Source organism: Rhodococcus yananensis, assembly GCF_020515525.1.
GTDB classification, from domain to species: Bacteria; Actinomycetota; Actinomycetes; order Mycobacteriales; family Mycobacteriaceae; genus Rhodococcus; species Rhodococcus yananensis.
On sequence record NZ_JAIYEP010000036.1, the window covers coordinates 1 to 41,292 of the forward strand.

Below are 41,292 nucleotides of genomic sequence, written 5' to 3' on the forward strand. Positions count from 1 at the left end.
TGGTAGCCGGTGCTACCAGAAGTGCGCACGGGGAGGAGAGACATGAGCGAGCGCACCACGATCGGCAGCGCCGAATCGCTACACGAATCCGCGACCCGCCTGACCGGGCTGAGCGACTTCGGAACCGACGACTACCGGGAGGCCCTCGACGTCCTGCTCGAGTCGTATGCGCGCGACGAACGGCTCACCCCGCTCGGCAGCAAGATGTCGCGGGTGTTCCTGCGCGGCGCGCTCGTCGCACGCCTGTTGTCGGAGGCCGCGTGGAAGCAACACCCCGAGCACGCGGACGTCGCGATCACCCGGCCCGTCTTCGTCACCGGGCTGCCCCGCACCGGCACCACCGCACTGCACCGCCTCCTCACCGCCGACCCTGCCCACCAGGGACTCGAGATGTGGCTGACGGAGATGCCGCAGCCCCGGCCACCCCGCGACACCTGGGCCGGCAACCCGGTGTTCGCGGGCATCGAGGCCGGATTCGCACAGCACCACGTGGAACACCCCGAGTTCATGGGGGTGCACTACATGTCGGCCGGCGAGGTCGAGGAGTGCTGGCAGTTGCTCCGCCAATCGTTCCTGTCGGTGTCCTACGAGTGCCTCGCGCACCTGCCCACGTACTCCGGCTGGCTCGACACCCGCGACTGGACCGGCGCGTACACCCGGCACAAACGCAACCTCCAGCTCATCGGGCTGCCCGATGCCGACAAACGCTGGGTGCTCAAGAACCCCAGCCACCTGTTCGCGCTCGACGAACTGCTGACCGTCTACCCCGACGCGCTGGTCGTCGTCACCCACCGCGATCCCCGCACCGTCGTGCCGTCGGTGTGCAGCCTGGCGGCGCAGGCCACCGACGGCTGGTCGCGGACCTTCGTCGGCGACACCATCGGCCGGAGTCAACTGGACCTGTGGGCCCGCGGTTTCGACCGTTTCACACAGGCACGCGCGAAGCACGACCCGGCACAGTTCGTCGATGTCGACTACCGCGATTTCGTCGCCGACCCGATCGGCACGGTCGGGTCCCTGTACGACCGGCTGGGCGCACCGTTGACCGCGGAGGCCGAGTCGGCGATGGCCGCATTGCAGGAGGACAGCCGCAGCGGACGGCGCCGACCCGAGCACCGCTACAGCCTCGAGGAGTTCGGGTTGCGGGCCGAGGAGGTCGACGAACGGTTCGCCGGTTACGCCTATCGGTGAACGACCTCCGGCACCGGAGCACACCGGTCCCGGCCGACCCCGGTGAGGACGTCGAGCAGCGGGAGCAGCGCAGCCGCGATCCGGTCGCCGGTCTCGACGAACGCCCGCTCCGACAGGCCCACCGGATCCGGGATCGGCGGTGTGCCGGCGCCCCCCGACGGCGCACGGTAGGCGTCGAGCCGCGCGATCGTGTCGGCGCCGGTGACCGTCACGATGCGGTGGGCCTCGGTCAGGGTGAACGCCTTGACCGCGGTACCCGCCGCGAGTGCGGCGGCACGGTCGCGTTGTTCCTCCGTCATCGTGAGCACCAGGTCGGCGCGACCGACGATGTCGGCGGTCAACCGCCGCGCCCGGAATCCGTCGCTGCACGCGCCGAGCCCGTCGATGACGGCGGCCGCGCGGGGTTCGACCGGGTACCCGACGAGCGCACGGGTGCCGGCGCTCTCGGCAGTGAGTTCTCCGAGTCCGTGTTCCGTCGCGTACGCGACGGTGAGCCGTTCGGCGACCACCGATCGGCACACGTTGCCGGTGCAGACGAAAAGAATGTGCACGCGTGCACTGTAATCGGTGACGAATCGCGTCTTCCGGCGCCGAAAACCCGTCACCCCACGTGAACTCGCAGTTCACCGGGTCGTTGTTCCGGGTTCACCCCGACCGCGGTCAGCGGGTTAGCATCACCTTCCACATGGAGGCGGCGACAACGCCCACGAACCGGAGGTCTGCACCGAATGTCACGTCGAAGACGAATCGGCGCGTTGTGCGCCGCCGTGGTCGCCGCGTGCGCTCTCGCATCGTGCAGCAGCGGCTCGGAACCGGACCCTTCCGGTCGGGATTCCGCGGCGGCCACGACACGCACGGTGGCGACACCCATGGGTGAGGTGACGATCCCCGAAGATCCGGAACGCGTCGTCGTGCTCAACTACGCCCTCGCCGGCTACCTCTACCATCTCGACGTGCCCGTCGTCGGTGTCACCCCCGAGGACGCCGACGGAACGGGCACGTTCTCCGAGTTCTGGGTGGACGACGCGGAGGCGGCCGGCACCGAGTTCCTGCCGTGGTCCGTCGACGGCTTCGACGTCGAGGCCATCGCCGCGACGGACCCGGATCTGATCGTCGCCGGCGGCGTCGGCTTCCCGTACCTGCAGGCGGCCGAGGCATACGATGCGCTGTCGACGATCGCTCCGACGGTACTGGTCGACAAGCAGTTCCAGACGTGGCAGGAGCAGTTCGGGTTCCTCGCGAACGACGTGTTCGACGAGCCCGACGTCCTCGCGCAGCTGACGAAGGAGTACGAGGAGCGTCGAGCAGAGGTGATCGCGGCGATCACCCCGCCGCCCAGCCCGGTCTCGTACGTCACCATCACCACGGATGGCACCCCCTACGTGCTGATCGAGGACATGGGTCTGCCCGCCGACCTCGCCGAGTTCGGTTTCGAGCCGGCACCGGTGTTCGCCGGGAGCGGTGCCGAACCGTACACGACCGGCGGCGACATGTTCGAGGTGTCGCTCGAGACCATCGGCCGGGTCGTCACGACTCCGACGGTGTTCGTCACCGGCTTCAACGGCCCCGGCCCCACCGTCGCGGAACTGCGGGAGATCCCGGTGTACGCGAATCTTCCGGCGTTCGCGGGCGGACACGCCTACGACATGCCGTACTGGGCGATCCGCGCCGACTACGACGAAGCCCTCGCGTTCCTCGACCACCTCGAGGAGCAGTTCGCCTGATGCGTGTGCGGGCATGGGATGATCGACCCATGCCCGCACCACTTCCGCTCGACCCCATCGCAGAAGCCCACCGCCAGTGGACCGCCCACGGATGGGGCGACGTCGCCGACGGTATGGCGGCGGTGACCTCGGTGATGCGGGCCCAGCAGATCATGATCGCGCGGGTCGAGGAGGTCCTCAAACCGTTCGGTCTGACGTTCGCCCGATACGAACTGCTCACCCTGCTGCATTTCACCCGGTCCGGTGCTCTGCCCATGGCGAAGGCCAGTGCGCGGCTGCAGGTGCATCCGACGAGCGTCACCAACGCCGTCGACCGGCTCGAGGCAGCCGGGTTGGTGCGTCGGATGCCGCATCCCAGCGACCGGCGCGCCACACTGATCGAGTTGACCGACGACGGCCGCACCCTGGCCGTCGAGGCCACCGAGAAGCTCAACGCGGAGGTGTTCGCCCGACCCGGCATCCGCGACGAGGACCTCGACGCACTGCTGCGCATCCTGTCCGGGATGCGTCACGATGCAGGAGATTTCGACACCGGTGGCGAGCCCACCCGGTGGCCGGGCTCCTGACCTTCCCTCGACGGTCCGGGTTCGCCGGACGCGCGCACGCACCGGGAGACACGAACTGTGCCCGCCCCCCGGGATCACCGGGGGCGGGCACAGTTGCAGACACGCACTCAGGCGTGCTCGAACCCGGGCGCGCGCTTCTCGACGAACGCGGCCATTCCTTCCTTCTGGTCGGCCGTCGCGAACGTCGAATGGAACACTCGCCGCTCGAACTTCACGCCCTCGGCGAGGGTGGTCTCGAACGCGCGGTTCACCGATTCCTTCGCCATCATCGCGACGGGCAACGACATCGACGCGATGGTCGTGGCAGCGTCGAGCGCGACGTCGAACAGGTCGGCGGCAGGCACGATCCGCGACACCAGGCCCGCCCGCTCGGCTTCCTCGGCGTCCATGTTGCGTCCGGTGAGGATCATGTCCATCGCCTTGGCCTTGCCCACGGCACGCGTGAGTCGCTGCGAGCCGCCGATTCCGGGGATCACCCCCAGTTTGATCTCGGGTTGCCCGAATCTGGCGGTGTCGGACGCGATGATGAAATCGCACAGCATCGCGAGTTCGCATCCGCCACCGAGTGCGTAACCGGACACCGCCGCGACGATCGGGGTGCGTACCGACGACAGCCGATCCCATTGGGAGAACAGGTCTTCCGCGTAGACCTCGGCGAACGTCTTCGGAGCCATCTCCTTGATGTCCGCGCCGGCCGCGAACGCCTTCTCCGATCCGGTGAGCAGGATCGCTCCGATCGCGGTGTCGGCGTCGAATTCCTCGACCGCCGCGACGACTTCCTGCATCAACCGACTGTTGAGGGCGTTGAGCGCCTTCGGCCGGTTCAGGGTGATGATGCCCACCCGATCCTTGCGGTCGACCAGGATCGTCTCGAATTCACTCACTTGCTGTCCTTCTCGGTGGATCGGGTACGGATGTCGTTGATGATCGCGGAGAAGTCGAGTCCTCCGCCCCCGGCCTCGTTGAACCGGTGGTACAGCTCCGCGGCACGCAGCCCGAGTTCGGCGTCGACACCGTTCCCGCGTACCGCGTTCGAGGCGAGCCCGAGGTCCTTGTCCATGAGCGCGACCGCGAATCCCGGCTGGTAGTCGTTGTTCGCCGGTGTCGTGGGCACCGGGCCGGGCACCGGGCAGTTGCTGGTCAGCGCCCAGCACTGCCCCGATGCGTTGGAGGCGACATCGAACAGCGCCTGATTGGTCAGCCCGAGCTTCTCGCCGAGCACGAACGCCTCACTGATCGCGATCATCGAGACACCGAGGATCATGTTGTTGCAGATCTTCGCCGCCTGACCGTTGCCGGAACCGCCGCAGTGCACGACCTTGCGTCCCATGACCTCGAGCAGCGGCGTCGCCGACGCGAAATCGTCGTCGGATCCGCCGACCATGAACGCGAGGGTTCCGGCGGTCGCCCCAGCCACCCCACCGGACACGGGTGCGTCGATCGCCCGGTGCCCGGCGGCGTGTGCCCGGTCGGCGGCCTCGCGCGCGTCGGCGACGTCGATGGTGGAACTGTCGACGAAGAGCGTGTTCTGCTTCGCGACGGGCAGGATCTCGTCGTAGAGGTCGAGGACGAGCCTGCCGTTGGGCAGCATCGTGACGACGACGTCGGCATCGCCCACGGCGTCGACGGCGGACGCGACGACGGTCACGCCGTCCCGGCGTCCCTGTTCCTGGGCGGCGGGCACGGGATCGTAACCGGTCACCGAGTAGCCGGCCTTCACCAGGTTCGCGGCCATGGGGCCGCCCATGTGGCCGAGACCGAGGAACGCAACGCCGGGCAGAGTACTCATCACACGTCTCCTTCGGGTGCGGCGAGCCCCAACTCGAGGTCGCCGAGTGGCTGGAAGTAGGCGTCGACATCGGCGGGGGTGACGTCGACGAGCGTGGGCGGGTTCCACGCCGGGGTGCGATCCTTGTCGATCACCTGCGCGCGGATGCCCTCGACGAGATCATGGGAGGCGAGGGACGCCACGGACACACGGAACTCCTCGTTCAACACCTCCTCGAGGGTGTCGAGTTGCCGGGCGTGGCGCAGCGAACGCAGCGTGACCTTCACCGCGACCGGCGATTTGGCGGCGATCGTGTCGGCGGCCACGTGGGCCTCGTCGATGTCCGTCCCTCGCAGCGCCGCCACGATCTCCTCGACGGTGTCGGCGGCGTATGCGACGTCGATCCAGTGCTGCTGCGCGAGCAGCGGCGATTCGGGTGCGGGCCGCGAGTACTCGGCGATCGCGTCGTCCACCGTGCCCGCGCCGAGCGCGGCGACGAACTTGTCGAGCAGTTCGGACGGCACGAAGTGGTCGGCGAAGCCCAGTGCGATCGCGTCGCCGCCGGTCATCCGGCCCGCGGTGAGGGCGACGTGCGTGCCGAGTTCGCCGGGGGCCCGCGACAGCAGGTGGGTGCCTCCGACGTCGGGCACGAATCCGATCCCGACCTCCGGCATCGCGAGCGACGAGCGTTCGGTGACGACGCGGACGCTGCCGTGCGCCGAGATCCCGATGCCGCCGCCCATGACGATGCCGTCCATGATCGCGACGTACGGCTTCGGGTAGCGGCCGATCGCAGCGTTGAGGACGTACTCGTCGCGCCAGAAGTCCCGCGATCCGGTGCCGCCGGTCTTCGCGTCGTGGTGGATGGAGACGATGTCGCCGCCCGCGCACAATCCGCGTTCGCCCGCCCCGGTGACCAGGACGGCTCGGATCGCGTCGTCGGTGGACCATTCGAGCAGCGCTTCGGCCATGGCCTGCACCATGGTGTGGTTGAGGGCGTTGATCGCCCTGGGCCGGTTCAGGGTGATCCGGCCCAGGCCGTCGTTCGCCTCGATGAGGATCTCGGGTTCGGCCCCGGTCATGCTGCTCCTGTCTGCGCGTCGGCCACCACGCTGCGCGCGACGACCACCCGCATGATCTCGTTGGTTCCCTCGAGGATCTGGTGCACACGAAGGTCGCGCACGATCTTCTCGATCCCGTACTCCGCAAGGTAGCCGTAACCACCGTGCAACTGCAGCGCTTCGTTGGCGGCAGAGAACCCGGCGTCGGTGGCGAACCGCTTGGCCATCGCGCAGAGTTCGACGACGTCGTCGGCGTGACGGTCGAGGGCGTCGGCGGCCCGCCACAGCAGGGTGCGGGCCGCTTCGAGTTCGGTGCGCATGTCCGCGAGCCGGAACTGCAGCGCCGGGGAGTCGAGGAGGCGCTCGCCGAACGCCTTGCGTTCGGCGAGATAGGTGACGGTGCGGTCGAGTGCGGTCTGACCGCCGCCGACCGAGCACGCCGCGATGTTCAAGCGCCCGCCGTTGAGTCCGTGCATCGCGATCCTGAACCCGCCGCCCTCCCCGCCGAGCATGTTCTCGGCGGGAACGCGGGCGTCCTCGAAGATCACCTGGCGGGTGGGTTGCGCGTTCCACCCCATCTTCGTCTCGTTGGCGCCGAAGGACAGTCCGGGGGTGTCCTTCGGGACGATGAACGCGGAGATGCCGCGCGCGCCGGCATCACCGGTGCGGGCCATCACGACGTACACGTCGGATGTGCCGGCCCCCGAGATGAACTGTTTGACGCCGTTGAGCACGAACGTGTCGCCGTCGCGGACCGCCCGGGTGCCGAGCGCCGCCGCGTCGGAGCCGGCACCGGGCTCGGTGAGGCAGTAGCTGCCGAGGTGCTCCATCGAGCACAGTCGCGGCAACCACCGTCGTCGCTGTTCGTCGTCGCCGTACTCGTCGATCATCCACGCGACCATGTTGTGGATGGAGATGTAGGCGGCGATCGACGGGCAGCCCTTGGCGAGTTCCTCGAAGATCCGGACGGAATCGAGCCGGCGCAGGCCCGATCCGCCGACGTCCTCGCGGACGTAGATGCCGCCCATGCCGAGTGCTGCGGCCTTGCGCAGCACGTCGACCGGGAAGTGCTTCTCCCGGTCCCAGTCGACCGCGTTCGGGGCCAGGTACTCGGTGGCGAAGTCGCGGGCGGTCTCGCGGATCGCCCGATCGTCGTCGGTGAGAGTGAACATGGTGGTCCTGTCTCGGTGTGCCGTGTCCAGGCCGCTCAGTCCATGGTCGGGATGACGAAATGGTCGGTGTCGCCGACGTGGGCGCCCTCGAGATCGCCTTCCTTGACGCCGGACGGCCACCGCTGGGTGATGGTCTTGGTCTTGGTGTAGAAGCGGAAGGCGTCGGGGCCGTGCTGGTTGAGGTCGCCGAAGCCGGACGCCTTCCAGCCGCCGAAGGTGTAGTAGGCGATCGGCACCGGGATCGGGACGTTCACGCCGACCATGCCGACCTCGACGCGGCGGACGAAGTCGCGGGCGGTGTCGCCGTCGCGGGTGAAGATCGCGACACCGTTGCCGTACTCGTGGTCGGTGGGCAGGCGCAGGGCGTGCTCGTAGTCGTCGGCGCGCACCACGGTGAGGACGGGCCCGAAGATCTCCTCGCGGTAGATCGACATGTCGGTGGTGACCTTGTCGAAGAGGGTGGGGCCGGTGAAGAAGCCGTTCTCGTGGCCGTCGAGGACGAATCCTCGGCCGTCGACGACCAGGTCGGCGCCTTCCTCGACACCGGCGGCGATGTAGCCGTGGACGCGGTCGCGGGCGGCGGCCGTCACGAGCGGACCGAAGTCGGCCTTCTCGTCGGTGCCCGGTCCGACGCGCAGGTCGGCGATGCGTTCGGTGAGTTTGGCGACGAGCCGGTCGGCGGTGTCCCGGCCGACGGGCACGGCGACGGACAGCGCCATGCAGCGTTCACCGGCGGCACCGAAGGCGGCACCGACGAGGGCGTCGACGGCCTGGTCGAGGTCGGCGTCGGGCATGATGATCGCGTGGTTCTTGGCGCCGCCGAAGCACTGGGCGCGCTTGCCGTTCTTCGCGGCGGTCTCGTAGATGTACTGGGCGATCGGGGTGGAGCCGACGAACCCGACGGCCTTGACGCGCGGGTCCTCGAGCAGCACGTCGACCGATTCCTTGTCGCCGTTGACGACGTTGAACACGCCTGCGGGGAGACCGGCCTCGAGGAACAGCTCGGCCAGGCGCAGCGGCACCGACGGGTCGCGTTCGGAGGGTTTGAGGACGAAGGCGTTGCCGCTGGCCAGGGCCGGTCCGGCCTTCCACAGCGGGATCATCGCGGGGAAGTTGAAAGGGGTGATCCCGGCGACGACACCGAGCGGCTGCCGCATCGAGTAGACGTCGATGCCGGTGCCGGCGGAGTCGGTGAACTCGCCCTTGAGCAGGTGCGGGGCACCGAGGCAGACCTCGATGACCTCGAGTCCGCGCTGGACGTCGCCACGTGCGTCGGGGATGGTCTTGCCGTGTTCGCTCGACAGCAGCGCGGCGAGTTCGTCGATGTTGTCCTGCGCGAGCTGGACGAACCGCATGAGCACCCGGACGCGTTTCTGCGGGTTCCACGAGGCCCACACCTTCTGCGCTTCCTCGGCGTTCGCGATGGCCGCTTCGACCTCGGCCCGGGTGGCGAGCGGGACGCGCGCCTGGACTTCGCCGGTGCTGGGTTCGAAGACGTCGGCGAATCGTCCGGACGTCCCGGCGACGTGTGTGCCTCCGATGAAGTGGGTCAGTTCACGAATGCTCATGTTCGCGAGTTCCTTCGTTGATCGACGGTGGTCGGATTCGGGACGGTCGTGGACGCCCCGAATCTGTGCCCATCCTATAGTTGGAAGTCCATGTATGTCTACCGTCACATGCCCGGCGGGCGGAGCACGTGGTCTCAGCGCATGCGCCGGTACAGGTCCTCGAGATCGGCGATACCCCGGATGACCACGGCCTCGTCGGTACCTCCGGCCCGCAACGCGCGGCGCAGCAACGACGGGTCCAGGTCTTCGAGGGCCGGACGGAACCGCTCGACGGGCAACTCCGGAAGCTCGGCGTCGTCGCCGTAGAAGTCCGAGTCGTCGCCCGACGGCTCGTCCATACCCCCGACGAGTGTGCCGAGGTCCACGCCGCGCAGGGTCAGCACCGTCAACGGCTTCTCGTCGACGTACTCGGCGAGCAGATACGCGACGGCCGCGGCGTGCTTGCACGGCCACCCCGAATCCGGGCAGGTGCAGTCGAAATCGAGTTCACCCGCGCCGCGCGGCAGCAACAGCGGCCCGAGTTCCTCCGGCAGCACCCCGCCCGCGAGCCGCGCGAGCATCCCCGGCGACCCGCGCACCGCGTCGATCAACTCGGCGACCGCGACGTCCGTCAGCACCCGCACCCGCACCGTCGCGGTGAACGGACGCAACTGGCTGCCCTGCACGTCACCGACCGCGGCACCGGGCTCGACGCGCATCGACACGACCTGCCCCGATCGCGCGTACGTGCGCCCCCGGGAGAGCCGAGCCTTGTCGGCGACCTCCTCCATGGCGGAGATCAGTTCCTTCGACCACCAGCTGCGGCCGATCGCGCCCCGCTTCGTCCGCACCTCGATGCCGCCGGCCACCGGGCGCGGGTCGCTGGTGTACCGCCGGAACTCGCTGCGACGTGCCATCGCTAGTCACCCACCGCGTCGTCGCCGAGCAGCAGCAACGAATGCAACTGTTCGGTGGACAGTTCCGTGATCCAGTTCTCCCCCACCCCGACCGCGAGATCGGCGAGTTCCTGCTTGCCGGTGAGCATCTCGTCGATCCGCTCCTCCACCGTCCCGACACACACCAACTTGCGGACCTGCACGTCGCGACGCTGCCCGATGCGGAAGGCACGGTCCGTGGCCTGGTTCTCCACCGCCGGATTCCACCAGCGGTCCAGGTGGACGACATGGTTGGCGGCAGTCAGATTCAACCCCGTTCCACCGGCCTTGAGGGACAACAGCATGATCGGCGGGCCCGCACCGTCCTGCTGGAACTGTTCGACCATCCCGTCGCGGCGCCCCTTCGGGACGCCGCCGTGCAGGAACGGCACCGCGGTGGCGAAACGCTCCTCGAAGTACGGCGCGATCAGGTCGCCGAACTCACGGAACTGCGTGAACAGCAACACCTTCTCTCCGTCACCGAGAACGGACTCGACGATGTCCTCGACCAGTCCGAGTTTGCCGGAGCGGTGCCGTCCGCGCCGCAGCACCGGCGACCCGTCCCGCAGATAGTGGGCGGGATGATTGCACACCTGCTTGAGATGCGTCAGCGCCGCGAGCACCGCCCCCTTGCGCGCCATGCCCTCCTTGTCGCGGATCGTGCGCATCATCTCGTCGACCACAGCCCGGTACAGCGCCGCCTGCTCGGCCGTGAGGTTGGCGCGCACGGTCTGTTCGAACTTGTCCGGAAGATCCGAGATGACGTCCGGGTCGGTCTTGACGCGCCGCAACACGAACGGTGCGGTCAACGCCCGCAGTCGTGCCGCCGCGACCGCGTCGTGGTCGCGTTCGATGGGCACCGCGAATCTGGCCCGGAACGACGGCGCCCCACCCAGGAGCCGGGGGTTCGCGAAGTCCAGAATCGAACGCAACTCCTCGAGCCGGTTCTCGACCGGCGTGCCCGTCAGCGCGATGCGGTGCGGTGCCGGAACGGCGCGCGTCGCCCGGGACTGCGCGGTGTTCGCGTTCTTGACGTGCTGCGCCTCGTCGAGGACCACACGATGCCACCGCAGCGCCGCCAGTTCGGCGACGTCCCGCGCGACGATCGTGTAGGTGGTGATCACGAGGTCGCCGGCGGCGACCGCGGCGGCCAGGGCCTCGCCGCGCAACCGCTGCGTCCCGTGGTGCACGTACACGCGCAGATCCGGGGTGAACCGAGCCGATTCGCGCTGCCAGTTGCCGACCACCGACATCGGGCACACCAGGAGCGTCGGCGCCGAACCGTCCCGCGGTCCCGTCTCGCGTTCGTGCGCGAGCAACGCCAGGACCTGCACGGTCTTGCCCAGCCCCATGTCGTCGGCGAGCACCGCACCGAGCCCCAGTCGGGTCATGAAGCCGAGCCAGTCCAGCCCCCGCTGCTGATAGGGGCGCAGTTCGGCGTGCAATCCGGCCGGAGGAGGCACCGGTTGCGGCGCGGTATGCCCGTCGAGCAGGGTGGACACCCACCCCGTCGCGGAGACGTCGGTGACCTCGACGGGCGGCGGATCGTCGCCGGTGAACTGCGCGAACAGCGAGCCGAGGGTGGCGTCACGCTCCGAGTGCGCGGTGACGTACCGGGCCGCGCGCGCGAGCGCCTCCGCGTCGGCCCGCACCCACTTGCCGCGCAGCTTGACCAGGTCGCTGTTCGCCGCGACCAGGTCCTCCATCTCACCGTGCGTCAACAGCATGTCGCCGACGGCGAGCTGCCATTCGTAGGACACGATCGCGCTCATCCCCACCGCGGAGTCGTCGCCGGCCACCGGCGCAACCGGCGACCCCACCTGCAGACGCAACGACGGGTCGACGGTGGCCCATGCCCGGGGCAACAGCAACGGAACGTCAGCCGCCGCGAGCGCACGGGCACCGTGTTCGACGAGGTCCACGACGACGGCCGTCGGCAGCAGCAGGTCGAGGGTCGCGGGGTCCCGCGGCACGTCCTGCAGTCGCGGATACGCAGCCAGCGCGACGCCGAGTTTGCGGATCCCGATCTGCAACAGGTACGGGTCGGCGGATTCCACGGGCACCGGGGTCGGGGCCTGCCCCTCCGACCGCAGGCACACCTCGAGCCGCCACAGGGTCGCGGCACCGGTCGCGTCGTCGCCGTCGTCGGGGTCGTCCGGTTCGAGCAGGCGCAGCACGAGGTCCGGTTCGTAGCCGGTCAGGCTCGCCCGCCACTCCTCGAGCGCGTCGGCCGTGCGCTGCGAACCGCGCGGGTGGGGCTCCCCGGCGGCCAGTGCCGCCACCAACGGGTGCAGCGACGTCGACGGACCGTGCAGGGCACGCACGACGGGGTCGGTGAGTTCGGTGCACAGGTCGTCGAGCAGTTCGGTGGGCCGGCCGAGTTGCCGCTGCACCGGCGGCATCGCCGCCGCGAGTTCCGCCGTCCACGCGCGGGTCTTCTCGCCACCGAGCAACCGCCACCGCGCCCACCACTGCTTCTCGACCCGCACCAGATCGGGGGCGACGCGACCGGCCTGCGCCCAGCGTTCGATGCCGCGCGCCACGTGCGCGAGGTAGCGGAGATCGCCCGCCACACCGGGGGCACGCCTCGGCAGGTCGAGCAGGAGGTCGGCGGCGTCGCACGGTGCGAGTGCCACGGCGGGCACCGTGCGGGGCGCGGCGTCGCCGGGCAACGTGAGCTCGACGCGGTGCCGGAACGGGCGGTCGATCCACCTCCGCACCGCGGACGGCGGATCCGGGTCGGTGGTGTCGCCGTCGCGCCACAACAGCAGGCCCGATCGCGGTGACCAGAGCCCGTGCAACATCCCTCCATGGTGCCAGCCGGTACCGACCGCCGTGGTGGCAGGCTGGGACGTATGGCACTCGCGTACGGATTCACCGAATACGGCGGCCCCGACACCCAGCAGTTCTTCGAGGTCGACATTCCCCGGCCCGGTCCGGGACAGCTCGTCGTCGCGGTCCGCGCCGCCGGCGTCAACCCCGCCGACTGGAAAGTGCGGATCGGCAGCCGCAAGGACACGGTTCCCGTGACGCTGCCCGCTGTGCTCGGCCGCGAGGTTTCCGGGGTGGTCACGGCGGTCGGTGACGATCCCGCGGGCGCGCACGGCTTCCGGGTCGGCGACGCCGTCTTCGGGGCCACGGCCGCCGGGTTCGGCGCCTACGCCGAATACACCGTGGTCAACGCGTCGGGCACCGCGCTCAAACCGGCGCCGGTGTCGTTCGAGGCCGCCGCCACGCTGCCCGTCGCCTGCGGCACCGCCCTCGACATCGTCGAGCAGCTCGCGATCGTCGACGCCGACACCGTCCTGGTCGTGGGAGCGGGAGGCGGCGTGGGATCCGCCGTGACCCAGCTCGCACGCGCCGCGGGCGCCGCGGTACTCGGGGTCGCGAGCACCACCAAACGCGGCCTGGTCGAGCGCAACGGCGGGATCTGGATCGAATCCGGCGACGGGTTCACCGCGCGGGTCACCGCGGCGACCGAACGCACCGCACCGGTCACCGCGATCGTCGATCTCGTCGGTGGCCCGGCGTTCGACGCGGCCGTGCGGGTCGGTCCGGCCGTCGACTCCGAGGGTGGGCGGCGAGTGATCGGCATCGCCGATCCGGCACGTGCGACCGCCGCGGGCGGGTCGGGGGTTCGGCGACGACGCACCACCGAGGTGTTCACGCGGCTCGCGGATCTCGTCGCCCGCGGCGTGCTGGACCCGAACGTGCAGGCCACGTTCCCGCTCTCCGACGCGGGTTCGGCGCTGGCGCGCGTCGAAGGCGGTCACGCCGGCGGGAAGGTCGTCGTCACCGTCGACTGACGTGGTGCCCCGGACCGCAGGCTTCCGAACCGGTCCGCGGGGGCGGCACGAGGGGCACACTGGTCGTCGAAACAACGAGTCCGTCGTGGGAGTCGCCATGTCCGTTCTGATCCAGGTCCTCGAACAGACACCCACTGCCCACACCCGTTGGGAGCACGTGAAGTTCGCGTTCGTGGACTGGGAGTACGTCACGACTCTGCGGCTCGACGGCCAGTGCGGTGTCTGGCTCGACGGCACGAAGCACGGCGAATCCCACCGGTTGGCGTCCACGGCCACTCCCGGCGAGGCGATCTTCTTCCTGCTCACCGTCTTCGATCGGGTCGCGCAGTGCCGACGGTCGGGTGGCTCGTGGATCGTCGGGCACGACGGCCGCTCCGTCGACTCGATCCGCGCCACACGGTTTCCCGTCCGCAGCGACGACGGCACCGCCTGACCGACACCGCGCGGCGTCGGCGGCGCGCCGAACTCCGATCCCGCATGCACCTGACAACCGGCGGTGCGGCTGCGACGATGATCCGGTGCGGGGGGCATACGTCAAGGGGTGGGTGGCGGTGATCGTCGTGGTGATCGCGGTGTCGTGGTGGTGGACCCTGCCGTCGTCGGGTACCGGCACCGCGCCCGGTTCGCCGTCGCGCAGCCAGGTCGAGGATCTGCTCGGACGTGTCGACGTGGTTGCGGCGCGCCCGCATCCGGGTGGGTACGACCGCGACTGCGGGGCTGCACGGGGATGCGTGTTCGGTCCGGCGTGGTCCGACGATCACCCGGGCCCCGAGGGTCGAGACGGGTGCGACACCCGCAACGACGTGCTGGCGGCGACCCTGCGCGAGGTGGTGTTCCGCCCGGGGACCGGCAACTGCATCGTCGTCTCCGGTGTGCTCGACGACCCGTACACGGGTGCCCGCGTGCCGTTCCGCCGTGCCGACGCGCAGGCCGTGCACATCGACCACATCTTCCCGCTCGCGGCGGCATGGGACCACGGGGCGTTCGCGTGGACCCCGGCGTTGCGGCGGCAGTTCGCGAACGATGTCGTCCACAACCTCCTTGCGGTCGACGGCCCCACGAACATGGACAAGAGCGATCACACGCCCGCGGAGTGGCTTCCCCCTGCTGCCGGGCGGCGATGCTGGTACGCGGGCAGGTATCTGACGGTGGCCGTGCGCTACGCCCTCACGATCAGCGTCGACGACCACCGTGCGCTGGCCGCCGTGGCGACGACCTGCCCGCAGTGACGAATCGCGGTCCGGGCGCTCCCGATTCGTGCCCCGAACCCGAAGAGCGCATGCGCTCTCCAAATTTGCGAACGCCATTTCCTGGCGCGCGCGGACTACCGTGGACGAATGGTTTCGCGCATCACCAAGGACACCCGATTGTGCATCTCACTGTCGGGCCGCCCCAGCAACATCGGAACCCGATTCCACAATCACCTCTACGAGGAACTCGGTCTCGACTACATCTACAAGGCGTTCCGCCCCACGGACATCGAGGATGCCGTCGCCGGGATCCGCGGACTGGGCATCCGTGGTGCGGGCGTGTCGATGCCGTTCAAGGAAGCGGTGCTGCCCCTGGTCGACGTGCTGCACGATTCCGCGCGGGCCATCGAATCGGTCAACACCATCGTCAACGACGACGGGATCCTGCACGCCTACAACACGGACTACCAGGCCGTTGTGGATCTGCTCGCCGAACATGCCGTGGACCCGGCGCTTCCCGTGACGGTCGCGGGCAGCGGGGGCATGGCCAAGGCCGTCACCGCGGCGTTGCGGCACAGCGGATTCACCTCCGGCACCGTCGTGGCACGCAACGAGGCCACCGGCCGCGCACTGGCCCAGAAATACGGCTACACCTGGCGCGCCGAGGCCACCGATCCCGCACCGGGCCTGCTCGTGAACACCACCCCGCTCGGAATGGCGGGCGGCGGAGCGGATTCCGAAGCGATGCCGTTTCCCGCCGACGTCGTACAGTCGGCGTCCGCGGTGTTCGATGTGGTTGCCGTACCACCCGATACACCGCTCGTGCGCACCGCGCGGCAGAGCGGAATCACGACGATCACCGGCGACGAGGTGATCGCACTACAGGCCGCGTTGCAGTTCGAGTTGTACACGGGCGTGCGCGCGACACCCGAGCAGGTGCGGCGCGCCTCCGCGTACTCGCGGGCCTGATCCACCCGCCGCACCGCCGCAGGCGTCCGGTATGCCCGGTTTCTGTGTCGGTTCGGCATTCAGGTCGCCGTTGGTCTGAATTGCAGTGCCCGTCGCACTATCGTCGAGGTGTGAGCAACCGCCAGCCGACGAGACGCACCGCACCTCCGGACCCGGAGCGATTCCCGGTGCTGTGGCCGATGGCGACCCGCTGGGACGACAACGACCACGACGGCCACGTCGATACCGTCACGTACTACTCGTACTTCGACAACGCGGTCAACGGGTGGCTCCGCGCCAACACCGGCGTCGACATCCGCGAGCTCGACGCGATCGGTGTCGTCGCCGAATCGTCGTGCCGATTCCTGGAGGAACTGTCGTTCCCGGACCGGCTCCGCATCGGTCTCGCCGTCGAACGCCTGGGCCGCCGGTCGGTCACCTACACCCTCGGCGTGTACCGGGAGGGTACGGGCGACGACCTGCATCCCGTCGCGACGGGCCGGCTCGTACACGTCTACGTGGACGTCAACACCCGTCGCCCCGTCCCCGTGCCGGAACAGATCCGCAAGACCGTCAACCAACTGGTCGTTCGCCGCTCCTGACCCCACCCGCTCCCGCCCGGGGCGGGGACACCGACGCCGGCGACACCGGGGCACGGTACGACGCGAATCGATTGCGGATTCCCCCACCTCGTGGATGATGTGAGATACAACACCACAACTGCCCGGGGGTGCCCACAAGGACGATCCGGGCCCGCACCTACGAGGTGATCCGATGGTTGCATCGACCTATCCGGTCCAACTCGTCCAGCCCGACGGCCGCCGCGTGCACAATCCCGAGTACAGCGCACTCGTCGCCGACGTCGACGCCGGGTACCTGCGCGATCTCTACCGCGATCTGGTGATCGTCCGGCGCATCGACACCGAGGCCACCGCGCTGCAGCGGCAAGGTGAGATCGGCCTGTGGGCACCCCTGATCGGGCAGGAGGCCGCGCAGGTCGGGTCCGCCCGGGCACTGCACCGCGACGACTACGTGTTCACCAGTTACCGCGAGCACGGTGTCGCCTGGTGTCGAGGTGTCGATCCCGCCGACATGACCGCCCTGTGGCGCGGCTGCCGCCATTCCGGCTGGGATCCCGCGACCGTCGGCATCACGAACCCGGCGATCGTGGTGGGCTCGCAGGGGCTGCACGCCACCGGGTACGCGATGGGCGCCAAACTCGACGGCGCCGACATCGCGACAGTCGCGTACTTCGGCGACGGCGCCACCAGCCAGGGCGACATCTCCGAAGCCCTCGGCTTCTCCGTCAGCTGGGGTGTCGGGGTCGTGTTCTTCTGCCAGAACAACCACTGGGCGATCAGCGTCCCCACCCACGTGCAGAGCCCGGTGCCGCTCGCGCAACGCGCCGCGGGATTCGGGATGCCTGCCGTGCAGGTCGACGGCAACGACGTCCTCGCGGTTCTCGCCGTGACGCGGCAGGCCGTCCGCCACGCCCGCGACGGCGCCGGCCCGTTCTTCGTCGAGGCCCTCACCTACCGGATGGGTCCGCACACCACATCGGACGATCCCACCCGCTACCGCACCGCCGCCGACCTCGACGAATGGCGTGTCCGCGATCCCCTCGACCGGCTCCGCCGACTCCTCGGACGAGAGGACCTCGTCGACGACGACTTCCTCACCGACGTGCAGGCGGCGGCGGACGACGTCGCCGCGCGACTGCGGCGCGCGACGCTCGACCTCCCCGACCCCGACCCCCTGACCCTGTTCGATCACGTCTACGGATCCGACCATCGGTTGCTGACCGAGGAACGCGACAGCTACGCCGGCTACCTCGCCGGCTTCACCACCGAGGAGGCCGCGCGATGACCACCACCACGATGACGCTCGCCGCCGCTCTCAACGCCGGTCTGCGCCGGGCACTCGAACACGACCGGAAGGTCGTCGTCATGGGTGAGGACGTCGGCCGGTTGGGCGGTGTCTTCCGCATCACCGACACCCTGCAGAAGGACTTCGGTGACGGACGGGTCATCGACACCCCGCTCGCCGAGTCGGGGATCGTCGGCACCGCGTTCGGGATGGCGCTGCGCGGCTACCGCCCGGTGTGCGAGATCCAGTTCGACGGTTTCGTGTATCCGGCGTTCGACCAGATCGTCTCGCAGGTCGCGAAGATCCGGTACCGCACGAGCGGTGCCGTGCAGGCTCCCCTGACCATCCGGATCCCCTACGGTGGCGGAATCGGCGCCGTCGAGCACCATTCCGAATCACCCGAGGTGTACTTCACGCACACCGCGGGGCTGCGGGTGGTCAGTCCGTCGACCCCGGCCGACGCGTTCGCGATGATCCAGCAGGCCGTCGCGCTCGACGACCCCGTGGTGTTCCTCGAACCGAAACACCGCTACTGGGATCGCGGCGAGGTCGACGTCGACGCCGAACCCGATCTGCCGCTGGATCGCGCCCGCGTGGTACGCCCGGGCACCGACGCGACGATCGTCACGTTCGGTGCGCTCGTCCCGACGGCGTTGCTCGCCGCCGACATCGCCGCGGAGGAAGGGCATTCGCTCGAGGTGATCGATCTGCGGTCGCTCTCACCCCTGGATTTCGACACCGTGGAGGAATCCACCCGACGCACCGGCCACCTGATCGTCGCGCAGGAGGCACCCGTCTTCTGCGGTCTCGGCGCGGAGATCGCAGCGCGCATCACCGAACGCTGCTTCTACCAATTGGAGGCCCCGGTGCTACGCGTCGGCGGATTCGACATCCCCTATCCCCCTGCCAAACTCGAATCCCATCACCTGCCCGATCCGGATCGCCTCCTCGACGCCGTCGATCGCAGTCTCGCAGCCTGAACGACGCCCGAGGGGCGGGAAGGAGAGCGCACGTGACAGACAGCGTCGAGGAGTTCCGGCTGCCCGACCTCGGTGAGGGCCTCACGGACGCGGAGGTGTTGTCGTGGTCGGTGGCCGTCGGCGACCGGGTCGAACTCAACCAGGTGATCGGTGAGGTCGAGACGGCCAAGGCCGCGGTGGAACTGCCGTCCCCGTTCGCGGGATCGGTCGTCGAACTGCTCGCCTCCCCCGGCGACACCGTGCCGGTGGGGGCACCGCTGCTGCGTATCCGGGTGGAGGCGTCCACCGACGGACCGGACCCCGACGAACCGGACTCCGACGAACCTGACTCCGACGGCACCGTCGCCGAACGGCCACCGCAGGTACTCGTCGGCTACGGCCCGGGTGCGCCGCCGGTGAGCCGACGCGGTCGACGCCGCGACGTCGCGCGACCGGACGCCCCAGCCTCCCCGCCCGCACGCGCGGACGCCAAACCGGCGGCGCGGCGCGAGGCCGCCGCACGCGGCCTCGATCTCGCCGCGATCACCGGTACCGGTCCGGGGGGTGTGGTCACCCGCGGTGACGTGCTCGCGCACGCCGCGGTTGCACCCGATGCCGGCGCGGACGAGGTCCGCACCCCGATCCGCGGGGTGCGGAAGCGCACCGCGGATGCGGTGACCCGCAGCGCGTTCACCGCTCCGCACGCCACCGTCTTCCTGACGTGCGACGCCACCGCGACGGTCGACCTCGTCGGGAGACTGCGGGAGAGCCCCGCGTTCGCCGGTCGGCACGCCACCCCCCTGACGATCGTCGCTGCCGCGCTGCTGCACGCGGTCGACGAGCAGCCCGCGCTGAACTCGTCGTGGGACGACGACGCACAGGAGATCGTCACCCACACGACGGTGCATCTGGGTATCGCGACCGCCACCGACGACGGGTTGAAGGTGCCCGTCGTCCGCGACGCGCAGGAGCTGTCGTTGCCCGACCTGGCGGGTTCGATCGCGGCGTCGGCCGAGCGTGCCCGCACCGGCGTCGCAGCGCCCGCCGAACTGGTCGGTTCGACGATCTCGATCACGAACGTCGGGGTGTTCGGCGTAGACGCGGGCACACCGATCCTCAATCCGGGTGAGGCCGCGATCCTGGCGGTGGGTGCGATCGACGACCGGCCGTGGGTGGTGGACGGGGAACTCACCGTTCGGAAGGTCGTGACGCTGTCGCTGTCGTTCGACCATCGGCTGGTCGACGGGGAACGGGCCGGCCGTGCACTCGCGTCGCTCGCGTCGACGCTCACCGATCCGGTGCCCGTGTTGTTGTCCGGCACCTGACACGGCCCCGGAACACGACGCACCACCGCGAACGCGGCCGTGTCGCGCGGTAGCGTCGTGCCGCGTGATCGATACCGCCCTCCGCCGGGCCCGCGCCGCTGTGTTCACGGTCTTCGCCGTCAACGGGTTCCTGTTCGCCACGTGGGTGGTGCACATTCCGGTCGTGCAGGAACGCGTCGGCGTGGGGCACGGTGCACTGGGCACCCTGCTGCTCGCGCTCGCGGTCGGCGCGCTGTGCGGGATGCAGGCGACCGGCCCGCTCGCCGACCGATTCGGCAGCGATCGCACGACGCCGGTGTTCGGGGTGCTGCTCGCCGTCGCCGTCGTGGGGCCCGGTCTCGCCACCGCACCGTGGCAACTCGCGGTGGCGCTGGCGCTGTTCGGGTTCTTCAACGGGGGGCTGGACGTGTCGATGAACTCGCAGGCGGTCGTCGTCGAACAGCGGTATCGCCGGCCGATCATGGCGGCCTTCCACGGCCTGTTCTCGTTGGGTGGCATCGTCGGTTCGCTGGTGGGTGCAGCCACCCTGGCTGCGGGTGTCTCCGCCCCGGTGACGCTCGCAGCGGCGGCGACGGTCGGGGTGGTGGCGATCGTCGTGTCGGCGCGGCATCTGGTTCGGGTCGCGCCGACTGCGCACGACACCGCGCCGGGACGATTCCTCGACGGCTATTCGCCGCGGGTGCTGCTGCTCGGCGGTATCGCGTTCGCGTTGATGCTGTGCGAGGGCGTCGCGAACGACTGGAGCACGCTGCAGGTCAAGGAGCATCTGGGTGTCGCGGATTCGGTGGCGGCCCTGGCGTTCGGAGCCTTCTCGGCGACGATGACGTTCGGCCGGTTCGTCGCCGACCGGATCAGCGCCCGGATCGGCGGGGTCGCGGTGGTGCGGTACGGCGCCGTCGCCGCCGCCGCAGGAATGACCCTGGTGATGGCGTCGCCGTGGCTTCCGCTGACCTTGGCGGGGTGGGCGTTGTTCGGGTTGGGGCTCTCCGGTGCCGTCCCTCAGTTGTTCACCGCCGCCGGCAACATCACCACCGGCTCTCCGGGCACGAACATGTCGCGGGTCGTCGGTCTCGGCTATCTGGGGTTCCTCGCCGGTCCCTCGTCGATCGGCTGGGTGTCGGAGTCGACGTCGCTGACCGCGGCGATGGCGATACCGCTGGGATGTGTGCTGCTCGCGGCCGCGCTCGCTCCAGCCCTCGAACAGACCGTCGAGAGGACCCTCGAATAGAAATGTGGATCCGAGCCCGTGAACCGGGCTCGGATCCACACCGTCTGCGGCGGGTCTAGAGGGCCTTGAGCTCCTCGGTGACCTCGGAGACCATCTTCTTCGCGTCACCGAACAGCATCGACGTCTGATCCAACGTGAACAGCGGGTTCTCGATGCCGGCGTAACCGGAGCTCATCGACCGCTTCATCACGATCACCGACTTCGACTGGTCGACGTTGAGGATCGGCATGCCGTAGATCGGGCTCGACGAATCCAGGCGCGCAGCCGGGTTCGTGACGTCGTTGGCACCGATGACGATGGTGACATCCGTGCGACCGAACTCGCCGTTGATGTCGTCCATCTCCTTCATCGTGTCGTATTCGACGTCGGCCTCGGCGAGAAGGACGTTCATGTGGCCGGGCATACGACCGGCGACCGGGTGGATCGCGTACTTGACCTCGACACCGCGGTCTTCGAGCAGCGCCGCCATCTCCTTGACCGCGTGCTGTGCCTGCGCGACCGCCAGGCCGTAGCCGGGCACCACGATGACCTGGTTCGCGTACGCCATCTGGATCGCGGCATCGGAGGCGGAGGTCGCCTTGACGGTGCCACCACCGGGTCCGGCCACGGCGCCGCCGTCGTCGCCGCCACCGAACGCACCGAACACGATCGCCGGGATCGAACGGTTCATGGCCTTGGCCATCAGGTTGGTCAGGATCGTGCCCGAGGCACCGACGATCATGCCGGCGACGATCATCGCCTGGTTGTTGAGCGCCAGACCGGCCGCCGCAGCGGACAGACCCGTCAACGCGTTGAGCAGCGAGATCACCACGGGCATGTCGGCGCCACCGATCGGCAGCACCACGAACAGACCCATCAGGCCGGCGACGACCAGCAGCACACCGATCCACCACGAGGCGAGCGGCTCACCGTCGGCGTTGATGCCGATGTACACGGCGATCCCGATCGCGGCGAGCACCAGCACGATGTTGGCCAGCTGGAACAGCTTCGCGGCCGACACCAGCTTCTTCTCGAGGTTCTTGTTGAGCAGTTCCTGCAGCTTGGCGAACGCCACCAGCGAACCCCAGAAGGAGATCGAACCGATGATCGCGGCGAACAGCGAACCGACGATCATGGTGACGGTCGGGATCTCGTCGAGCTGGGTGAAGCTCGTCGACTCGAGGTACTCGGCCCACGCGATCAACGCGACGGTGCCACCACCGACACCGTTGAACAGGGCGACCAGCTGCGGCATCGCCGTCATCTTGGTCTTCAGTGCCGGCGGCACACCCAGGATCACACCGACGGCAAGACCGCCGATGATCAGTCCCCAGTGCGAGGTGTCACGGATGTCGATGAGCACCGCGACGACGGCGATGAACATACCGACCGCGGCGATGTAGTTGCCGCGCACGGCGGTCTTCGGCCCGGTCAGACCCGACAGGCCGTAGATGAACATCGCGAACGCGATGATGTACAGGACTGAGACGAGGTAACTCATCAGGCGTCAGCCCCCTTCTTCTCAGTCGCCTTCTTGGGCTTGAACATCGCCAGCATCCGGTCGGTGACGACGAACCCGCCGATCACGTTCAGGGTGCCGAACACCAACGCGACGAACAGGATGATCTTGATTCCCCAGTGCGCGTCGGCGGGCAGATGCCCGAGGACGACCAGCGCACCGAGCACGACGATGCCGTGGATGGCGTTGGTACCGGACATCAGCGGCGTGTGCAGCGTGTTCGGCACCTTGGAGATCACGGCGAACCCGACGAACCCGGCCAGGACCAGGATCGCGATGTTCGCGAGCAGTTCGGTGTACATCTAGTCGTTCTCCTTCGACCGGGTCACGCAGGCACCCGCCAGGATCTCGTCGCTGAAATCCGGTGCGAGCGAACCGCTGTCGTCGAGCAGGAGCTCGATCAGTGCGGACACGTTCTTCGAGTAGAGCTCGGACGCGTGCTCCGGCATCGTCGCCGGCAGGTTCAGCGGCGAGCAGATCGTCACATCGTGCTTGACGACGGTCTGTCCCGGCTCGGTCAGCTCGCAGTTGCCGCCGGTCTCACCGGCGAGGTCCACGATCACCGATCCGGGCTTCATGCCCTCGACGGCAGCGGCCGTCACCAGGCGCGGCGCGGGACGGCCGGGCACCAGCGCGGTCGTGATGACCACGTCGAAGCCCTTGATCGCATCCTCGAGCGCCTGCTGCTGCTGGGCGCGCTCGGCCTCGGTGAGCTCGCGGGCGTACCCGCCCTCACCGGCCGCGTCGATCCCCAGATCCAGCCACTGCGCACCGACCGAGCGCACCTGATCGGCGACCTCGGGCCGCACGTCGTATCCGGTGGTGCGGCCACCGAGCCGCTTCGCCGTGGCCAGCGCCTGCAGTCCCGCGACACCCACACCGAGCACCAGCACCGTCGCCGGCTTCACGGTGCCCGCCGCGGTGGTCAGCATCGGGAAGAAACGCGTCGACTCGGACGCGGCGACCAGCACGGCCTTGTATCCCGACACGTTCGCCTGCGACGAGAGCGCGTCCATGACCTGTGCTCGCGAGATACGCGGAATGGCCTCGACGGCGTACGCCTCCACACCCGCGGCGGTCAGCGCACCGATCTGATTCTCGGCGTTGCGCGGCGCGAGGAAGCCGATCAGCCGCTGCCCGGCCTTCAGCCGTGCCACCTCGGCGTCGGTCGGCGGCGCGACCTTGACGACGATGTCCGCGGTCCACGCGTCACCGATCGTCGCACCGGCCTCCTTGTACGCCCCGTCCGGGATCAGTGCGTCCTGCCCGGCCCCGGATTCGACGATGACGTCGAGTCCCTTGCCGACCATCGACGGCACGATCTTCGGCACCAGCGCGACCCGCCGTTCGCCGTCGTTCGTCTCACGAACGACGCCGACGGTCGGACGGCGGTGCCCAGTGCTCCCCGTGTTCGATCCTTCGGTACTCAAATTCCCTTGGCTCCTGCATCGAATGAAAGTTGCCGCGCGCGGCGCCGCGATCAGCGGCGAGATGTCATCGTGCCGATCGGCCATGTCACGGCCGATGCACGTCATGTTTGTACAGCCTTAGGAGACCTACCTGCAGAAACGCTCCGCCGCAAGTCGCCCGATCCGTCTGAATCGAGTCCGAACAGTAAGATGATTACAGGAATGTGAGGCACCTCACTTCACATCCCCCCTCGCGGGGGGTGTGAAGTTTTCATGCGGAGGAGGCATCATGGCGGGTCGCGCAGTGACGATCGAACGGGTCTACGACCATCCCGGGAAAGAAGACGCAGTCCGAGTGCTCGTGGACAGGCTGTGGCCCCGGGGGCTACGCAAGGACGCGTTCCACTACGACGACTGGGCGAAGGATCTCGCGCCGTCGACGGACCTGCGGAAGTGGTACTCGCACGACACCGCGCTGTTCTCCGAGTTCCGGCAGCGATACCTCACCGAACTCGAATCCCCCGACGGTCGCGCCGCCGTGGCCCGGCTCGACGACCTCGCCGACGGACGTCCCCTCGTCCTGCTCACCGCGACCCGCGACGTCACGCACAGCGGCGCCCAGGTACTCGCCGACCACCTGCGGGAGGTGTAGGACCCCCGTGATGGACACCGACGATCTCGGTGGCGATCCCGTCTGTTGGCTCGACCGGGTCTGCCCCGACTGCGGACTGTTCCTCGACGACCTGTCCGCCCCCTGCCCGCGCTGCGGACACCCAGCGGACGACGACGCCCCGCCACGGTGACGGCGGGGAGGCGTGCCGGGCGGGGATACAGTGGATCGATGGACCCCTGTGTGTTCTGCGCCATCGCGGCCGGCGCGGCGCCGTCCGCGCTGGTGTACCGGGATCCCCACGTCGTGGCGTTCCTCGACATCCACCCCGTCGCGCGCGGCCACACGTTGGTGGTGCCGCGCACACACGCCGACCGACTCGAGGATCTCGACCCGGATGCCGGTGCCGCCATGTTCCGGGTGGCGCAGCGCCTGGGCCGCGCGATCACCCGATCCGATCTGCGTGCCGACGGCTCCAACCTCGTCGTCAACGACGGCCGCGCGGCGTTCCAGACCGTTTTCCACGTCCACCTGCACGTGATCCCTCGCTGGGAGCGCGACAGGGTGCGTCTGGCCACGGGGTTGCTGCGTCGTCGGCTCCGCGACCCGGACACCGTCGCAGATGCGATCCGTACCGGTCTCGACCGGCTCACCACCGAGGAGAAATCATGAGCGCCGCCGACTTTCCCGTCGACACCATCCGTCCGCTGCTGCTCGAACAGTTCGCGGTGCTCGACGACGTTCTCGCCGGCGTCGACGGCGACCGGTGGTTCACTCCGACCGCACTGCCCGGGTGGACGGTCAAGGACGTCGTCGCCCACCTGATCGGCACCGAATCTCTGCTCGAGGGCATCGATGCACCGCACGTCGACGTCGACGTGCACACCCTCGGCCACGTCCGCAACGAGATCGGCGCATTCAACGAACTGTGGGTCGAGCATCTGCGTGGCACTCCGGGCGCCGCGGTCCTGACCCGGTTCCGCGACATCGTCGCACGCCGACGAACCACGCTCGGCGCCATGACTCAGGACGACTTCGATGCGCCCGCCGACACCCCCGTCGGACGCGCCACCTACGGCCGGTTCATGCGGATCCGTGTGTTCGACTGCTGGATGCACGAGCTGGACCTGCGCGACGCCCTGGGCGTCCCGACCGACGAGGGTGGACCACGCGCCGAACTCGCGACCGCGGAGATGTTCGGTGCCGTGCCGTTCGTCGTCGGCAAGCTCGGGAAGGCACCGGCCGGAGCACGGATCACCCTCACGTTGACGGGCCCGTTGGCCCGCACGATCCACCTCGAGGTGGACGGCCGCACCCGCGTCGTCGACGAACCGTCCGGGCCGGCGACCACGACGATCTCGATGGAGTCGGGTCTGTTCGTGCGTCTCGCCGGCGGCCGGGTCCGGGCCGTCGACCGGCTCGGCGACGTCACGTTCGGTGGCGACGAGACGGTGGGTCGCCGCATCGTCGAGCATCTCGCGTTCACGATCTGAGGTGCGCCTCTTCCTGGCGTCCTACCGGTTCGGAGCCGATCCCACGCGCTTCACTCGGCTCACGCGCGGTCCGGGACCGGTGGCGGTGATCGCCAACGCGGCGGACGCGTGGCCGGCGCGGGCACGCGAGGCTGCGGTGACCAGTGAACTCGGGCCGCTGCGGTCGCTCGGATACACACCGACGGAGGTGGATCTACGCGAGTTCCGCGCCGACCCCGACGGGTTGCGCACGGTGCTGGGCCGATTCCCGACGGTGTGGGTGCGCGGCGGCAACACCTTCGTGCTCCGCGCGCAGCTGGCACGCTGCGGCGGCGATGTCGTCCTGACCGAACTGGTCTGCGGCGGCCACCTCACGTACGGCGGGTACAGCGCGGGCGCGTGCGTGGCGACACCCACCCTGCACGGTCTGGAGTTCTCCGACGATCCCGCGGAGGTCGCGGTGGCCGGCGCCGGGGCCGTGCACTGGGACGGGTTGGGGTGGGTCGAGCATGCGATCGTCCCGCACGCCGACGGATCGCCGCTCGGCGACGAGGGCGTCGAGCGGACCGTGGAACATCTACGGACGGCGTCGATTCCGTTCGTCGCATTGGGGGACGACGAGGTGATCGTCGTCGACGACGACTCCGCACCGGCGAGCGGTAAGGTCGTGAGCATGTCGAACAACACCGATGAGTCCACCGTCCGCCTCGAACACGAGCCGTCCGACACCCGGTTCGCGCTGTACATCGACGATGCGCTCGCCGCGTACGCCGAGTACACGCAGCACGGTGACCTGCGGGACTTCGACCACACCGTCACCGAAGCGGACTTCCGCGGGCGCGGACTGGCCGGTCGGGTCGTGAAGTTCGCGCTGGACGCCACTCGCGACGAGGGGTTGAAGATCGGCGCGTCCTGCTCGTACGTCGAGAACTTCGTGTCGAAGAATCCCGAATACCGGAACTGACGAACAACCGCGTCACACGGTCACGTCGCGGCGGCCGAAGCCCACCGCTCCCGCGACCAGCAGCACGACCGTCACGGCACCGAGCACCACCAACGGTGTGGCCGTGACCTGCTCGTACGGCACGAGAGGCACGTGCCCGAACGGCGACAGGTCCCGCGCCCACGCCGGCAGGTTCAGCAGGTCACCGAACCACGCGACGAACACCGCGTACACAACGGGAATCCACGCGAGGTTCACGGCGCGCGGCACGATACCGAGGAGCGCGACGGCGATCGCGAAGGTCAGCAGAACGGCGGGTGCGTAGGCCAGGGCTGCGCCACACATCTTCCCGATCCAGCCCGGTTCGCCGATCGCTGCGGCCATGCCCAGTCCGGTGGCCGCCCCGATGATCGTCAGGGCCACCACCGATTGCACGGCGATCACCAGCACGGCCCATCCGAACGTCGACACACGCGGAGTACCGGTGACGATCACCAACCCGAGGCGGCCGTCGACCTCGTCGACGTGCAGACGTACCACCGCCGACACCGCGAACGCCGCAACGCCGACGACGAGGAACAGCAGAATCGTGGCACCGAACGACGCGGTGAGCGAATCGGCGTCGCCGCCGAGCCAGTCGACGATGTCGGGCACGTCCGAGACCATGTCCTGCACCGAGTTCGCCAGGGTCCCCATGGCGAGACCGAGCAGCGCGAGCGCCACGGTCCAACCCAGGAAACTGCCGCGCAGCAGCCGCCACACCGGCCCGGGCGGCGACAACAGTGCCGCCGAGGCCCGGTCCGGTCCGGGTTTCGGTGCCCGCAGTCCCGCTCCGAGATCGCGACGCCTCGACAGCGCCACGGCGATCACCAGTTGCGCAACGATCGCTGCGACGGACAGCAGCAGTGGCCACCACCGCAGATCCACGTAGAGCCGCGTCTGCTGCGCCCACGCGATCGGGGACAGCCAGGACAGCCACGAGCCGGTCGCGTCGATGATGTCGCCGAAACCGCGGATCAGGAACGCCAAAGCCAGGACCGCGAGTGCGGTGCCCGTCGCCGCCCGGGAATGTTCGCTGATCTGCGCGGTCACCGCGGCGACCGCACCGAACACGAGTCCGGTGAGTGCGGCGCCGACACCGAACGCCACCGACCCCGCTGCCTCGAGTCCCGCCGCGACGAGTGCGGCGGCGATGCCGGCACCGACGACGAGGTCGGCGACCGCCACCGACACCAGTGCCGCGGCCGGGGGTGCGAACGGCCCGACCGGCAGTGCCCGCAGCAGTTCGAGCCGCCCGGCCTCCTCCTGCGCCCGGGTGTGCCGGACCACCAGCAGGATGCTCATGATCGCGACCGCCACGAACACCGTCAGGCTCAGTTCGTTCGCGGTCATCGCGCCGAGCGTGTAGTCGTCGACGCCGTAGGCAGGACCGGTCATCAGGACGACGGCGGGGTTGTCGAGCAGTGCGGCGCGGGCCTGGCGGGCGGTGGCGTCCGGGTAGACGGAGTCCAGGCTCACGACCGTCGACCAGACGGTGAACGTCAACGCCAGCGTCCACACGGCGATGCGGACCCGATCCAGCCGCAGGTACAGGCGCAGCAATCGCCCGGCCCCGGTGAACGCTCCCGTGTCGGCGACGGTGTCCCGCTGCAGCGCGGCGGTCATCGGGACCCCACCTGCTCGGACGCGTCCTGTTCCGCGCCGTCCTCGTCGGGGGTGTCGCCGTAGTGCCGCAGGAACAGTTCTTCGAGGGAGGGCGGAGTGATGGTGAGGTTCGCGAGATCGAGATCGGCGAGCGCGTGCAGCACGGGGGTGACGGCGGTGTTGTCGACGTCGAAGGCGAGGTGCCCGTCGTCGTGGGTCAGGTCGTGCACGCCGGCGAGGTCGGTGAACCCCTGGGGCAACGTCGGCACGGTCGCACGCACCGACGATCGGGTCAGATGCCGGAGCTGCGCGAGCGTCCCGGATTCGACGTCGCGTCCGGACCGGATGATGGTCACGGTGTCGCAGAGTTTCTCGACCTCGGCGAGGATGTGGCTCGACAGCAGTACCGTGCGGCCGCGGTCGCGCAGGCGGCGGACCTCGTCGGTGAACACCGCCTCCATCAGCGGATCGAGTCCGGAGGTCGGTTCGTCGAACAGGTACAGCTCGACATCGGAGGCGAGCGCCGCCACCAGCGCGACCTTCTGCCGGTTTCCCTTCGAGTAGGTGCGGGCCTTCTTCGTGGGATCGAGTTCGAATCGTTCGAGGAGTTCGTCGCGCCGACCCGCGGATCCGCCGCCGCGGATGCGGGTGAGCAGGTCGATGATCTCGCCGCCGGTGAGGGTGGGCCACAGGTTGGTGTCGCCGGGGACGTACGCGATGCGTCGGTGGACGGCCACCGCATCGGTCCACGGGTCGTGCCCGAGTACCCGCGCCGATCCCGAGTCGGCGCGCAGCATGCCGAGCAGGACGCGGATGGCGGTGGACTTCCCGGCACCGTTGGGTCCGAGGAATCCTGCGACCGTGCCGGTCTCCACGCTCATGGTGAATCCGTCGAGTGCGCGGGTGGTGCCGAAGGTCTTGACGAGATCGCGGGTGTCGATTGCAACGTCCATGATGAGCACCTCGGTGGTGGGTGGATGGGGCGGCAGTCCCGGGCCGTCAGGTCGATGGCGTTCCGGCCGTCAGGTACCCGTCGAGCAGGGTCGAATCGGTGAGCAGGGGTCGGGTGTACAGCTCGAGCAGCGGGAGGGTCATGCGGTCGGTGTACGCGCGCAACCATGCGGGCAGCGCATCGAGGTCGAGGGGTTCACCGGGGCCGGGCAGTTGCAGGACGAGCGCTCCGACGGCGAGTTCGACGAGGGCGCGTGCCCGGCCGGCCGGGTCGAGGCTCGGTGTGACGGTACCCGCCGTGACCGCGTCGGCGAGGTAGTTCTCGGTGTCCGCGACGAGCCGGTCGAGGAACCCTGTCGCGATGGGGCCGCCCGCCTGCAACGACCGCAGCACGTACCCCACGAGCGACGCGTACGCCTCGATGTGGTCGATCTGCTCGCGCAGGACGTGCGCGCCCGCCGGACCGAGCGCAGCGACCTTCAGGGTGTGGATGCGTTCGAGAACGTAGTTGTCGCAGTGATCGCGTAGCCCCGCGCGTGATCCGAAGTGGTGCACGATCAACGACGCGCTCACGCCGCTTTCCGCGGCGATGGTCCGCAACGGCACGGTGACGCCGTTCCGGGCGACGCACGCGATCGCCGCGTCCCGGATCCGGGCACGCGCGGTGAGGTCGCCGGGAACCGGCTCACCGTCCGTCGCTGAACGCATGTTCCAACAGTTGCACATGTGTTCAATCGCGTCAACGGTGGGACCGCGCGGATCAGGTGAATCCCATGACCCGGTCACCCCACACCTGCCGCATCTCCCGGTCGGGATCCGCGACGACCGTGTCGCGCGCATCGATCAGCAGGGTGAGCCGGTCGCCCGGTTCGTACGGCGGCCAGTGCCGCGACCCGTCCAGCGCGGCCGGAACACCGTGTCGCGCGAACGCCAGCCACCGTCGCTGCACCCGGCCCGCCACCTCCGAGGCGCCCTTGCGGCCCCCGAGCCAGAACGTCGGATCACGCCCGAGCGTCCCGAAATTACCGAATACATAAGGCAATTCGGTGGCATGCGCCGCACCCAGACGTGTCGCCTTCAGGATCGGGGTCGCGTGATCGAACCGGTACACCCAGGTCGGTGAGTGCCGGGCGTGCGCTTCCGCGACCCACAGCACCGGCATCCGGAACGCCGCGTCACGCGACAGCGCCATCGCACCGCTCGCCTTGGGCAGATCCGGGTACGCCGCCACGATCTCCGCGAGCCGCTCCGGGTCCAGGTCCGGACGGTCGGACGCGAGCGCCTCGAGCATCGCGTGCACCGCCGTGGCATCCACCGGCATCAACGGCGAGTTCATGAACCGGAAGATCGACGGCTCGTCCCGGTTCGACCCGATGATCAGTGGCACACGGTGCGACAACCCCTTCTGGAAGGCGGCCACCGGATACTTCGGCACCAGGTCACGGTCGACGACCGGCGCCATCGCCAAGGTCCCCGGCACTCGGGTGGGGATCTCCCCGACGAGGGTCTCCCCCGCGGCGACGAGCTGCTCGTACGGCAGCGACCGCAACGTCGCCACGGCCACCCGAGGGACGTCGAGGATCTCGAGGAACCGTTCGGCGACCGTCGCCGCGCGCTCGCTGCCGTACACCGACGTCGCGGGCGGCGACTGCGCGATCGCCCGGTGGAACAGTCCCTCGGCACGCGGGACGGTGAGCAGGGTCGTCACCGATCCACCGCCGGAGGATTCACCGAAGAGCGTGACGTCGGCGGGATCACCACCGAACGCGGTGATGCAGTCGCGGACCCACTCGAGTGCCGCGATCTGGTCGCGCAGTCCGAGATTCGACTCGAAGGTGCAGTCGGCCGTCGACAGCGAAGACAGATCCAGGAAGCCGAGCGCGCCCAACCGGTAGTTGACGGTCACGACCACGACGTCGCCCGTCTCGCACAGGTGCCGACCGTCGTAGATCTTCTGCCCCGAATAGCCGAGGACGTAGGCGCCGCCGTGGATCCACACGAGCACGGGGCGCAGTTCCCCGTCCGGTTCCGGCGCCCAGATGTTCAGCGACAGGCAGTCCTCACCCGGCGTCATGTCCGGTGTGATCGCGATCGGTCCGTCGGGACTCTGCGGCGCGATCGGTCCGTACCGCGCGCAGTCCAGCACACCGTTCCAGGGCTCCGGCGCCTCGGGAGACCGGAAACGGCCGTCTCCCGCGGTGCTCCCCGCATAGGGGATCCCCTTCCAGACGTACGTGGCGCCGTCGCGGTACCCGCGGGCCTGCCCGTACTTGCAGTCGACGACGAGAGTCTCTGCGTCCACCTGTCCTCCCCTGTCCGAGGCGAGCGACCGGCTCGCGCACCCACCGAACCGCGCACCCACCGAATTCCGACTCCTCGAATCTACCGACGTGGCCGCGTGCCGCGCCGAGTTCCCGCAGCACCGGGACCCACACCCTCTCCGGCCCCAGCACCGCGAGGTGCTATCGTGCCTTCCGACCGACACGGGGTGCTCCGCGCGCAGCGGGGCTGAGATCACACCCGCCGAACCTGATCAGGTAATGCTGACGAAGGGATGTTTCGGGATGACTGTGCCTGCACACGATTCACCCACCGAACGCTTCACCGACGTCCTGTGGGACCGCACCGAGGTGCTCCGCAAGGCCGTCGACGACCTCGAGTTCCTGCGCCGTCTCGGCGACGGCACGCTGGAGCCGGAGGCGTTCCGTTTCTACATCGAACAGGACGCCCTCTATCTCGCGGGCTACGCCAAGGCCCTCGCCCTGCTCGCCTCGAAGTCGCCGGACGCGGTCACCGGCGCGTTCTGGGCGACCAGCTCGGCGACGGCCGCGACCGAGGAGTCGGTCCTGCACCGCGACCTGCTCACCGGTGGTGCGCTGCCGCCCGCGGACGGCCCCGCCACCCCGTCCCCGGCGTGTCTCGGGTATGTGTCGTACCTGACGGCGACGGTCGCCACGGAGCCGTACCCCGTGGGCGCCGCCGCGGTCCTTCCGTGCTTCTGGATCTACGCGGAGGTGGGCCGTGATCTGGCCGCCCGCGCCGCGGACGTCCTCACCGCCGACCCGACCCACCCGTACGCGCGGTGGGTCGCCACCTACGACGACCCGGCGTTCCACGAATCCGTTGCCCGAGCACGCGAACTCGTCGATGCGGCCGGAGCGGCCGCCACCGACACCGAACGTGCGGCGATGATCGACGCGTTCGTCGTCGCCACCCGATACGAACTGCTGTTCTGGGCCACCGCGCTCGATACGCAGTCGTGGCCGGCGTCATGAGACTCCGCAGCCGGCTCGTCGCGGCCGCCCTCGCACTCGTCACCCTCGGCGCCGTGTCGTCCTGCGCGAGCGACGATTCGGACGACACGATCCGATTCGCGCTGGACTGGACTCCCAACACCAACCACACCGGGCTGTACGTGGCGATGCAGGAGGGTCTGTTCGAGGACGCCGGGCTCGACGTCGAGATCCTGCCGTTCAACGACGCGCAACCGGAGTCCCTCGTCGACGCCGGCAACGCGGAGTTCGGGATCTCGACGCACCAGGGGTCGACGCTCGCTCAGGCAGCGGGCGCCCGCAACATCGCCGTGCTCGCGCCGTTGCAGCAGTGGGCGACCGCCATCGCGGTACGCGCCGACCGCGCGGATCTGGCCCGACCGGCCGACCTCGACGGGAAGACGTACGCCGGGTTCGGTGACCCCGGTTCGTCGCGTGTTCTCGCCCAGGTGATCCGCAACGACGGCGGGCGCGGGGAGTTCCAGGAGGTCGCGCTCGGCACGTCCGCGTACGAGGCCGTGTACTCGGGGACCGCCGATTTCACCGTCTCGTATCTGGCGTGGGAGGGCATCGAGGCCGAGCACCGGGGTCTGCCGATGCGCTACTTCTCGTATCACGACCACGGTTTCCCCGACGCGTACTCGATCGTCGTCGACGGCAACCGGGAGTGGCTCGCCGACAATCCCGACCGCGCCCGCGCGTTCGTCCAGGCATTGCAGCGCGGATACGAGATCGCCGCCGACGACCCGGATCGCGGGGCACGCGCGCTGCTGGACGCGAATCCCGGCGCGTTCACCGACGAGGAACTCGTGTTCGAGAGCCAGCGGATGCTCTCGGAGGGCTACATGCGCGACGACCAGGGCCGCGTGGGCACCCTCGATCCCGAGAAATGGGCGGGTTTCGCGTCGTTCCTGTTCGAGCAGGGCCTGCTCACCGGCCCCGACGGTGCTCCGCTCACCGACGAACCCGACTGGTCGACGTATGTCACCGACGACTACCTCACCGACTGAACAGGCGGTCCGCAGCGCACCGCGGTCCGTTCCGGCCGGTCTGCGCCTGGCCCTGCCCACCGTCGTGGTCGCCGCGGCCGTGATCGCGCTGTGGCAGGTGTACGTGACAGCAGCGGACGTGCGGCCGCAGGTGCTGCCGTCGCCGGTGCGGGTGGTGACGCAGGGCTGGGCGCATCGCGGCGACCTCGCCGCCCACACCTCCTCGACGCTGCAGGTCACGCTCATCGGGTTCGCGGTGTCGCTGACGGCGGCGTGGGCGCTGGCGGTGGCCCTCGACTTCTCGCCGTGGTTGCGGCGCGCACTCGTGCCACTGTTCGTGGTGTCGCAGACACTGCCGATCATCGCGATCGCGCCGCTGATGATCATCTGGTTCGGGTTCGGGTTGCTCCCGAAGATCCTCGTGATCGCGCTGGCGACGTTCTTCCCGATGGCGATCGGGCTGATCGAGGGATTCGCCGCCGCCGACCGGGAGGCCGGGCAGTTGCTGCGGAGCATGGGCGCGTCCCGCGTCCAGGTGTTCCGGTACGTGCGTCTGCCGTCGGCCCTGCCGCGTTTCTTCACCGCCCTCCGCATCGGGATCACGTACGCGGTGGTGGGGGCGGTCTTCGCCGAATACGTCGGCGCGACCTCCGGACTGGGCATCTACATGGCGATGCAGAAGAACTCGTTCCGCACGGATCTGGTGCTCGCAGCGGTCTTCGTCACGGCCACGGTGTCGCTGATGCTCTATCTGCTCACGTATGCCGTCGAACGTGTCGTCGCGCCGTGGGCGTCGACCCCGAAGGAACACCGATGACCGAGAAACCAGGGGTGCGGGCCGAGCCCGCGGTGACCGTGTCCGGGGTACGGCGACGATTCGGCGGCAACCGGGTCCTCGACGGCATCTCCTTCGACATCGATCCCGGCGAATTCGTGTCGGTGATCGGGCCGAGCGGCTCCGGGAAGTCGACACTGTTCGGTCTCGTCGCCGGCCTCGACACCCCCGATTCGGGAACCGTGTCGATCGGTGGCGTACCGGCCGCGGCCGGGCGCGCCGCGTTGATGCCACAGAAGGATCTGCTGTTCCCGTGGCGCACGGTGCTCGACAACTGTGCGCTCGGGCTCGAGGTGCAGGGATGGTCGCGGGCCCGCGCCCGCGACCGCGCACGGGAACTGTTCCCGGCGTTCGGCCTGTCCGGATTCGAGGACGCCCGCCCCGGCGCACTCTCGGGCGGGATGCGTCAGCGCGCTGCGCTGGCCCGCACCGTGGTGCAGGGCCGCGAGCTGATGTTGCTCGACGAGCCGTTCGGTGCACTCGACTCCCTGACCCGCACCGACATGCAACTGTGGTTGCAGGACGTGTGGGGCCGCGAGCGTTGGACGGTGCTGATGATCACCCACGACGTGCGGGAGGCCCTCCTGCTGTCGGATCGCGTGCTGGTGCTGTCGCCGCGACCCGCGCGGATCCGGCACGACGTGCGGGTGCCGCTGCCGCGCCCACGCTCGCTCGACACCCTCACCGATCCGACATTCCTCGCGCTCGAGCACGAACTCGTCTCCGTCCTGCACGGAGCGCATCCCGCGGGCATATCGAATCCGTAACACGCGGCGCCGCCACCTGCGCCGTCCCGTTCGACCGAATATCCATCCGATCACGTACCGCACGGTCGGTCCGGTTCCGGGCGTACCGTCGTGCATCCGTACATCGAACACCGTTCGATATCGCTCGCACCGCCCGGCGGTGCCGGGACGAGGAGGTGCGTGGTGAGTACCGCTGTGCAGATGTTCGGCCCCGCCCCGACATCGCCGCTGGTACGGGAGTTCGCCGGCGTGAGCCTCCCGTCGCGGGCGTTGAGCCTGTCGGTCCGCTCGACCGTGCGGCCGTTTCTCGACGCGTGGGCGTCGGCCCCGACACTGCCGTGGCCGACACCCCTCGTCGACCGGCTGGCGTTCCCGCTGACTCCGGTCTCGGGCACCCGGCGGCATGCCGTCGAGTTGGAGTCGTGTTCCGCCGAGTTCCTGCGCGCTCCCGGAGCGACCGGCCCAGTCGCGATCCTGTACCTGCACGGCGGAGCGTTCCTGTGCTGCGGCCTGTCGACGCACCGGCAGCTCGTGTCCAGGATCTCCGCTGCGGCTGCCGCACCGGTGCTCGCGGTAGGGTACCGGATGCTGCCCGGTCATCCGATCCGACGAGCCCTCGAGGACGGTCTGGCGGGCCTGCGGTGGCTGCTCGACCGTGGATTCCCCATCGGGCGGATCGTCGTCGCCGGCGATTCCGCGGGCGGGTTCCTCGCCTTCTCCGTCGCCCACGAGGCACTCCGGCTCGGTCTCGGCCGCTGCGCCGGGGTGGTGGCGATGTCGCCGCTGACGGACCTCGATTCGCGACGCAAGGTCGACCACCCGAACGCATCCCGGTGTGCCCTGTTCCCGCGCCGCGCCGTGCCGGTGCTGACGCGGCTCGTCGAGCGCGCCGAGCAGACCGCCCACACCGAGCCGGTGACCTCGCCGGTGGATCTGGACGTCACCGGGATGCCTCCGACGCTGATCCAGACCGGATCCGAGGAGATGACGTTCGTCGACGCCGAGGTGATCGCACACCGGCTCGCTGCCGCGGGGGTCCACACGGAACTGCAGGTGTGGGAGAAGCAGGTGCACGTGTTCCAGGCCGCGGCGTCGGTGGTCCCGGAATCCGGTCAGGCCATCGCACGGATCGGGACCTTCGTCCGCGCTCTCGGGTGACGCCCCCCGATGTGAGCTGTCGAACACCGGCACGTCGTGTCGCATCCGGCGCGAGCCCGCGCCCGGCTGTACTGTTCGGATCGGTCGCGGCCCTCGGCCGACGGCCGTCTCGTCTCCTCTGACACGAAAGGTACAGCGTGAGCACTCTCAACGCGGGCCAGAGCCTCTCCGTGGGCCAGGAACTGAAGTCGGACAACGGCGCGTACACGCTGACGCTGCAACAGGACGGCAATCTCGTGCTGTCCGAGGGTGGGCGACCGGTGTGGGCCGCCGGGACGAACGGGTCCGGCGCCGTGCGGGCGACCGTGCAGGACGACGGAAACTTCGTCCTCTACGCCGCCGACGACAAGCCCGTGTGGGCCTCGCAGACCAGCGGCACCTCCGGTGTGCGTCTGAGCGTGCAGGACGACCGCAACGTCGTGCTGTACTCGGGTGACGGCAAGCCGGTGTGGGCGAGCAACAGTGTCGCCCCGAAGACCGACGCCGCCGCTGCTCCCGCTCCGGCCGCGGAGCCCGCTCCGGCGGCGGAGCCCGCCCCGGCCGCCCGCACCTACACGGTCGAGTCCGGCGACACCCTGTGGGCGATCGCCGAGCGCTTCTACGGTGACGGCAGCCGCTACCAGAGCATCGCCGACGCGAGCGGTGTCGCGAACCCGGATCTGATCCAGCCGGGCCAGGTGCTCACCATCCCCTGACCGGAGCGCACCGCACGGCACGGACCGTCCCCGCCACCGACACGGTGGCGGGGACGGCCGTTTCCGGTGATCGTTCACACCTGCGACGCGCGTCCGCAGCCGAGCGCACTGTCGGTGGCTGCCGCTAATGTTCTGCTGCACGGGTCCGGCGAGGCGAGACGAGGGAAGGGGACGGTCGTGACCGAGGGGCAGAACCGATTCGACCGCGACGTCGCGCTGGCTTGGCGCGACTTCCGGCGCAGGCTGGCCGATCACGTCGCGGCGATGCAACCCGACGACGGTCTGGTCCTCGAGCCGCTGGCGGAGGAGACGTGCGGCCCGGTCGGGCCGTGCGTCCAGTTCTACGCGTGGGGGTCGGGCCAGGTGCGCTGCGAGGTTCCGTCGAACGCCCACCTGTGCGACGAGCGGCAGCTGCGCACACAGGACGAACTCCTGCTGCTCGAACTCGGCTGGCGGGCACCGTCCCGCGGGCCGGCCGACCCGGAGGACGACGGTTCCCCCGCCTTCTGGATGGATCGCCCGTCGGCCTGGGCCGATCAGCTCGCCGAAGTCGCCGTCACCGTGCTGCGCGAGGTGTGGGGCGTTCCGCACCCGCTGTTCCTGCGCGCCGAAACCTTCGGCCCCGGCGGTGCCGGTGCCTTCGCTCCCCCGACCCCGGCGCCCGAGACCGCTCCGCCGTTCGCCGTCGACGCGGCGATCGCCCCGCTCGACGCCGACCACCTGAACCTGCTGATCGAACGCACCGTCGCCGACCGGGTGGGCGATGCACCGGTGCGGGACGAGGACGGCGACCTCGTCCTGTCCGTCTCCGGTGTGCTCGTGTTCGTCGGCGTCTCCCCCGGTGGCGGAGTCGTCGACGTGCTCGCCCCGGTCGTGCATTCGGTCACGGGTCGCACCCGGGCGAGCGAGGTCCTCGCCGATCTCAACCGGCAGTGGCCCCAACTGAAGTTCGTTCTGGTCGACGATCGTGTCGCGGTGGTCGACCACATCGCAGCGTCCCCGTTCGTTCCCGCGCACCTGCTCGCGTCGCTCGACCGGATCTCCGCGTTCCTGCATTCCCTCGACGCCGGGTTCGCCGCGCACCTCGGTGGTCTACCGATGCGCGACCACCCGTCGGCGTTCCCCACCGACCGCGTCCCCGACGTCGGCGAGGACGACTCGCCGTGGACCCCGGAGGTCGAGGCCGACCTCCCGATGGCATTGCTCGCGCTGCGCGACCTGCACGCGGAGGACCGGGCCGAGGCGGAACCGCCCGGCCTCGCCGCGCTCGGCGACTGGGAATCCGCGCGACTCGAGCACTTCCTCGATCTGAGTACCGAGCAGCACATCGGGTGGACCACCGAGGCACTGGACCGGGCCGCCGCCGGCGACCCCGACGGGACGGTCGAGGCCGACGCGAAGGCATTGGAATGGGAACGGACCACGCGGGCGCTGTCGCAGGCACTCGACGACCTCGAACGGCAGGCCACGCCGCGGCCGCGTCGTCGACGTGCGGCCGCGTCGAACAACCCGGAGCAGCCCGGGCTCTTCGACATCCCGGACGAACCGACCCTGTTCGACGGCCCCGGCGACTGACGACGCCCTCCCCTCCCCGGGTGCGAGCGACCTCCCCCGCGTGCGAACACCCCCCGGGTGCGAACACCCCCGGGTGCGAGCGAATGTATCGTTCAGTCCATTGATCGAGACGAGCGATACATTCGCTCGCAACGGGTTTCGCGCCCCGCCCCGGCGCGACGGCGGTTGCGGTGCTGCCGCCCGAGCGGATTGCTGGCATGATTGCGGTCCGTGGCCTCGTCGCAGAAACTCCACGAACTCGCCGCGCATCACGGGGTGTCGGGCACCTACCGCGGTTGGGACGACCTCGACCATCGGGTCGCCGACGACACGCTGCGGCGCATCCTCGCGGCGCTGGACGTTCCGGCCGCCACCGATGCGGAGATCGACGCGTCGCTCGCCGACGTGCCGAATCTGCCGTGGCGACGGCTGTTGCCACCGTCCCTGGTGGTCGTCGAGGGAGACGATCGCACCTTCCCGGTGCACGTACCGCACGGTGATCCGGTGTCGGTGTGGGTGGTCGCGGAGGACGGCAGTGAGATCGACGCCGAGCAGCTCGACGTGTGGGTGGACCCGCGCGAGGTGGACGGACGGTTGACCGGTCGGGCGACGTTCGCCGTTCCGCGTCTGCCCCTCGGCTGGCACACCGTGCATGCCCGCACCAACGACGTGGAAGCCACCGCCGCTCTCGTGGTCACTCCCGCGCGGCTCACGACCGCCGACCGGCTCACCGACGCGCGCCGGTGGGGGCTGGCCGCGCAGCTCTACTCGGTGCGCTCCCGCCGCTCGTGGGGAATCGGCGACTTCGCCGATCTCGCCGACCTCACCGCCGTCACGGCGGCGCACGGCGGCGACTTCGTGCTGATCAACCCGGTACATGCCGCCGAGCCGATGCCCCCGCACGAGCCGTCCCCGTACCTGCCGTCGTCGCGACGGTTCGTCGACCCGCTGTATCTGCGGGTCGAGGACGTGCCCGAGACGGCGTATCTGCCGGCGAAGCACCGCAAGGTCCTCGACGCGCACGCGAAGGCATGCGCGAAGGCGAACCGGAAGTCGCGACGGCTCGATCGCGACACCGCCTTCCACGCCAAACTCGATGTGCTCGAACGGGTGTACCGGGTGCCGCGTTCACCCGCCCGACAGGCCCGCTACGCGAAGTTCTGCGCCGACGGCGGCGAAGGCCTCGACGATTTCGCACTGTGGTGCGCGCTCACCGAGAAGTTCGACCGACGCACGAAACACACCGGCTGGGACCCGCGGGCCCACTCCCCCGACGCCCCCTACGTCCGTCACCGTCGTGCAGCGCTGGCCGAGCGGATCGACTTCCACCGCTGGCTGCAGTGGCTGTGCGACGAGCAACTCGCCGCGGCGCAGGACGCGGCGCGGAACGCGGGCATGGGTATCGGGATCGTGCACGACCTCGCGGTGGGTGTGTGCCGCGACGGCGCCGACGCATGGACCCTCGGGGACGCCCTGGCCGCCGGGGTCACCGTCGGCGCGCCACCGGACGACTTCAACCGTCGCGGCCAGAACTGGACGCAGCCGCCGTGGCGTCCCGACCGCCTCGCGGAGTTGGGTTACCGCCCCTACCGGGATGTGCTGCGGTCGGTGTTGCGGCATGCCGGTGGTGTCCGCGTCGACCACATCCTGGGACTGTTCCGCATGTGGTGGGTGCCGGACGGTGCCGCTCCCGCCGACGGCGCGTACGTCCGCTACGACCACGACGCGATGGTCGGGATCCTCGCGCTCGAAGCGCACCGTGCCGGAGCGGTCGTCGTCGGCGAGGACCTCGGTGTCTTCGAGGGGTGGGTCCAGGAGTACCTCGCGGCCCGCGGGATCGCGGGCACGTCGATCCTGTGGTTCGAGAAGGACGGTGACACGCCCCGGGCGCCCGAGGACTACCGCCGGTTGTGCCTGACGTCGGTGACCACACACGACCTGCCGCCGAGCTCGGGCTACCTTGCCGGCGACCACATCTCCATTCGGTCGCGCTTCGGTCTCCTCGACGGCGATCGCGACGTCGAACTGGCCCGGGCCGCGGTCGCGCGCGACGCGGTGCTCGCCCTCGCCCGCGCCCGCGGGTTGCTCACCGACGATCCGGACGGCACGCATCCCGACCGCCTGGTCGAGGCGCTCCACCGGCTCGTGGCGGCGAGCCCGTCGGTGCTGCTGGCGTTGTCGTTGGTGGATGCCGTCGGCGAACGTCGCAGCCAGAACCTGCCGGGGACCG

40 protein-coding genes, 1 pseudogene and 1 riboswitch are annotated in these 41,292 nt (G+C 69.7%); of the genes and pseudogenes, 26 read left to right on the top strand and 15 right to left on the bottom strand.

Annotation, left to right across the window (positions count from 1 at the left end; all coding sequences use genetic code 11):
• Nucleotides 1–42 precede the first annotated feature (42 nt).
• Nucleotides 43–1,191, top strand: coding sequence for a sulfotransferase family protein (locus LDQ05_RS10755; protein ID WP_226436954.1), 1,149 nt, complete (start codon nt 43–45; stop codon nt 1,189–1,191).
• Here LDQ05_RS10755 and LDQ05_RS10760 read toward each other — a convergent pair.
• A complete protein-coding gene (locus LDQ05_RS10760; RefSeq protein WP_226436955.1) occupies nt 1,182–1,742 on the bottom strand; it encodes an arsenate reductase/protein-tyrosine-phosphatase family protein in 561 nt (186 codons plus the stop codon). The genes LDQ05_RS10755 and LDQ05_RS10760 overlap by 10 nt on opposite strands.
• 318 nt (nt 1,743–2,060) lie before the next feature.
• Here LDQ05_RS10760 and LDQ05_RS10765 point away from each other — a divergent pair, with 318 nt between their 5' ends.
• Together LDQ05_RS10765 and LDQ05_RS10770 are read left to right on the top strand one after the other, a co-directional pair.
• Nucleotides 2,061–2,915: an ABC transporter substrate-binding protein gene (locus LDQ05_RS10765; protein ID WP_226436956.1), complete on the top strand. Its 855-nt coding sequence runs from the start codon at nt 2,061–2,063 to the stop codon at nt 2,913–2,915.
• A 29-nt stretch (nt 2,916–2,944) separates the two neighbouring features.
• Complete coding sequence (locus tag LDQ05_RS10770) at nt 2,945–3,481, top strand: MarR family winged helix-turn-helix transcriptional regulator (protein WP_226436957.1); 537 nt, start codon at nt 2,945–2,947, stop codon at nt 3,479–3,481.
• A 107-nt stretch (nt 3,482–3,588) separates the two neighbouring features.
• Here LDQ05_RS10770 and LDQ05_RS10775 read toward each other — a convergent pair whose 3' ends face one another.
• From LDQ05_RS10775 to LDQ05_RS10805, 7 genes are all read right to left on the bottom strand, one after another.
• Nucleotides 3,589–4,365, bottom strand: a complete 777-nt coding sequence (locus LDQ05_RS10775) for an enoyl-CoA hydratase (protein WP_226436958.1) — start codon at nt 4,363–4,365, stop codon at nt 3,589–3,591.
• Nucleotides 4,362–5,270: a 3-hydroxyisobutyrate dehydrogenase gene (gene mmsB, locus LDQ05_RS10780; RefSeq protein ID WP_226436959.1), complete on the bottom strand. Its 909-nt coding sequence runs from the start codon at nt 5,268–5,270 to the stop codon at nt 4,362–4,364. Before mmsB ends, LDQ05_RS10775 begins: the two co-directional genes overlap by 4 nt.
• Nucleotides 5,270–6,331, bottom strand: coding sequence for an enoyl-CoA hydratase/isomerase family protein (locus tag LDQ05_RS10785; RefSeq protein ID WP_226436960.1), 1,062 nt, complete (start codon nt 6,329–6,331; stop codon nt 5,270–5,272). The genes mmsB and LDQ05_RS10785 overlap by 1 nt, the downstream gene beginning before the upstream one ends.
• The gene (locus LDQ05_RS10790; RefSeq protein WP_226436961.1) at nt 6,328–7,482 is read right to left on the bottom strand and encodes an acyl-CoA dehydrogenase family protein; all 1,155 of its coding nucleotides are present in this window, start codon (nt 7,480–7,482) and stop codon (nt 6,328–6,330) included. Before LDQ05_RS10790 ends, LDQ05_RS10785 begins: the two co-directional genes overlap by 4 nt.
• Before the next feature lie 35 nt (nt 7,483–7,517).
• The gene (locus tag LDQ05_RS10795) at nt 7,518–9,050 is read right to left on the bottom strand and encodes a CoA-acylating methylmalonate-semialdehyde dehydrogenase (RefSeq protein WP_226436962.1); all 1,533 of its coding nucleotides are present in this window, start codon (nt 9,048–9,050) and stop codon (nt 7,518–7,520) included.
• 134 nt (nt 9,051–9,184) lie between these two features.
• Nucleotides 9,185–9,946 (bottom strand): SWIM zinc finger family protein, encoded by a 762-nt coding sequence (locus tag LDQ05_RS10800; protein WP_226436963.1) that lies wholly within the window; start codon nt 9,944–9,946, stop codon nt 9,185–9,187.
• A 2-nt stretch (nt 9,947–9,948) separates the two neighbouring features.
• Nucleotides 9,949–12,768 carry a DEAD/DEAH box helicase gene (locus tag LDQ05_RS10805; RefSeq protein WP_226436964.1) on the bottom strand — a complete coding sequence of 940 codons (2,820 nt, stop codon included), beginning with the start codon at nt 12,766–12,768 and terminating at the stop codon, nt 9,949–9,951.
• A 51-nt stretch (nt 12,769–12,819) separates the two neighbouring features.
• On the opposite strand from LDQ05_RS10805, the gene LDQ05_RS10810 reads away from it, so the two are divergent.
• The 9 genes from LDQ05_RS10810 (at nt 12,820) to LDQ05_RS10850 (ending at nt 21,286) form a co-directional block, all read left to right on the top strand.
• Nucleotides 12,820–13,770 carry an NADP-dependent oxidoreductase gene (locus LDQ05_RS10810; protein WP_226436965.1) on the top strand — a complete coding sequence of 317 codons (951 nt, stop codon included), beginning with the start codon at nt 12,820–12,822 and terminating at the stop codon, nt 13,768–13,770.
• A gap of 97 nt (nt 13,771–13,867) precedes the next feature.
• Nucleotides 13,868–14,203, top strand: coding sequence for a hypothetical protein (locus LDQ05_RS10815; RefSeq protein WP_226436966.1), 336 nt, complete (start codon nt 13,868–13,870; stop codon nt 14,201–14,203).
• A gap of 85 nt (nt 14,204–14,288) precedes the next feature.
• Nucleotides 14,289–14,999 (top strand): HNH endonuclease family protein, encoded by a 711-nt coding sequence (locus LDQ05_RS10820; RefSeq protein WP_372461077.1) that lies wholly within the window; start codon nt 14,289–14,291, stop codon nt 14,997–14,999.
• A 108-nt stretch (nt 15,000–15,107) separates the two neighbouring features.
• A complete protein-coding gene (locus tag LDQ05_RS10825) occupies nt 15,108–15,929 on the top strand; it encodes a shikimate 5-dehydrogenase (RefSeq protein WP_226436967.1) in 822 nt (273 codons plus the stop codon).
• A gap of 110 nt (nt 15,930–16,039) precedes the next feature.
• Entirely contained in the window at nt 16,040–16,510 is a 471-nt protein-coding gene (locus tag LDQ05_RS10830; RefSeq protein WP_226436968.1) for an acyl-CoA thioesterase, read from the top strand.
• 172 nt (nt 16,511–16,682) lie between these two features.
• Nucleotides 16,683–17,774, top strand: coding sequence for a pyruvate dehydrogenase (acetyl-transferring) E1 component subunit alpha (pdhA, locus tag LDQ05_RS10835; protein WP_226436969.1), 1,092 nt, complete (start codon nt 16,683–16,685; stop codon nt 17,772–17,774).
• The gene (locus LDQ05_RS10840) at nt 17,771–18,754 is read left to right on the top strand and encodes an alpha-ketoacid dehydrogenase subunit beta (RefSeq protein ID WP_226436970.1); all 984 of its coding nucleotides are present in this window, start codon (nt 17,771–17,773) and stop codon (nt 18,752–18,754) included. Before pdhA ends, LDQ05_RS10840 begins: the two co-directional genes overlap by 4 nt.
• Nucleotides 18,755–18,786: 32 nt before the next feature.
• Nucleotides 18,787–20,058 (top strand): dihydrolipoamide acetyltransferase family protein, encoded by a 1,272-nt coding sequence (locus LDQ05_RS10845; protein ID WP_226436971.1) that lies wholly within the window; start codon nt 18,787–18,789, stop codon nt 20,056–20,058.
• 67 nt (nt 20,059–20,125) lie between these two features.
• Nucleotides 20,126–21,286 carry an MFS transporter gene (locus LDQ05_RS10850; protein ID WP_226436990.1) on the top strand — a complete coding sequence of 387 codons (1,161 nt, stop codon included), beginning with the start codon at nt 20,126–20,128 and terminating at the stop codon, nt 21,284–21,286.
• Nucleotides 21,287–21,341: 55 nt separating this feature from the next.
• Here LDQ05_RS10850 and LDQ05_RS10855 read toward each other — a convergent pair whose 3' ends face one another.
• The 3 genes from LDQ05_RS10855 to LDQ05_RS10865 are packed head-to-tail and all read right to left on the bottom strand — an operon-like array spanning nt 21,342 to nt 24,214.
• Nucleotides 21,342–22,766, bottom strand: coding sequence for an NAD(P)(+) transhydrogenase (Re/Si-specific) subunit beta (locus tag LDQ05_RS10855; RefSeq protein WP_226436972.1), 1,425 nt, complete (start codon nt 22,764–22,766; stop codon nt 21,342–21,344).
• Nucleotides 22,766–23,086, bottom strand: coding sequence for an NAD(P) transhydrogenase subunit alpha part 2 (locus LDQ05_RS10860; RefSeq protein ID WP_226436973.1), 321 nt, complete (start codon nt 23,084–23,086; stop codon nt 22,766–22,768). The genes LDQ05_RS10855 and LDQ05_RS10860 overlap by 1 nt, the downstream gene beginning before the upstream one ends.
• A complete protein-coding gene (locus tag LDQ05_RS10865; RefSeq protein WP_226436974.1) occupies nt 23,087–24,214 on the bottom strand; it encodes a Re/Si-specific NAD(P)(+) transhydrogenase subunit alpha in 1,128 nt (375 codons plus the stop codon).
• A gap of 268 nt (nt 24,215–24,482) precedes the next feature.
• On the opposite strand from LDQ05_RS10865, the gene LDQ05_RS10870 reads away from it, so the two are divergent.
• The 6 genes and pseudogenes from LDQ05_RS10870 (at nt 24,483) to LDQ05_RS10895 (ending at nt 27,239) form a co-directional block, all read left to right on the top strand.
• The gene (locus tag LDQ05_RS10870) at nt 24,483–24,845 is read left to right on the top strand and encodes a DUF488 domain-containing protein (protein ID WP_226436975.1); all 363 of its coding nucleotides are present in this window, start codon (nt 24,483–24,485) and stop codon (nt 24,843–24,845) included.
• Nucleotides 24,846–24,852: 7 nt separating this feature from the next.
• Nucleotides 24,853–24,996, top strand: a complete 144-nt coding sequence (locus LDQ05_RS10875; RefSeq protein WP_226436993.1) for a hypothetical protein — start codon at nt 24,853–24,855, stop codon at nt 24,994–24,996.
• A 38-nt stretch (nt 24,997–25,034) separates the two neighbouring features.
• A complete protein-coding gene (locus LDQ05_RS10880) occupies nt 25,035–25,475 on the top strand; it encodes an HIT family protein (RefSeq protein WP_226436976.1) in 441 nt (146 codons plus the stop codon).
• Entirely contained in the window at nt 25,472–26,296 is an 825-nt protein-coding gene (locus tag LDQ05_RS10885; protein ID WP_226436977.1) for a maleylpyruvate isomerase family mycothiol-dependent enzyme, read from the top strand. Before LDQ05_RS10880 ends, LDQ05_RS10885 begins: the two co-directional genes overlap by 4 nt.
• A 1-nt stretch (nt 26,297) precedes the next feature.
• Nucleotides 26,298–26,921: pseudogene (locus tag LDQ05_RS10890) on the top strand (Type 1 glutamine amidotransferase-like domain-containing protein); the annotation flags it as partial.
• Nucleotides 26,922–26,948: 27 nt separating this feature from the next.
• Complete coding sequence (locus tag LDQ05_RS10895; protein WP_226436991.1) at nt 26,949–27,239, top strand: GNAT family N-acetyltransferase; 291 nt, start codon at nt 26,949–26,951, stop codon at nt 27,237–27,239.
• Between the two features lie 12 nt (nt 27,240–27,251).
• On the opposite strand, the gene LDQ05_RS10900 is transcribed toward LDQ05_RS10895, so the two are convergent.
• The 4 genes from LDQ05_RS10900 to LDQ05_RS10915 are packed head-to-tail and all read right to left on the bottom strand — an operon-like array spanning nt 27,252 to nt 32,115.
• Complete coding sequence (locus tag LDQ05_RS10900) at nt 27,252–28,883, bottom strand: ABC transporter permease (RefSeq protein ID WP_226436978.1); 1,632 nt, start codon at nt 28,881–28,883, stop codon at nt 27,252–27,254.
• Nucleotides 28,880–29,815 carry an ABC transporter ATP-binding protein gene (locus LDQ05_RS10905; protein WP_226436979.1) on the bottom strand — a complete coding sequence of 312 codons (936 nt, stop codon included), beginning with the start codon at nt 29,813–29,815 and terminating at the stop codon, nt 28,880–28,882. The genes LDQ05_RS10900 and LDQ05_RS10905 overlap by 4 nt, the downstream gene beginning before the upstream one ends.
• A gap of 46 nt (nt 29,816–29,861) precedes the next feature.
• On the bottom strand, nt 29,862–30,521 hold the full coding sequence (locus LDQ05_RS10910; RefSeq protein ID WP_226436980.1) for a TetR/AcrR family transcriptional regulator: 660 nt from the start codon (nt 30,519–30,521) through the stop codon (nt 29,862–29,864).
• A gap of 52 nt (nt 30,522–30,573) precedes the next feature.
• Nucleotides 30,574–32,115, bottom strand: coding sequence for a carboxylesterase/lipase family protein (locus tag LDQ05_RS10915; protein ID WP_226436981.1), 1,542 nt, complete (start codon nt 32,113–32,115; stop codon nt 30,574–30,576).
• A gap of 172 nt (nt 32,116–32,287) precedes the next feature.
• A riboswitch (TPP riboswitch) is annotated at nt 32,288–32,385 on the top strand.
• Here LDQ05_RS10915 and LDQ05_RS10920 point away from each other — a divergent pair.
• The 8 genes from LDQ05_RS10920 to malQ all read left to right on the top strand — a co-directional run.
• Nucleotides 32,378–33,088, top strand: coding sequence for a TenA family protein (locus LDQ05_RS10920; protein WP_226436982.1), 711 nt, complete (start codon nt 32,378–32,380; stop codon nt 33,086–33,088). Its footprint overlaps the riboswitch before it by 8 nt.
• On the top strand, nt 33,085–34,095 hold the full coding sequence (locus tag LDQ05_RS10925) for an ABC transporter substrate-binding protein (protein ID WP_226436983.1): 1,011 nt from the start codon (nt 33,085–33,087) through the stop codon (nt 34,093–34,095). Before LDQ05_RS10920 ends, LDQ05_RS10925 begins: the two co-directional genes overlap by 4 nt.
• A complete protein-coding gene (locus LDQ05_RS10930; protein WP_226436984.1) occupies nt 34,067–34,891 on the top strand; it encodes an ABC transporter permease in 825 nt (274 codons plus the stop codon). The genes LDQ05_RS10925 and LDQ05_RS10930 overlap by 29 nt, the downstream gene beginning before the upstream one ends.
• Nucleotides 34,888–35,676: an ABC transporter ATP-binding protein gene (locus tag LDQ05_RS10935; RefSeq protein ID WP_226436985.1), complete on the top strand. Its 789-nt coding sequence runs from the start codon at nt 34,888–34,890 to the stop codon at nt 35,674–35,676. Before LDQ05_RS10930 ends, LDQ05_RS10935 begins: the two co-directional genes overlap by 4 nt.
• Before the next feature lie 162 nt (nt 35,677–35,838).
• Nucleotides 35,839–36,813 (top strand): alpha/beta hydrolase, encoded by a 975-nt coding sequence (locus tag LDQ05_RS10940; protein WP_372461078.1) that lies wholly within the window; start codon nt 35,839–35,841, stop codon nt 36,811–36,813.
• Between the two features lie 137 nt (nt 36,814–36,950).
• Complete coding sequence (locus LDQ05_RS10945) at nt 36,951–37,508, top strand: LysM peptidoglycan-binding domain-containing protein (protein ID WP_226436986.1); 558 nt, start codon at nt 36,951–36,953, stop codon at nt 37,506–37,508.
• 177 nt (nt 37,509–37,685) lie between these two features.
• Nucleotides 37,686–39,083: a TY-Chap domain-containing protein gene (locus LDQ05_RS10950; RefSeq protein ID WP_226436987.1), complete on the top strand. Its 1,398-nt coding sequence runs from the start codon at nt 37,686–37,688 to the stop codon at nt 39,081–39,083.
• 210 nt (nt 39,084–39,293) lie between these two features.
• Nucleotides 39,294–41,292, top strand: a 1,999-nt coding sequence (gene malQ / locus LDQ05_RS10955) for a 4-alpha-glucanotransferase (protein ID WP_226436988.1), incomplete at its 3' end; no start/stop codon positions are given.

Bases quoted from the DNA above. Each gene is read 5' to 3' on its own strand.
- LDQ05_RS10855 (WP_226436972.1), bottom strand. From the start codon at position 22,766: ATGAGTTACCTCGTCTCAGTCCTGTACATCATCGCGTTCGCGATGTTC.
- LDQ05_RS10870 (WP_226436975.1), top strand. From the start codon at position 24,483: ATGGCGGGTCGCGCAGTGACGATCGAACGGGTCTACGACCATCCCGGG.
- LDQ05_RS10885 (WP_226436977.1), top strand. From the start codon at position 25,472: ATGAGCGCCGCCGACTTTCCCGTCGACACCATCCGTCCGCTGCTGCTC.
- LDQ05_RS10785 (WP_226436960.1), bottom strand. From the start codon at position 6,331: ATGACCGGGGCCGAACCCGAGATCCTCATCGAGGCGAACGACGGCCTG.
- LDQ05_RS10755 (WP_226436954.1), top strand. From the start codon at position 43: ATGAGCGAGCGCACCACGATCGGCAGCGCCGAATCGCTACACGAATCC.
- LDQ05_RS10815 (WP_226436966.1), top strand. From the start codon at position 13,868: ATGTCCGTTCTGATCCAGGTCCTCGAACAGACACCCACTGCCCACACC.
- LDQ05_RS10790 (WP_226436961.1), bottom strand. From the start codon at position 7,482: ATGTTCACTCTCACCGACGACGATCGGGCGATCCGCGAGACCGCCCGC.
- LDQ05_RS10800 (WP_226436963.1), bottom strand. From the start codon at position 9,946: ATGGCACGTCGCAGCGAGTTCCGGCGGTACACCAGCGACCCGCGCCCG.
- LDQ05_RS10930 (WP_226436984.1), top strand. From the start codon at position 34,067: ATGTCACCGACGACTACCTCACCGACTGAACAGGCGGTCCGCAGCGCA.
- LDQ05_RS10935 (WP_226436985.1), top strand. From the start codon at position 34,888: ATGACCGAGAAACCAGGGGTGCGGGCCGAGCCCGCGGTGACCGTGTCC.
- LDQ05_RS10910 (WP_226436980.1), bottom strand. From the start codon at position 30,521: ATGCGTTCAGCGACGGACGGTGAGCCGGTTCCCGGCGACCTCACCGCG.
- LDQ05_RS10895 (WP_226436991.1), top strand. From the start codon at position 26,949: ATGTCGAACAACACCGATGAGTCCACCGTCCGCCTCGAACACGAGCCG.
- LDQ05_RS10880 (WP_226436976.1), top strand. From the start codon at position 25,035: ATGGACCCCTGTGTGTTCTGCGCCATCGCGGCCGGCGCGGCGCCGTCC.
- pdhA (WP_226436969.1), top strand. From the start codon at position 16,683: ATGGTTGCATCGACCTATCCGGTCCAACTCGTCCAGCCCGACGGCCGC.
- LDQ05_RS10900 (WP_226436978.1), bottom strand. From the start codon at position 28,883: ATGACCGCCGCGCTGCAGCGGGACACCGTCGCCGACACGGGAGCGTTC.
- mmsB (WP_226436959.1), bottom strand. From the start codon at position 5,270: ATGAGTACTCTGCCCGGCGTTGCGTTCCTCGGTCTCGGCCACATGGGC.
- LDQ05_RS10810 (WP_226436965.1), top strand. From the start codon at position 12,820: ATGGCACTCGCGTACGGATTCACCGAATACGGCGGCCCCGACACCCAG.
- LDQ05_RS10860 (WP_226436973.1), bottom strand. From the start codon at position 23,086: ATGTACACCGAACTGCTCGCGAACATCGCGATCCTGGTCCTGGCCGGG.
- LDQ05_RS10840 (WP_226436970.1), top strand. From the start codon at position 17,771: ATGACCACCACCACGATGACGCTCGCCGCCGCTCTCAACGCCGGTCTG.
- LDQ05_RS10920 (WP_226436982.1), top strand. From the start codon at position 32,378: ATGACTGTGCCTGCACACGATTCACCCACCGAACGCTTCACCGACGTC.
- LDQ05_RS10795 (WP_226436962.1), bottom strand. From the start codon at position 9,050: ATGAGCATTCGTGAACTGACCCACTTCATCGGAGGCACACACGTCGCC.
- LDQ05_RS10765 (WP_226436956.1), top strand. From the start codon at position 2,061: ATGGGTGAGGTGACGATCCCCGAAGATCCGGAACGCGTCGTCGTGCTC.
- LDQ05_RS10825 (WP_226436967.1), top strand. From the start codon at position 15,108: ATGGTTTCGCGCATCACCAAGGACACCCGATTGTGCATCTCACTGTCG.
- LDQ05_RS10770 (WP_226436957.1), top strand. From the start codon at position 2,945: ATGCCCGCACCACTTCCGCTCGACCCCATCGCAGAAGCCCACCGCCAG.
- LDQ05_RS10925 (WP_226436983.1), top strand. From the start codon at position 33,085: ATGAGACTCCGCAGCCGGCTCGTCGCGGCCGCCCTCGCACTCGTCACC.
- LDQ05_RS10805 (WP_226436964.1), bottom strand. From the start codon at position 12,768: ATGTTGCACGGGCTCTGGTCACCGCGATCGGGCCTGCTGTTGTGGCGC.
- LDQ05_RS10905 (WP_226436979.1), bottom strand. From the start codon at position 29,815: ATGGACGTTGCAATCGACACCCGCGATCTCGTCAAGACCTTCGGCACC.